The 55175-nt window shown below is 62.4% G+C and carries 54 protein-coding genes, 1 tRNA gene, 1 pseudogene and 1 other annotated feature (1 of these 57 running past the window's edge); of the genes and pseudogenes, 20 read left to right on the top strand and 36 right to left on the bottom strand.

Features of this window, described 5'->3' with window-relative positions:
* Positions 1 to 290: 290 nt before the first annotated feature.
* The 3 genes from ACSZPK_RS17980 to ACSZPK_RS17990 all read right to left on the bottom strand — a co-directional run bounded on the left by ACSZPK_RS17980 (position 291) and on the right by ACSZPK_RS17990 (position 3351).
* A complete protein-coding gene (locus ACSZPK_RS17980; protein WP_437882883.1) occupies positions 291 to 1214 on the bottom strand; it encodes a hypothetical protein in 924 nt (307 codons plus the stop codon).
* A 9-nt stretch (positions 1215 to 1223) separates the two neighbouring features.
* A complete protein-coding gene (locus ACSZPK_RS17985; protein ID WP_437882885.1) occupies positions 1224 to 2696 on the bottom strand; it encodes a DUF3696 domain-containing protein in 1473 nt (490 codons plus the stop codon).
* A gap of 415 nt (positions 2697 to 3111) precedes the next feature.
* Positions 3112 to 3351 carry a DNA-binding protein gene (locus ACSZPK_RS17990; RefSeq protein ID WP_437882887.1) on the bottom strand — a complete coding sequence of 80 codons (240 nt, stop codon included), beginning with the start codon at positions 3349 to 3351 and terminating at the stop codon, positions 3112 to 3114.
* Between the two features lie 160 nt (positions 3352 to 3511).
* Here ACSZPK_RS17990 and ACSZPK_RS17995 point away from each other — a divergent pair, with 160 nt between their 5' ends.
* From ACSZPK_RS17995 to ACSZPK_RS18010, 4 genes and pseudogenes are all read left to right on the top strand, one after another.
* Positions 3512 to 3730 (top strand): DNA-binding protein, encoded by a 219-nt coding sequence (locus ACSZPK_RS17995; RefSeq protein ID WP_437882889.1) that lies wholly within the window; start codon positions 3512 to 3514, stop codon positions 3728 to 3730.
* Between the two features lie 56 nt (positions 3731 to 3786).
* Positions 3787 to 4140 carry a hypothetical protein gene (locus ACSZPK_RS18000; RefSeq protein WP_437882891.1) on the top strand — a complete coding sequence of 118 codons (354 nt, stop codon included), beginning with the start codon at positions 3787 to 3789 and terminating at the stop codon, positions 4138 to 4140.
* A 50-nt stretch (positions 4141 to 4190) separates the two neighbouring features.
* A pseudogene (locus tag ACSZPK_RS18005) lies at positions 4191 to 5400 on the top strand (IS3 family transposase).
* Positions 4457 to 4573, top strand: a sequence feature (AL1L pseudoknot). (Overlaps the previous pseudogene by 117 nt.)
* 114 nt (positions 5401 to 5514) lie before the next feature.
* Positions 5515 to 6327 (top strand): phage integrase, encoded by an 813-nt coding sequence (locus tag ACSZPK_RS18010; RefSeq protein ID WP_437882893.1) that lies wholly within the window; start codon positions 5515 to 5517, stop codon positions 6325 to 6327.
* On the opposite strand, the gene ACSZPK_RS18015 is transcribed toward ACSZPK_RS18010, so the two are convergent.
* The 3 genes from ACSZPK_RS18015 to ACSZPK_RS18025 form a co-directional block, all read right to left on the bottom strand.
* On the bottom strand, positions 6317 to 6946 hold the full coding sequence (locus ACSZPK_RS18015; RefSeq protein WP_437882895.1) for a hypothetical protein: 630 nt from the start codon (positions 6944 to 6946) through the stop codon (positions 6317 to 6319). The genes ACSZPK_RS18010 and ACSZPK_RS18015 overlap by 11 nt on opposite strands.
* A 104-nt stretch (positions 6947 to 7050) precedes the next feature.
* Positions 7051 to 7124 (bottom strand) — tRNA-Gly (locus tag ACSZPK_RS18020).
* Positions 7125 to 7206: 82 nt separating this feature from the next.
* Positions 7207 to 8526: an MFS transporter gene (locus ACSZPK_RS18025; protein ID WP_437882897.1), complete on the bottom strand. Its 1320-nt coding sequence runs from the start codon at positions 8524 to 8526 to the stop codon at positions 7207 to 7209.
* Positions 8527 to 8774: 248 nt separating this feature from the next.
* Here ACSZPK_RS18025 and ACSZPK_RS18030 point away from each other — a divergent pair, with 248 nt between their 5' ends.
* Positions 8775 to 9887, top strand: coding sequence for a sugar diacid recognition domain-containing protein (locus ACSZPK_RS18030; protein WP_437882899.1), 1113 nt, complete (start codon positions 8775 to 8777; stop codon positions 9885 to 9887).
* A 101-nt stretch (positions 9888 to 9988) separates the two neighbouring features.
* A complete protein-coding gene (locus ACSZPK_RS18035) occupies positions 9989 to 11140 on the top strand; it encodes a glycerate kinase (protein WP_437882900.1) in 1152 nt (383 codons plus the stop codon).
* Between the two features lie 65 nt (positions 11141 to 11205).
* Here the strand turns inward: ACSZPK_RS18035 and ACSZPK_RS18040 are convergent, their stop codons facing one another.
* Positions 11206 to 12093, bottom strand: a complete 888-nt coding sequence (locus ACSZPK_RS18040; protein WP_437882901.1) for a LysR family transcriptional regulator — start codon at positions 12091 to 12093, stop codon at positions 11206 to 11208.
* Between the two features lie 96 nt (positions 12094 to 12189).
* Between ACSZPK_RS18040 and ACSZPK_RS18045 the strand changes: the two genes are divergently transcribed.
* From ACSZPK_RS18045 to ACSZPK_RS18065, 5 genes are all read left to right on the top strand, one after another.
* A complete protein-coding gene (locus ACSZPK_RS18045) occupies positions 12190 to 12885 on the top strand; it encodes a CoA transferase subunit A (protein WP_437882902.1) in 696 nt (231 codons plus the stop codon).
* 201 nt (positions 12886 to 13086) lie between these two features.
* On the top strand, positions 13087 to 13743 hold the full coding sequence (locus ACSZPK_RS18050; protein WP_437882903.1) for a CoA transferase subunit B: 657 nt from the start codon (positions 13087 to 13089) through the stop codon (positions 13741 to 13743).
* Between the two features lie 237 nt (positions 13744 to 13980).
* A complete protein-coding gene (locus ACSZPK_RS18055; protein ID WP_437882904.1) occupies positions 13981 to 15159 on the top strand; it encodes an acetyl-CoA C-acetyltransferase in 1179 nt (392 codons plus the stop codon).
* Between the two features lie 126 nt (positions 15160 to 15285).
* On the top strand, positions 15286 to 16698 hold the full coding sequence (locus ACSZPK_RS18060; RefSeq protein ID WP_437882905.1) for an MFS transporter: 1413 nt from the start codon (positions 15286 to 15288) through the stop codon (positions 16696 to 16698).
* 240 nt (positions 16699 to 16938) lie between these two features.
* The gene (locus tag ACSZPK_RS18065) at positions 16939 to 18111 is read left to right on the top strand and encodes an MFS transporter (protein ID WP_437882906.1); all 1173 of its coding nucleotides are present in this window, start codon (positions 16939 to 16941) and stop codon (positions 18109 to 18111) included.
* 345 nt (positions 18112 to 18456) lie between these two features.
* Here the strand turns inward: ACSZPK_RS18065 and ACSZPK_RS18070 are convergent, their stop codons facing one another.
* Positions 18457 to 19578, bottom strand: coding sequence for a beta-ketoacyl-ACP synthase III (locus tag ACSZPK_RS18070; protein ID WP_437882907.1), 1122 nt, complete (start codon positions 19576 to 19578; stop codon positions 18457 to 18459).
* 234 nt (positions 19579 to 19812) lie between these two features.
* Between ACSZPK_RS18070 and ACSZPK_RS18075 the strand changes: the two genes are divergently transcribed.
* From ACSZPK_RS18075 to ACSZPK_RS18085, 3 genes are all read left to right on the top strand, one after another.
* Entirely contained in the window at positions 19813 to 20424 is a 612-nt protein-coding gene (locus tag ACSZPK_RS18075; protein WP_437882908.1) for a LysE family translocator, read from the top strand.
* Positions 20425 to 20426: 2 nt separating this feature from the next.
* On the top strand, positions 20427 to 21158 hold the full coding sequence (locus tag ACSZPK_RS18080; RefSeq protein ID WP_437882909.1) for a substrate-binding periplasmic protein: 732 nt from the start codon (positions 20427 to 20429) through the stop codon (positions 21156 to 21158).
* 282 nt (positions 21159 to 21440) lie between these two features.
* Entirely contained in the window at positions 21441 to 21704 is a 264-nt protein-coding gene (locus tag ACSZPK_RS18085) for a DUF2790 domain-containing protein (RefSeq protein ID WP_437882910.1), read from the top strand.
* A gap of 30 nt (positions 21705 to 21734) precedes the next feature.
* Here the strand turns inward: ACSZPK_RS18085 and ACSZPK_RS18090 are convergent, their stop codons facing one another.
* Positions 21735 to 22706 (bottom strand): helix-turn-helix domain-containing protein, encoded by a 972-nt coding sequence (locus ACSZPK_RS18090; RefSeq protein WP_437882911.1) that lies wholly within the window; start codon positions 22704 to 22706, stop codon positions 21735 to 21737.
* Positions 22707 to 22822: 116 nt separating this feature from the next.
* Between ACSZPK_RS18090 and ACSZPK_RS18095 the strand changes: the two genes are divergently transcribed.
* Positions 22823 to 23449: a cysteine hydrolase family protein gene (locus ACSZPK_RS18095; protein WP_437882912.1), complete on the top strand. Its 627-nt coding sequence runs from the start codon at positions 22823 to 22825 to the stop codon at positions 23447 to 23449.
* 213 nt (positions 23450 to 23662) lie between these two features.
* On the opposite strand, the gene ACSZPK_RS18100 is transcribed toward ACSZPK_RS18095, so the two are convergent.
* Positions 23663 to 24082, bottom strand: a complete 420-nt coding sequence (locus ACSZPK_RS18100; protein WP_437882913.1) for a 3-isopropylmalate dehydratase — start codon at positions 24080 to 24082, stop codon at positions 23663 to 23665.
* Positions 24083 to 24280: 198 nt separating this feature from the next.
* Here ACSZPK_RS18100 and phoA point away from each other — a divergent pair, with 198 nt between their 5' ends.
* Positions 24281 to 25714: an alkaline phosphatase gene (gene phoA / locus ACSZPK_RS18105; protein WP_437882914.1), complete on the top strand. Its 1434-nt coding sequence runs from the start codon at positions 24281 to 24283 to the stop codon at positions 25712 to 25714.
* A gap of 18 nt (positions 25715 to 25732) precedes the next feature.
* Here phoA and ACSZPK_RS18110 read toward each other — a convergent pair whose 3' ends face one another.
* On the bottom strand, positions 25733 to 26509 hold the full coding sequence (locus ACSZPK_RS18110) for a DUF6796 family protein (protein WP_437882915.1): 777 nt from the start codon (positions 26507 to 26509) through the stop codon (positions 25733 to 25735).
* A 1-nt stretch (position 26510) separates the two neighbouring features.
* On the bottom strand, positions 26511 to 26948 hold the full coding sequence (locus ACSZPK_RS18115) for an HIT family protein (protein WP_437882916.1): 438 nt from the start codon (positions 26946 to 26948) through the stop codon (positions 26511 to 26513).
* Between the two features lie 128 nt (positions 26949 to 27076).
* Between ACSZPK_RS18115 and ACSZPK_RS18120 the strand changes: the two genes are divergently transcribed.
* On the top strand, positions 27077 to 27781 hold the full coding sequence (locus ACSZPK_RS18120) for a glutathione binding-like protein (protein ID WP_437882917.1): 705 nt from the start codon (positions 27077 to 27079) through the stop codon (positions 27779 to 27781).
* A gap of 119 nt (positions 27782 to 27900) precedes the next feature.
* Here the strand turns inward: ACSZPK_RS18120 and ACSZPK_RS18125 are convergent, their stop codons facing one another.
* On the bottom strand, positions 27901 to 28956 hold the full coding sequence (locus tag ACSZPK_RS18125) for a diguanylate cyclase (protein ID WP_437882918.1): 1056 nt from the start codon (positions 28954 to 28956) through the stop codon (positions 27901 to 27903).
* 240 nt (positions 28957 to 29196) lie between these two features.
* On the opposite strand from ACSZPK_RS18125, the gene ACSZPK_RS18130 reads away from it, so the two are divergent.
* The 3 genes from ACSZPK_RS18130 to ACSZPK_RS18140 are packed head-to-tail and all read left to right on the top strand — an operon-like array spanning position 29197 to position 31510.
* Positions 29197 to 30192, top strand: coding sequence for a ribonuclease Z (locus ACSZPK_RS18130; RefSeq protein WP_437882919.1), 996 nt, complete (start codon positions 29197 to 29199; stop codon positions 30190 to 30192).
* A 34-nt stretch (positions 30193 to 30226) separates the two neighbouring features.
* On the top strand, positions 30227 to 30757 hold the full coding sequence (gene lepB / locus ACSZPK_RS18135) for a signal peptidase I (RefSeq protein WP_437882920.1): 531 nt from the start codon (positions 30227 to 30229) through the stop codon (positions 30755 to 30757).
* A gap of 6 nt (positions 30758 to 30763) precedes the next feature.
* Positions 30764 to 31510: a CPBP family intramembrane glutamic endopeptidase gene (locus tag ACSZPK_RS18140; RefSeq protein ID WP_437882921.1), complete on the top strand. Its 747-nt coding sequence runs from the start codon at positions 30764 to 30766 to the stop codon at positions 31508 to 31510.
* A 65-nt stretch (positions 31511 to 31575) separates the two neighbouring features.
* Here the strand turns inward: ACSZPK_RS18140 and ACSZPK_RS18145 are convergent, their stop codons facing one another.
* From ACSZPK_RS18145 to ACSZPK_RS18255, 23 genes are all read right to left on the bottom strand, one after another.
* Positions 31576 to 32700, bottom strand: a complete 1125-nt coding sequence (locus tag ACSZPK_RS18145; RefSeq protein WP_437882922.1) for a GNAT family N-acetyltransferase — start codon at positions 32698 to 32700, stop codon at positions 31576 to 31578.
* Positions 32701 to 32821: 121 nt separating this feature from the next.
* Complete coding sequence (locus ACSZPK_RS18150; protein WP_437882923.1) at positions 32822 to 34003, bottom strand: acetyl-CoA C-acetyltransferase; 1182 nt, start codon at positions 34001 to 34003, stop codon at positions 32822 to 32824.
* Positions 34004 to 34031: 28 nt separating this feature from the next.
* Positions 34032 to 35804, bottom strand: a complete 1773-nt coding sequence (locus ACSZPK_RS18155; protein ID WP_437882924.1) for an acyl-CoA dehydrogenase C-terminal domain-containing protein — start codon at positions 35802 to 35804, stop codon at positions 34032 to 34034.
* A gap of 112 nt (positions 35805 to 35916) precedes the next feature.
* Entirely contained in the window at positions 35917 to 36255 is a 339-nt protein-coding gene (locus ACSZPK_RS18160; protein ID WP_437882925.1) for a 2Fe-2S iron-sulfur cluster-binding protein, read from the bottom strand.
* Complete coding sequence (locus tag ACSZPK_RS18165; RefSeq protein ID WP_437882926.1) at positions 36245 to 36673, bottom strand: tautomerase family protein; 429 nt, start codon at positions 36671 to 36673, stop codon at positions 36245 to 36247. Before ACSZPK_RS18165 ends, ACSZPK_RS18160 begins: the two co-directional genes overlap by 11 nt.
* Before the next feature lie 48 nt (positions 36674 to 36721).
* A complete protein-coding gene (locus ACSZPK_RS18170) occupies positions 36722 to 37474 on the bottom strand; it encodes an SDR family NAD(P)-dependent oxidoreductase (protein WP_437882927.1) in 753 nt (250 codons plus the stop codon).
* The gene (dmpG, locus tag ACSZPK_RS18175; protein WP_437882928.1) at positions 37471 to 38511 is read right to left on the bottom strand and encodes a 4-hydroxy-2-oxovalerate aldolase; all 1041 of its coding nucleotides are present in this window, start codon (positions 38509 to 38511) and stop codon (positions 37471 to 37473) included. Before dmpG ends, ACSZPK_RS18170 begins: the two co-directional genes overlap by 4 nt.
* A complete protein-coding gene (locus ACSZPK_RS18180) occupies positions 38508 to 39422 on the bottom strand; it encodes an acetaldehyde dehydrogenase (acetylating) (RefSeq protein WP_437882929.1) in 915 nt (304 codons plus the stop codon). Before ACSZPK_RS18180 ends, dmpG begins: the two co-directional genes overlap by 4 nt.
* Positions 39419 to 39640: a tautomerase family protein gene (locus ACSZPK_RS18185; protein WP_437882930.1), complete on the bottom strand. Its 222-nt coding sequence runs from the start codon at positions 39638 to 39640 to the stop codon at positions 39419 to 39421. The genes ACSZPK_RS18180 and ACSZPK_RS18185 overlap by 4 nt, the downstream gene beginning before the upstream one ends.
* A gap of 11 nt (positions 39641 to 39651) precedes the next feature.
* Positions 39652 to 40449: a 2-oxo-3-hexenedioate decarboxylase gene (dmpH, locus tag ACSZPK_RS18190; RefSeq protein ID WP_437882931.1), complete on the bottom strand. Its 798-nt coding sequence runs from the start codon at positions 40447 to 40449 to the stop codon at positions 39652 to 39654.
* Positions 40446 to 41243, bottom strand: a complete 798-nt coding sequence (gene dmpE, locus ACSZPK_RS18195) for a 2-oxopent-4-enoate hydratase (RefSeq protein WP_437882932.1) — start codon at positions 41241 to 41243, stop codon at positions 40446 to 40448. The genes dmpH and dmpE overlap by 4 nt, the downstream gene beginning before the upstream one ends.
* Positions 41244 to 41253: 10 nt before the next feature.
* Positions 41254 to 42714, bottom strand: coding sequence for a 2-hydroxymuconic semialdehyde dehydrogenase (locus ACSZPK_RS18200; protein ID WP_437882933.1), 1461 nt, complete (start codon positions 42712 to 42714; stop codon positions 41254 to 41256).
* Positions 42715 to 42907: 193 nt separating this feature from the next.
* Entirely contained in the window at positions 42908 to 43960 is a 1053-nt protein-coding gene (locus ACSZPK_RS18205) for an NADH:ubiquinone reductase (Na(+)-transporting) subunit F (protein ID WP_437882934.1), read from the bottom strand.
* Positions 43957 to 44319: a phenol hydroxylase subunit P4 gene (locus ACSZPK_RS18210; protein WP_437882935.1), complete on the bottom strand. Its 363-nt coding sequence runs from the start codon at positions 44317 to 44319 to the stop codon at positions 43957 to 43959. The genes ACSZPK_RS18205 and ACSZPK_RS18210 overlap by 4 nt, the downstream gene beginning before the upstream one ends.
* Before the next feature lie 75 nt (positions 44320 to 44394).
* Positions 44395 to 45912 (bottom strand): YHS domain-containing protein, encoded by a 1518-nt coding sequence (locus ACSZPK_RS18215; protein ID WP_437882936.1) that lies wholly within the window; start codon positions 45910 to 45912, stop codon positions 44395 to 44397.
* 14 nt (positions 45913 to 45926) lie between these two features.
* Positions 45927 to 46196, bottom strand: a complete 270-nt coding sequence (locus tag ACSZPK_RS18220; RefSeq protein ID WP_437882937.1) for an MmoB/DmpM family protein — start codon at positions 46194 to 46196, stop codon at positions 45927 to 45929.
* Between the two features lie 11 nt (positions 46197 to 46207).
* Positions 46208 to 47200 carry a phenol hydroxylase gene (locus ACSZPK_RS18225; protein WP_437882938.1) on the bottom strand — a complete coding sequence of 331 codons (993 nt, stop codon included), beginning with the start codon at positions 47198 to 47200 and terminating at the stop codon, positions 46208 to 46210.
* A gap of 42 nt (positions 47201 to 47242) precedes the next feature.
* Complete coding sequence (locus ACSZPK_RS18230; RefSeq protein ID WP_437882939.1) at positions 47243 to 47530, bottom strand: phenol hydroxylase subunit; 288 nt, start codon at positions 47528 to 47530, stop codon at positions 47243 to 47245.
* Between the two features lie 10 nt (positions 47531 to 47540).
* Positions 47541 to 48476: a catechol 2,3-dioxygenase gene (locus tag ACSZPK_RS18235; RefSeq protein WP_437882940.1), complete on the bottom strand. Its 936-nt coding sequence runs from the start codon at positions 48474 to 48476 to the stop codon at positions 47541 to 47543.
* Positions 48477 to 48794: 318 nt separating this feature from the next.
* Positions 48795 to 50474, bottom strand: a complete 1680-nt coding sequence (locus tag ACSZPK_RS18240; RefSeq protein WP_437882941.1) for a sigma 54-interacting transcriptional regulator — start codon at positions 50472 to 50474, stop codon at positions 48795 to 48797.
* A gap of 159 nt (positions 50475 to 50633) precedes the next feature.
* Positions 50634 to 53042 carry an efflux RND transporter permease subunit gene (locus tag ACSZPK_RS18245; protein WP_437882942.1) on the bottom strand — a complete coding sequence of 803 codons (2409 nt, stop codon included), beginning with the start codon at positions 53040 to 53042 and terminating at the stop codon, positions 50634 to 50636.
* The gene (locus ACSZPK_RS18250) at positions 53039 to 54112 is read right to left on the bottom strand and encodes a WD40/YVTN/BNR-like repeat-containing protein (protein WP_437882943.1); all 1074 of its coding nucleotides are present in this window, start codon (positions 54110 to 54112) and stop codon (positions 53039 to 53041) included. Before ACSZPK_RS18250 ends, ACSZPK_RS18245 begins: the two co-directional genes overlap by 4 nt.
* A gap of 57 nt (positions 54113 to 54169) precedes the next feature.
* On the bottom strand, positions 54170 to 55175 hold the 3' portion of the coding sequence (locus ACSZPK_RS18255) for a DUF1329 domain-containing protein (RefSeq protein ID WP_437882944.1). It continues 350 nt past the right edge of the window; 1006 of the gene's 1356 nt are visible here — the last part of the coding sequence; its start codon lies beyond the right edge, outside the window — the gene reads right to left on this strand; it ends in the stop codon at positions 54170 to 54172.

A 55175-nucleotide genomic window follows, 5' to 3' on the forward strand; every position in this document is an offset into this window, starting at 1 on the left:
TGATCGACTGCCTGCTTTCAAAATCGGCGAAGGCTGAACTTGGCGGGAAATGCCGGGCTATTTCAGACCATCCCTAAGCAAATCAGTCGCAACCGTCTGTAAATTATTGGATTAACCGGCTATGCCTTGCTGTAGCTGTGACAGCTTTAACACATCGGTATACATGCCTGTAATTCCTGTAATTCTCTGCAACACCCCACCGCTCACCGGCATAAGGAATCATACACTATTACCACTGCTCTACCCTGGATGATTTAGAGGTTGATAAATGTGTTGTAGTGAAAACATAATTATATCTTTGAATTGACACATATGTGCATAGACTTTCTGGGCGCGCCCTCAGTTTTGATTGCGTAATATCTTGCAGGTGATCCAGCACTGATATAATGAACTGATATCTCACACTCGCTATTTTTCCATTCTGGATGCAGCCCAAAACAGTCTGTACCACTGGAAAATGATATCTGTAGACGTGCGCCTAAATGAATGTGCCTGTCATGCTTGTCGTCTTGCCCTTTGCTATCAGAGTAGAAACAAGCGATTTCAGCTCTCGGTTTTACTTTTAGAAGCCGCTCTTTGACTGATTTAGCACTTATTGTTGATGCACCGCTCTTGTCGAAATTACTAATGATAGTGACCTTGACATTGTCGCATGCAAATCTAATGACGTTTTCAAAAAAGCAAACCGAGGAATCCTTAATGAATTTGTCATATATCACAACTTGGCGCTCAGCCACAAAATAGTTTCTTATTACTGAATGCTTATAACTGGTTGCTGAATTTAGTAGCAACGTTTGGATTACTGAGTTACCAGGCATGCTAGCAATACTGCAACTCCATGACGTATCAACCAAAGTGACTCCGTAATCCCTTGCTTTGTTAGTAAGCTTTGGGCTTGTGAGGTCTTCTTTAATTAAGAGATGCCCGTTCATGTATGCAGCACCTATATATGACTCATTTAGGCAATTAGAACCATCTAGCCCATAATCCGCCATTTCTTTGTTAGTTACAATTCTAAGTCTATCTTGTGTTGAAAACAGTCGGGCTAGCCAATCTTTTCCGAGTCCACTTCCATCTGACAAGATCTTATCGCTGTAATCATCGATGATGAGATCTGTTACGCCCAGGATAGAGGGCCTCAGTATATCAGCTAGAGTTTCATTGCCTCCGCTGAAAACATCAGCAATAGCGTCGGCATCTATTGTTAGTCTCATGCCCCCCCCTTACGGCTCTATAGCATTGCTCGAGTTGATTTCGGCTATTTTGTTTTTTAGTATTGTTTTAGAAATGTGATAGCTCTCATCAAAGAAGCCTGCTGGCCATCCACCCTCTATCTCTCCCCATTTGTTCAGCTCCATGTTTGTCACTTTCGTCTTATGAAAGTAATAGATTTTTATTTCTTGAGGTTTGATGGCATTTTTCTTGTCCGTCATGCCATTTGATATCTGTAGCTGTAGACCTTTTAATATATGCTCGCTATGAGTTTCTATAATAAAGCGTAGACCGTGCTTAGTAGCGTCCGTCAAGAACTTACCAAATGCAACTTGGGCTTTAGGGTGTAGGTGAAGCTCAGGCTGTTCAATTATAAGTGTTTCACCAGCTTCCATTGCTGCTGCTTGCACTAGAATAGGCAGAACTTGCGAGAACCCAAACCCGACGTCTGAAATAGAGTCTATTCTTCCGCTTGTTGTTGTTTTAAGTCGTACAACGTCGTCATTTTGTTCAACACTGATATTGTAATCTGGAAATATAAGTGCAAACCATTTTGTAAAGTTTTCATATCTTGCTTTGTGTATTTTTGTTTTGGTACGATCTTCAAGAGATTTTTTGTATAGATATGAAAGAGCAAGCGGAGTAGTTTCCCCATTAGTGCCCACATAAGAAGTATGCGCAGAAAGCTTATAACTTCTGTAGGGACTCATTCTTAGCGGGCCTAAATAGTGGACCTTTGCTAATATTGACTCGGTTTGTCGTATAGCTCTTTGAAAAAGATCGTTCTTCATTCTTTTGCTGTTGTAACCATGAGTCCTTTCCAAGTCAGTTTCTACTGAAAAACGATGATCAAATGTTACCTTTGTTGGAATGCTCAAATCCTCAACAAACTTCTTCATCTCGTTCGGAATTCCATTACCAAACCACCATGCGACTGCATTCGGATCTGCTGTGAACTGATAGTAACTTCGTGTCTTAGGCTTCGCGATTTTAATCGATGTGACACTTAAAGCTTCAGGGTTTAACAGTGGGAAAACTGGATTACTTATAAGACTGGATATACTTTGCCCGTCTATTGAGCGAGTGGACTCTACAAAAGAATTTAATTTTGCCTGACTCGTTAGCGTGTCGAACTCGTATATAAACTTATGCTCAGTCTCGTGTTTAGGAGGGGCTCCTTTTTTGTTCGACATGTGATAAGTTTTGTATTCTGAGCTTCTTATGGAAATGCTAAATTTATTTTTGGTGTTGTGGTCTTTTATATAGTCCTTGTATAGACCTAAGTCTACAAACTCACCTTGAGCATTCCAGCTTTGGAATTTATTATTTTGGGAAAAGGTTTGCGCCAGTCCAAGTATAGCTCTGAGCATCGATGTCTTGCCGGAGCTATTTTCTCCGTACACCAAGGTTATTGGTGCTCTTAGATCCATCTCTAACTCAGTAAATTTTTTAAAATTTTCAATCTTTATGCTATTGATATTCATCTGTCGCCCAGTACGTTGCCCGAGAGTGATTAATAGTTTAAAACCAATCACCACAGCGGGTTTTAGTTATTTTTTGTAGGCAGAAACGGTCACTGCTTACATTACATTTTTTGAAGTAATATTTTACTGTCTTCCGATATTCGCAATGTTCAATAATTTCACTGCGCTCGTTCATGAACACGACTGACTAGATAATTCTCGATTATCAGATTGAACCGTTTTTGAGATTCGTAACTCTTCACGTTTTTCGCTGGTGCAGTAGCCAGTTCTTGCTTCTGCGCTGCCATTGCGGTCATGCAGATAGTGATAGCTATAGTTATAGCTACGGCGGTGACTGGTAACTTCATTACGCATCCTTACAAGTGTTATCCATTCCTACGGGCAATCCAGCGCCTAGCTACTTTCTGGGTGATCGCTATCCCGCGTTGGGTCGGTTCAAGTTTCGGTTGGCTTCGTCGTAGTCAGGGCTTGTTTGCCCTATCTCTGGGGCGATCTCGCCGCTTGATAGCCATAGGGCATACTGCGGATAGATCTTCACCAACACATCTATCTCATCAGTACTTACCCTCACCGCGCCTTTGCTCACGCTTTTCCAGCGATCATGATCGCCATTCCCCATTTCGCTGGCTTTCTTCGGCCCCAGCTTCTTAATCAATAAACGTGCTCTATCGGCTGAGCTTGTCATATAGAAAACAATTTCACTTTGTTCGGGGGCATCTATTGCCCTTAAGACACGGCAAGGGATATATTTTCCCCGAGAGAAAATATTGCCCCGGACCTATCGGATTAATGCTGATTATAGTGGATTAAAGCTTATGGATACGGAAGGTCTTGACTCGCAAAAGCTGCACGGAGCCCCGCCCTTGATGCCATGGCAGAAATTTGCCGACTGGATCGGCATGAGCGATGAGCCAATTGTCGTTCGTACCTGGCTAGAGCGCGGCTATATCCCAAGCCTTAAGGTCGGCAAGCGCGTGATGGTCAATGTCGCGTTGCTAACTCATCAGCTCCTTGAAAAGGAGTGGGATGCATGAGTTATGAGCCCCAATCGCTACCTGCGCCTCCCTACACCCCTCTGAGGGCTGACGGCATGAACGATCAACTGAAAACCTTCCTTTCCGATCTGCTGTATACCCTCACGGAATTTCGCAAGTTCGGGGGCTCTCGTTTCGACTCTTTCGTTTATGCACTGGGCAAGATTTCTGCTGCTGAGACCTTGGGCGTTATTGATTACGACCAGTTCAAACTCCTGCGCGATCTTTTGGTGAATGCCAGTTGTCATCAAACCGACCCGTTTCCCTGCGCTGAGAATTCTGGCCCGGTTATGGATGCTCTGGTCGCATGGAGTCGTCGTGAGGCTGCAGCTGTTGAGGTAAAGCCCCCTGTGCAGGTTGCTGAGCCTGAGCCGCTAAAGTCTCGCCCCTCGTGGCTGGATGGGGGGTGAACCGCCCCGGGTATCGCGGAGGCTCCACCTTTTGAAAAACTGGAGCCACTATGCCAAAGCCACCTAAATTCTCCCCTGAAATTCGTGAGCGTGCCGTGCGGATGGTCTACGAAGTCCGCGAGTCGCACGACTCCCAATGGGCAGCCATCGAGGCCGTGTCCAGCAAAATTGGTTGTACCGCCCAGACTTTGAGCAACTGGATTCGCAAGGCGTCTTCTCCTGCCAAGGCCAATGCACCGGAGGATCCCCGGATTAAAGCGATGGAGCGCGAGATTCGTGAGCTCAAGAGGGCCAACGAGATCCTCAAGATCGCCAGCGCTTTTTTCGCCCAGGCGGAGCTCGACCGCCGTTTGAAGTGATCTGGTCGCTTATCGACGAGCACCGCAAATCCTTTGGGGTCGAGCCTCTGTGCCGCGTGCTGCACGTGTCTCCATCGGCTTACCGACGCTATGCCGCACGTTTGCGTGATCGTTCACGACCTTCAGTTCGAGCGATCCGCGACGAGGCGCTTGCCGTGCAGATTCGCTGTGTCTGGCAAGAAAACTACGAGGTCTATGGGGCCAGGAAGGTCTGGCGCCAGATGCATCGCGAACACCAGGCTGTGGCGCGCTGTACAGTGGAGCGCCTGATGCGTGGGATGGGGATATGCGGTGCGACACGTGGAAACACGGTGAAAACGACGCAAGCGGACCCCGAAAATCCCAATCCAAGAGATCGGGTGAAACGTCAATTCACTGCTGAACACCCCAATCAGCTCTGGGTCGCCGATTTCACGTTCGTTTCAACCTGGCAGGGATTTGCCTATGTCGCGTTCATCGTGGATGTCTACTCGCGGTTCATCGTCGGTTGGCGTGTCAGCCGGCACATGCGCACGGAGTTTGTCCTGGATGCGCTGGAACAGGCACTTCACGCCCGTCGGCCAGAGCCCCACCGGCTGATCCATCACAGCGACAGGGGATCGCAGTACCTGTCGATTCGCTACAGCGAACGGTTGGGTGAAGCCGGTATCGAGCCGTCGGTTGGCAGTACCGGCGACAGCTACGACAACGCCTTGGCGGAAACCATCAACGGGCTTTACAAGGCAGAGTTGATCCACAAGCAGGGTCCATGGAAAAGTGTGGAAACGCTGGAGTGGGAGACGCTGAAATGGGTGCGTGGTTCAACCAGCAGCGCTTATTGGAGCCGATTGGAAATATTCCACCCGCTGAGTTTGAGGCACTATACGAACAGAGTCAGGCAGCAATCCCCATTGCTGCCTGACTCAAACACAATAGCCTCCGCGATACCCGGGGCGGTTCAAATTGCCGATCAAAAACGGCTGAAAACCCATCTTGGTCACCTCGTCCGAAAGATAACCGCCGACTGTCTGAGCTTGTGCAGCTCTGGTATGACCTGCACGGTATTCAGCTAACTGACGGCCTCCGTCGTTTCGCTATTCTGAAAGCCTCTGCGCAGTTCATGGGTGATCCAAAAGCCCGTGCTGTTGACGGTGCCTTGATCGCATCTGCGCGTGCTCGCTGGATCGCAAAAGGGGTTACCGGCAAGACTGCTAACAATCGCCTGGGCTACCTCAAGTCCGTTTATAACGAGTTACACAAGCTCGATGTGATCGACTTTCCTTGCCCTTTCAGTCGCATCAAACCAATCCGCTTACAGGAAAAGCCACTTTCCTACCTGACAAAACCCCAGATTACAGAGTTGCTCGATGCACTGCGCAAGCGTACTACAGCCCCACACATCTACATGATTGCGCTGATCTGCTTATCAACCGGGGCGCGTTGGGGGGAGGCTCAGGCGTTAACGCCTACAAGGATTGGGGCGGGGGTGGTGACGTTTGCAAATACCAAGTCAAAACGAGTGCGTGCGGTTCCGGTGACTCAAGCGTTGATCGAATCATTACGCCAGCATTGGTCAGACCATGGCCCATTCACGAATAGCATTGGCGTGTTTCGCAAGGCTCTGCACGAAACTTCAATCAAGCCTCCCAAAGGCCAAGCAAGCCACATTCTCCGCCATACCTTTGCCGCTCACTTCATTATGGGTGGTGGGCATATCGTCACGCTGAAAGAGATTCTTGGTCATGCCTCTCTCAACATGACAATGCGTTATGCACACCTAGCGCCTGAACATTTACATGATGCAATTAGGCTTGGACCAATGGCATCAATCTCACTTGTTACACAATAGGGTTAGCTTGCAAATACGCTTTTGCACGCGTTGCTACCAAATACTTAATAAAATCGCCAGACAGGATTAAGCCTCCTCCAAGGCAAGCTATAAAGCTTATCAATCCATAAAATGGGCCATTTTGTATGTTGGCAAGAAGAAAGAATATGAAGTAATAGATTCCTGCAAAAGGAAAAAAGAATAAGCAAATAGCGCCTAAAGCTGCGCCAACAAAATCCATTTTAGGGATAACTATTTCTGGTTCTGTAGTCAACGGCTTGAATCTAAGGTGTTCAGATATAGCTTTAAGCTGAAAGCGACTCCACTTCCCAACTGCTGAAAGCTTAATCAGGTATTCCATATATTTAGTGCTGGTTGATATTCCTGAGGTAATTCTAAAACATTCAGAAGCTATCGATTCTTCTAGGTAGACATGTAAAGTCTTTCCCACTTCAACTTTTGACTTTAGAGACTCAAGCCTATCAATTCGTCTCTTAACAAAGTACTCATCGTGAAAATCAAATATCTTTTTAGCCGCAGTAATTAGCTTAAGGGCCAATATTAAACATGCAACAACAGTGATGTTGAAATTGCTTATGCCAGTGGTCAGCTTTTCAGCTGTAGATATGAGCCAATCCATGCAGATGAATTCCTTGGGCACTGAGGTCAGCAGGCCGGTTTCGACACCAGCCATCAGCTAAAATGAAAAAGCCCTGTAAAAACAGGGCCTAATCATGCGGATTCTGGAGCGGGCGAAGGGAATCGAACCCTCGTCATGAGCTTGGGAAGCTCAGGTAATGCCATTATACGACGCCCGCTTCGAGCGGCTGACTTTGTACCAGAATCACGCCGCCAGGTGAAGCGCAACATACGGCGCCTCATCTGGCCAAGCGCATGGACTCACGTGGCTTTCGCCTGCGGCAGCGAGCGGCGGCTGACATTCAGGGCGACGATACTGCCCACCACGGTCAGGCCTGCCAGGGAATACAGGGCCACATCGGTGGAGCCGGTCTGGTCCTTGATCCAGCCGACGATATAAGGGCTGAGGAAGCCGGCCATCTGTCCGACCGAGTTGATCAACGCCAGACCGCCAGCAGCCACGCTGGCACTAAGCAACGCGGTGGGCATCGGCCAGAACATCGGCAGGCCGGTCAGCGCGCCCATGGTTGCGATGGTCAGGCCGAGGATGGCGATGGCCGGCACGGCGGCGAAGTTGGCGGCGATGATCAGGCCTCCCGCGCCCATCAGCATTGGCACCACCAGGTGCCAGCGACGCTCGTTGCGGTGGTCGGCCGAGCGGCCGACCAGCAGCATGAATACCCCCGCCAGCAGGTAGGGAATGGCGCTGATCCAGCCAATCACCAGATTGTCGCTGAAGCCAAGTCCCTTGATGATCGACGGCAGCCAGAAGTTGATCGCGTAGACGCCGCTCTGGATACAGAAATAGACGAAGCCCAGTACCCAGATGATCGGCATGGTCAGCACGGACAACACCGAGGCATTGGCGGTGACGGGCCGGCTACGCAGGTCGGCGTCGATCTGCGCCTGTACATGCGCCCGCTCGGCATCGCTCAGCCAGCGCGCATCGGTGACCTTGTCGCAGAGCAGGAGGAACGCCAGCAGGCCGAGTACCACGGTCGGCAGGCCCTGGATGAGGAACATCCACTGCCAGCCGTCGAGGCCGCCCTGGCCATGGGCGAAGTGGTTGAGAATCCAGCCGGAGAACGGCCCGCCAAGCAAGCCGGAAACCGGGATCGCCGACATGAACAGCGCCATGATCCGTCCACGGCGATGGCCGGGATACCACTGCGAGAGATACAGCACGATACCGGGGAAGAAGCCGGCTTCGGCGGCACCGGTCAATAAGCGCAGCACGTAGAACTGAGTGGGCGTGGTGACGAACAGCAGGCAGGTCGACAAGGTGCCCCAGGCGATCATCATCACGCCGATCCAGCGCCGTGGCCCGAAGCGCGTCAGCGCCAGGTTGCTGGGCACGCCGCACAGTACGTAGCCAATGAAGAAAATGCCGGCGCCAAGGCCATAGACGGTTTCGCTGAACTTCAACGCGTCGAGCATCTGCAGCTTGGCGAAGCCGACGTTCACACGGTCGAGGTAATTGAACAGGTAGCAGATGAAGATGAAGGGAATCAGGTGCAGGGTGATGCGGCGATAGACCGTGTCGTCGGTAACGGCAGCATCACGATTCGATGAGCTGTGCATGTCAGTCTCGTCCTCGGAATTTGTTGTTCTTATGCCCGCGGGGGCTGCCTCCGAGCTTGGAGGAGCACAGCCGAATTGTCTTTGTCGGCCCGCACGAGGATGGCGAGCAAACTCTGTTCGATCGCACAATCATCCTCCTCTCGAAGCGTCTCCAGGGCTATCCCCCAAGACCTGCTTTGGGCAAAGCCACAATTGCGCGCCGCATTTGTTGTATGGTTCGGCTGCCTCGGCCAATCTGGTAGCCCGCCATGTTCGAACTGACCCACCCTCTCGCGCAAAACATCGTCGACCGTGCGATGGCGATCCTTCCCTACAACGTCAACGTGATGGATTGCCAGGGCCTGATTCTTGGCAGCGGCGAGGCGCAACGGATCAATACCCGTCACGAGGGCGCGCAACTGGTGCTGGCCAATCGCCGGGTCGTGGAGATCGACGAACAGGCCGCCAGGCAACTCAAGGGCGTGCAACCGGGGATCAACGTGCCGCTGATTCATGACGACCGACTGATCGGCGTGCTAGGCATTTCCGGTGATCCGCAGGTCTTGCGTACCTATGCCGAACTGGTGCGGATGACCGCCGAGATGCTGGTCGACCAGAGCCACATGCAAGCCGAGCAGCATTGGCGCAAGCAACGCTGTGACGATCTGCTGGGCGCGTTGCTCGGTGAGCGGGAGGTGCCCCAGAGGCTGGTCGACGAAGCCCGTCAACTCGGCCTCAAGCCTGGCCTGACACGCACCCCGTGCCTGATCGAACCCGTGGACTCCGGCAGCTCGACGGCACTGATCGACTGGTTGCGCGCACGCTACCCGGACAGTTGGTGCAGCATGCCCAGCATCGGGCTGGTGCAATGGTGCTGCCCCAGTGACGCGCTGGCAGAGCCCGAGCGCCTGGTCGAGCGCCTGGCCAGCCAGGGATGGCCAATCCAACGCCTGGCCGTCGGGCTTCCCGCCAGCGATATCCGTGCTCTGCGCCGTGGCTGCCAGCGGGTCGCCGAACTGCTCGCTTATGGCCAGAGCGTCAGGCCCGATTGCACGTTGTTGCCGATCAACCGCCATCGGCTACCTGCCCTGCTCTGGGCCCATCGCGAAGACGAGGGGGTTAGGGAACTGCTCTCGCCGTTACGCGACATAGTCGCTCGCGACAGTAATGGCCAGTTGATTCGCACCTTGCGCAGTTGGTGCAAACACGACGGCCAGCCCCAGGCCTGTTCCGCAGCCTTGGGGATTCATCGCAACAGCCTGCGCTATCGCCTGGAACGAATCACCGAGATCAGCGGCAAGAACCTGTCGCGTCTGGACCATCTGGTCGAGCTGTACCTGGGATTGCAGTTGCTGGAACCGAATGACGCCGCCGGTTTGTGAACCTGCACAATTCGAACCTTGCCTGCCTGTACACCCGGACAAAGCGAGCGACCCTCGAAGCATGCCAGCATGCGCAATTGCCTGGCCTGGAGCGCCCAACAATGAAAATCATCATCGCCCCCGACTCATTCAAGGACAGCCTCAGTGCCGCCGACGTGGCCAGTGCCATCGCCGATGGTTTGCGCGAGGTGTTGAAGGATGCCGAACTCGTCGAGTTGCCGATGGCCGATGGTGGAGAAGGAACGATCGACGCGATCCTCGCGGCCGTGCAAGGGGAAGACCGCAAATCCCGGGTCAGCGGCCCGCTGGGCCAGCCGGTCGATGCACGCTGGGGCTGGCTGCCGGACTCGCGCACCGCGATCATCGAGATGGCCGAGGCCAGCGGCTTGCAACTGGTCGCCCAGGCGCAGCGCAACGCCTGCGTCAGCTCGACGCGCGGCACTGGCGAGCTGATCCGGCAGGCGCTGGATGCCGGGGCGCGCAAGCTGATCCTGACGATTGGCGGCAGCGCGACCAACGACGGCGGCGCCGGCATGCTGCAGGCCCTCGGCGCACGCCTTCTGGATCGCCAGGGGCATGACCTGCCTCCCGGCGGCCTGGCCCTGGCGCAGTTGGCAACGCTCGACACCGGCACGCTCGATCCACGCCTGGCCGGGCTGGAAGTGGAGCTGGCAGCGGACGTCGACAATCCGCTGTGTGGCCCCAACGGCGCCTCTCATGTATTCGGCCCGCAAAAGGGGGCGAGCGCGGAACACGTGCGGCAACTCGATGCGGCGCTGGGGCATTTCGCCGACTGCACCGCACGCCTGCTCGGCAAGGATCTTCGCGACGAGCCCGGCGCCGGTGCGGCGGGCGGTATCGGCTTTGCCGCCAAGGTCTTTCTCGGCGCCCGCTTTCGCCCGGGTGTGGACGTGGTGGCGCAGATCACCCATCTCGACGCCCGTATCGCGGGAGCCGACCTGGTGATCACCGGCGAGGGTCGCTTCGATGCCCAGACCCTGCGGGGCAAGACGCCCCTGGGCGTGGCCCGTGTGGCAGCCGCCCGCCAGGTGCCCGTGATCGTCCTCGCCGGCACCTTGGGCGACGGCTACGAGCAGTTGTATCGCCACGGCATCCAGAGCGCCTTTGCCCTCGCTTCCGGCCCGATGACGCTGGACGAAGCCTGCGCCAGCACACCTCGGCTGCTGCGTGAGCGGGCGCGTGACATCGCCCGCCTGCTGTTGCTCGGCAAGCGCTTGCAAGGCCTTGCATGAGCGCCCCGTGACCATTCCCATGCGCGTCGCCGGCCGGAGCGACGAGCCGCCGGCGGACGACACGCCTACCCTCCCCGACTGAGCGCCAGCACCGTGTCCGCCAACGCCTGGGCAGCGCTCGAGAGCTGGTGCCCGGCCAGGCACAGCAAACCGACACGACGCTCGATGATCGGCTCGCTCAGCGCCACGCAGCGCGCGCCCAGTTCGATCATCTGGCGCTCGCACAGGCTGGGCACCGCGCTGACGCCCAGGCCCTGGGCAACCATGCGGCCAACGGTGACCAGTTGGTGGCTTTCCAGGGCAACCGGGAGCCGACCGTGCAGTTCGGCGACCTTATCCTCCAGGAGCAGACGCACCGCCGAAGGCCGCTGCAAGGTGATGAACGGCTCGCTCAGCAGTTGCCCCCAGCGGATTTCCTCATGCGCCACCAACCTGGAGTCCACCGGCAGCACGGCGACGAAGCGGTCGTTGTAGAACGGCATGAAATCCAGGCCATCGAGGGTTTCCGGCTCGAAGGCGATGCCCAGTTCGACCCGGCGGTTGCGCAGCATCTCCAGCACCTGTTCGTTGATCACGTCATGCACCGCCACGTTGATCCGCGGGTAGCGATCGCGAAACGCCTTGAGTGCCACCGGCAGCAGGTTGGCGGCGAACGACGGCATCGCGGCGATGGCCACCTTGCCCAGTTGCAGGGTGAAATGCTGACGCATCAGCTCCTCGGCATTATCCCAGTCCGCCAACAACCGACGCGCCACCGGCAACAGCGTTTCGCCCTCCGGGGTGAGCGCGACGCTACGCGTGGTGCGCACCAGCAGCGGCCCGCCGAGGTTGTCTTCCAGGGTCTTGATCGCCAGGCTCAGGGCCGGCTGCGAAAGGTGCAGGCGCTCGCAGGCCTGGGCAAAGCTCAGGCTGTGGGCCACGGCCAGGAAGGCGCGCAGTTGCTTTACGGTCATTAATCAGCCTTTCAAATCAATTAACAGTAAAAACAAAATTAACAAATGAGTCGTCAAAGCTGAAGCTATGCCCATTCAAACAAGAGGCGCAGCGCCATGAGTGGACTCGACAAACGCGTAGACAGTTACCAAGCGGCCCTGGAAGGTCTCGAAGACGGCATGACCGTCCTGGCTGGCGGCTTCGGCCTGTGTGGCATCCCGGAGAACCTGATCGGCGAGATTCGTCGTCGTGGTGTCAGCGGCCTGACCGTGGTTTCGAACAATTGCGGCGTGGATGGCTTTGGCCTGGGCGTGCTGCTCGAAGATCGGCAGATCCGCAAGATGATCGCGTCCTACGTCGGTGAGAACGCGCTGTTCGAGCAGCAACTGCTCAGCGGTGAACTGGAAGTCGAGCTGACTCCGCAAGGCACCCTGGCCGAGAAGTTGCGCGCCGGCGGCGCCGGCATACCGGCCTTCTTCACCGCCACCGGCTACGGCACGCCCGTAGCCGAAGGCAAGGAGGCACGGCAGATCAATGGCCGTCACTACATCCTCGAACCCTCGATCACCGGCGACTTCGCCATCGTCAAAGGCTGGAAGGCCGACCATTTCGGCAACGTCGTCTATCGCCACACCGCGCAGAACTTCAACCCGGTGGTCGCCACCGCCGGGCGTATCACCGTGGTCGAGGTGGAAGAAATCGTCGAGCCGGGCGAACTCGACCCCGCGCATATCCACACGCCAGGCATCTACGTGGACCGGATCATCCAGGGCCGCTTCGAGAAGCGCATCGAGAAACGCACGTTGCGTTAGGGCAGAAATGAGGCAGGAGCGGACGCTTACGTTCACCGTCATTCCCGCGCAGGCGGGAACCCAGAAGCGCTTTTTTATTTGGGTTCCCGCCTGCGCGGGAATGACGGCTATGTACACCGATCATCGGACAAGCGTCCGCTCCTGCCTCATGACAGCCACGTGATTCGCCCTTAATTAACCCATTACAAAAAGGAAATTCCCATGGCTCTTTCCCGCGAACAGATGGCCCAGCGCGTGGCGCGTGAACTGCAGGACGGCTACTACGTGAACCTCGGCATCGGCATTCCGACCCTGGTCGCCAACTATGTGCCCGAGGGCATCGACGTGATGCTGCAATCGGAAAACGGCTTGCTCGGCATGGGCGCCTTTCCCACCGAGGCCGAGGTCGACGCCGACATGATCAACGCCGGCAAGCAGACCGTGACCGCGCGCCAGGGCGCCTCGATCTTCGACTCGGCCGAGTCCTTCGCCATGATTCGTGGCGGCCACGTCGACCTGACCGTGCTCGGCGCCTTCGAGGTCGACGAAAACGGCAACATCGCCTCCTGGATGATCCCCGGCAAGCTGGTCAAGGGCATGGGCGGCGCCATGGACCTGGTGGCCGGCGCCGACAACATCATCGTCACCATGACCCACGCCTCCAAGGACGGCGAGTCCAAGCTGCTCAGCCATTGCAGCCTGCCGTTGACCGGCTGTGGCTGCATCCGCAAGGTCCTCACCGACCTGGCCTACCTGGAGATCGACGACGGCGCCTTCATCCTGCGCGAACGCGCGCCGGGGGTCAGCATCGAGGAAATCGTCGCCAAGACCGCCGGCAAGCTGATCGTGCCGGACGATGTGGTAGAGATGAGTTTCTGAAATTGGGTTGGCTAGACTCGGGGCTGATGAATGGCTGGATAGAGGCAGAAGCGGATGTTCGTGCGATGACCGTTATTACTCGGTGTATTTAGCCGTCATTCCCGCGAAGGCGGGAACCCAGAAGCGCTTTTTTATTTGGGCTCCCGCCTTCGCGGGAGTGGCGGTTAATAATCTTGAACGTCCGCTCCTGCCTCAAAACAGCCAACCCCACACTGAATTTCGACACGGAGAATCACCATGCAAGACGTCGTCATCGTTGCCGCCACCCGCACCGCCATCGGCAGCTTCCAGGGCGCCCTAGCGGCCATTCCCGCGCCGGAACTGGGCGCCGCCGTGATCAAGCGCCTGCTGGAGCAGACCGGCCTCGAGGGCGCACAGGTCGATGAAGTGATCCTCGGCCAGGTACTCACCGCCGGCAGCGGCCAGAACCCGGCGCGCCAGGCGGCGATCCTCGCCGGCCTGCCCCACGCCGTGCCGGCCCTGACCCTGAACAAGGTCTGCGGCTCGGGCCTCAAGGCCTTGCACCTCGGCGCCCAGGCGATCCGCTGTGGCGATGCCGAGGTGATCATCGCCGGCGGCATGGAGAACATGAGCCTGGCGCCCTATGTCATGCCCGCTGCACGCACCGGCCTGCGCATGGGCCACGCCAAGCTGATCGACAGCATGATCAGCGACGGCCTGTGGGACGCCTTCAACGATTACCACATGGGCATCACCGCCGAGAACCTGGTGGACAAGTACGGCATCAGCCGTGAGGCCCAGGACGCCTTCGCCGCCGCTTCGCAACAGAAGGCCGTAGCCGCCATCGAGGCCGGGCGCTTCGTCGACGAGATCACGCCGATCCTGATCCCGCAGAGGAAAGGCGAGCCCATTGCCTTCGCCACTGACGAGCAGCCTCGCGCCGGCACCACCGCCGAGTCCCTGGCCAAGCTCAAGCCGGCGTTCAAGAAGGACGGCAGCGTCACCGCGGGCAACGCCTCCAGCCTCAACGACGGTGCCGCCGCCGTGCTGCTGATGAGCGCAGCCAAGGCCGAATCCCTCGGTCTGCCGGTGCTGGCGCGTATCGCCGCCTACGCCAACGCTGGCGTCGACCCGGCGATCATGGGCATCGGCCCGGTATCGGCGACCAGGCGCTGCCTGGAAAAAGCCGGCTGGCAACTGGCCGAACTGGACCTGGTCGAAGCCAACGAAGCCTTTGCCGCCCAGGCCTTGGCGGTCGGCCAGGAACTGGGTTGGGAGGCGAGCAAGGTCAACGTCAACGGCGGCGCCATCGCCCTTGGCCATCCCATCGGCGCGTCGGGCTGTCGGGTCCTGGTCAGCCTGCTGCACGAAATGATCCGGCGCGATGCCCGCAAGGGCCTGGCGACCCTGTGCATCGGCGGTGGTCAGGGTGTGGCCTTGGCCATAGCCCGGTAGTCGCCGAGTGCATCCTGCAAGCCTCAAGCAAGCGCCTAAAACGCCCCGAGCGGCTTTTAACCTGTGGCTTGTGGCTTGACCTGACCTTTCGGTTAAGCTGACGCCCCCTGATCGCAGGAGGCCCCGATGTCGTCTGAAACCGTCCCCGCCACCCGGCACGCCACGCTCGTATCGCTGCTGGTGGCCGTCACCTTCTTCATGGAAAACCTCGACGCCACGGTGATCGCCACCGCCCTGCCGCAGATGGCGGAAAGCTTCGGCGTAGCCCCGGTCGACCTGAACATCGGCATCAGCGCCTACCTGCTGGCCGTGGCCATTTTCATTCCGCTCAGTGGCTGGCTGGCCGATCGCTTCGGCGCACGCCTGGTATTCGCCAACGCCATTGGCCTGTTCACCCTGGCCTCGGTGCTGTGCGCGATCAGTCCCGACCTGGAAACCTTCGTCGCCTCCCGGGTCCTGCAAGGCATCGGCGGTGCGCTGATGGTGCCGGTCGGGCGCCTGGCGGTCCTGCGCCTGACCGAGAAGAAGGACCTGGTGAAAATGATCGCGGTGATCACCTGGCCCGGCCTGGTGGCACCGGTGCTCGGTCCACCGGTGGGTGGTTTCATCGTCACCCATACGTCCTGGCCCTGGATCTTCTACCTCAACGTACCGCTGGGCCTGATCGCCCTCGCCTTCGCCCTGAAACTGATTCCCGTGCAACGCCTCGGCGAAGCGGTGCGCAGCTTCGATGGCCTGGGTTTCCTGCTGGTGGCCGGCGCCTGCGCGGCGATCATTCTCGGCATGGAGTGGATCGGTGGCGGCAGCGCGACCCTGGCCGCTGGCTTCGGCCTGGGCGCAGTGGGCGTGGTCCTCGCGTTCCTGGCGATCCGCCACAGCAGGCGCCATGCGAGCCCGTTGCTGCCACTGGATGCCGTGAGCCTACAGACCTTCCGCGTCAGCCTGGTCGGCGGTTCGCTGTTTCGCGCGGCGATCAGCGCCCTGCCCTTCCTGTTGCCGCTGTTGTTCCAGCTCGGCTTCGGCCTGTCGCCGGTCACCGCCGGCCTGCTGGTGCTCTGGGTATTCGCCGGTAACCTGCTGATGAAACCCTTCACCACGGCAGTGATGCGCCGCTGGGGCTTTCGCCGGGTGCTGCTGGTCAACGGCATCATCACCGTGCTGGCGATCCTCGCCTGCGCGATTCTCGACGCCGGGATGGCCTGGCCCTGGGTGGCCCTGATCCTGTTCATCGGCGGCCTGTCGCGCTCGATGCAGTTCACCTGCTACAACTCCATCGGTTTCGCCGATGTGCCGAAACAGCACATGAGTTCGGCCTCTACGCTGTTCAGCATGTTCTTCCAGCTCAGCATGAGCCTGGGCATCGCCGCGGGCGCCTTGCTCCTGCGCCTGGCACAGACCCTCCACGGCAACCAGGGCAGCGCCACCACCGCCGACTTCCAGCTGGCCTTCATCGGCGTGGCGGTGATTGCCGTGCTTGCCCTGATCGACATCCTGCGCCTGCCGGCCGATGCCGGTAGCGGGGTGCTGGAGAAACGCTGAGCGATCGCTCCGGCATCGTGGACAACAAATGGCTCGATGCTCTGCGAGCACCAGGGGCCCCCGCCGCCAGGCGTGGATATCGCAGGCATCGCCCAGCTTCTTGTGCGTACATGGCCCGCCCCTGGTCGCCGCCACACACGACCGATTAGGCCCGTCGATGGCGATTATCGAAACGCCGGTGTGTAACCGAAGCGCCGCAGGCTTTAGCCTCTGCGTCCTGATTCTGCCTGGAAGCTCCGCATGTCTTCATCGCATCCACAAATGACCCGCGCCCTGGTGCTGCTGTTCGCCTTCTGCTGCGGCGCCATCGTCGCCAACCTCTACTACGCCCAGCCGATCATCGATCTGATCGCTCCGGACGTAGGCCTGTCCAGCCACGGCGCCAGCCTGATCGTCTCGCTGACCCAGGTCGGCTATGCGCTGGGTCTGTTCTTCCTGGTGCCGCTGGCCGACCTGCTGGAGAACCGCCGATTGATGATCGCCACGGCCTTGGTCGCCAGCGCCAGCCTGATCGGAGCCGGCCTGGCCGAGCAGCCCAATGCCTTCCTGCTGCTGTCGTTGCTGATCGGCATCAGCTCGGTCTCGGTGCAGATCCTCATCCCGCTGGCCGCGCACCTGGCACCGGAGCAATCACGCGGCCGCGTGGTCGGCAACATCATGAGCGGCCTGCTGCTGGGCATCCTGCTCGCACGCCCGCTGGCCAGCCTGGTGGCCGATCACTTCGGTTGGCGCAGCATGTTCATCATCGCCGCCGTGGTGATGCTGCTGATCATCGTCGTGCTGGCGACCCGGGTGCCAGCCTACCGCCCGGCCCACCGCGCCAGCTACGGCCAGTTGCTGGCCTCGCTCTGGCACCTGTTCGCCCGCCTGCCGGTGCTGCGCCAGCGCGCACTGTACCAGGCGCTGATGTTCGGCGCCTTCAGCCTGTTCTGGACCGCCGTGCCACTGGAACTGGGCCGCGTGCATGGGCTGTCGCAGACGCAGATCGCCCTGTTCGCCCTGATCGGCGCCATGGGCGCCCTGGCCGCGCCGCTGGCCGGTCGCCTGGCCGATGCCGGGCATACCCACAAGGCATCGCTGGTGGCCCTGGCATTGGGCGTGGTCAGTTTTCTACCGGTGCTGGCGGTCCCTCGGTTCGCCCTCGGCGCCCTGGCCTTCACCGGCGTGGTGCTGGACCTGGCCGTGCAGATGAGCATGGTCCTCGGCCAACGGGCGATCTACAGCCTCGACCCGCACAGCCGCGGACGCCTGAATGCGCTGTACATGACCAGCATCTTCATCGGCGGCGCCAGCGGCTCGGCGCTGGCCAGCCCGCTCTACGAACAGGGCGGCTGGACGGCGATAGTGCTGTTGGGCAGTGCCCTGCCGCTGGTGGCGTTGGTGTGCTTTCTGCTGGGGCGCAGAGAGGGCTGAAGAGTCCTGTATTCAGACGTCTTTGATCAGGCCAATTATCGAAGTCAGATAGAATTTTGGGTTTCGCCCTGCTGGGCGAGTCACTTTTGGCAATTGCCCCAAAAGTAACCAAAAGGTCTCTGCCCCCAGCATACGGCCCCGTCTGCGCCGGGGTTCCTTCGCTCCATCAACGCTCCGAGGGCGCTCAGCGACGGGCCATCCATGGCCCAACGCTGCTCTCGCGGCATCCATTCCGCTCGACCCTCTACGCGCTGATTCCACTCAGCCTTCTGACGGGGCGTTTAGTGTTGCTTGATCGTTCGTGAAAGAAGAGCTGAAAGCTAAATCAATGGCCAGAAAGCTTTCTCAGCGTTTACGCAGGATCACGCTGCCAATCGAATAACCGGCGCCGAACGAGCTGAGCACGCCGAGGGAGCCGGTGGCGAGGTCGTCCTGGTTCTTGTGGAAGGCGATCACCGAACCGGCCGAACTGGTGTTGGCGTAGGTGTCGAGGATCACCGGCGCCTCGTGCGCCTCGGCATCGCGGCCGAGCAGCTTGCGCACGATCAGCAGATTCATGTTGAGGTTGGCCTGGTGCAGCCAGAAGCGCTTCACGTCGCCAACGTTCAACTGGTTTTCCTGCAGGTGCGCGGCGATCAGCTCAGCGACCATCGGGCAAACCTCCTTGAACACCTTGCGGCCTTCCTGGACGAACAGTTTGTCCAGCGCCCCGATGCCCTCTTCCGCCGCGCGGTTGAGGAAGCCGAAGTTGTTGCGGATGTTGTTGGAGAACTGCGTCACCAGCTTGCTGGAGAGAATGTCCCACTGGTGGGACGAGGTGGCCAGGTCGGCACGTTCGACGATCACCGCCGTGGCGCCATCGCCGAAGATGAAGTGGCTGTCGCGGTCGCGAAAATTCAGGTGGCCGGTACAGATCTCCGGGTTGACCATCAGCACCGCGCGGGCCTGGCCGGTCTGTATCGCACTGGCGGCGGCCTGGATGCCGAAGGTGGCCGAGGAGCAGGCGACGTTCATGTCATAGCCCCAGCCCGTGATGCCAAGCGCCGCCTGGACTTCGATGGCCACCGCCGGGTAGGCACGCTGCAGGTTGGAGCAGGCGACGATCACCCCGTCGATATCGGCCACGCTCTTGCCGGCGCGCTCCAGGGCCTGCCTGGCCGCAGCCACGGCCATTTCGCAGAGGATGCCCCACTGCTCGTTGGAACGCTCGGGGATGCGCGGCACCATGCGCTCGGGGTCGAGGATGCCATCCTTGTCGATCACGAAACGGCTCTTGATCCCGGAAGCCTTCTCGATGAAGGCCACGCTCGACTCGCCCAGTGCCTCGATTTCGCCGCGCGCGATGGCTTCGGCGTTTTCGGCATTGAAACGCTGCACGTAGGTATTGAACGAAGCCACCAGTTCTTCGTTGGAGATACTGTTCGCCGGCGTGTACAGACCGGTGCCACTGATGACGGCATTGTGCACGGGGTGGTTCCTCTTGTTCAGGTCACGCGACCTGGCGGCAGATGGCCGTCAGCGCGAAAATGGATACGAACGCGGCCCCATCGCCAGCGTTCGAGCGCACAGAGTGTGCCATAGGCCGAGGCCGTCCGTCCGCCAACCAGACGGGCGAACACGCCAAGATCCTGTACGAAACGGCTGTCATCCAATGCCACTCTGCGATTACAGTCATGCCTGTACTTGCCTGGAAAGTCTTCGATGGCCCTGCAACTCTGGTTGTTGTACCTGATCGCCGTCGCCGGCCTGTCATTGACGCCCGGTCCGAACAGCTTGCTGGCGCTCAGCCATGGCGCGCGCTATGGCCATCGCCGCGCGCTCTGGACCATTCTTGGCGGGATGACCGGTTTCGCCCTGCTGATGGCGCTGTCCATGTTCGGCATCGGCGCCTTGCTCAAGGCTTCGCAGCATGCCCTCACGGTACTCAAGATCGCCGGGGGGCTTTATCTGGTCTGGCTCGGTATCCAGCTCTGGCGTTCGCCGCCACTGAGTCTGGGCGCACTGGGCATGGGCCAGCCAAGAGCGGCCCATGCCCTGTTCCGCCAGGGCCTGCTGTCGGCCTTGTCCAACCCCAAGGTGATCCTGTTCTTCGGCGCCTTCCTGCCGCAATTCCTCGACGCCCGGGGTGACCTGCTGGTGCAGTTCGTGGTCATGGCCGCCACCTTCACCCTGGTCGAAGGGATGGTCGAATACCTGCTGGCGCGTACCGCGCAGCATGTCAGGCCCTGGCTGGAGCGCAGCGGCAAAGGCTTCAATCGCGCCTGCGGCGGCCTCTTCGCCATGATGGGCCTGGCCCTGCCACTGACGCGCTGACCATGCACCGCGCCTGCCTGTCACTGCTCCTTGGCCTGGCTCTCAGCTGTGCCGCCGAAGAGCGCCCCCTGCGCTTCGCCATCGCCGAAAGCTCGGTGATGCCCCTGCTTCAGCAACGGGGAGACCGTGCCGAGGGCGGCATTCTCTACGACCTGCAAATGCGCATGGCGGAAAAGGTCGGGCGCAAGGCCGAATTGCTGGTGATGCCACGCAAGCGCGTGCAACAGATGCTCGTCGATGGCGAGATCGACGTACGTTGCAACGTCAACCCGGCCTGGCTGCATGAATCCCACTATCAGTACATCTGGAGCGTACCGTTCATGGTGCAGCGCGACCTGCTGGTGGGAATGCCCAACAGCCCGGCGGTGCAGGACCTGGCGCAACTGCACGGCGAAACCATCGGCACCGTGCTGGGCTACAGCTACCCGACCTTGCAGCCGTTGTTCGACAGCGGCGAGCTGCGACGCGACGACGCCCGTACCCAGGAACTGGTGCTGGCCAAGCTGGTTGCCGGACGTTATCGCTATGCGGTGAGCAATGAACTGTCGCTGAACTGGTTCAGTCGCCAGCATCACCAGCAGGCATCGCTTCGAGCGATGCTGAAAATCACCGAAGACCTTGCCGCCTGTATCGTGCGCGACGAACCCGATGTGCCGACCATGCGCCTGCTTCGCGCCCTGGTGCAGATGAGCAACGATGGCGAGTTCCAGGCGATCCTGGGTAAATATCGCTAGCGGCTGTCGCCGTTTCGTCACGGCCACGACGGAGCCAGTTTTACTGCGTGCGATGTGTCCTGGCGGGCCTGGCCGGGGCACGGCCGTTGTGATTGCAGGCCCGCCTCCATCGACCATGCTGATGCTCACTAACGAGCGCATCAATTTTTTCGATCCGCGCTCTGGTGGTTTCATTAGCCCCGTACAGAGCGGCCCCCAGCGACCTGTCAGCCACGCTTGAGCCATCCGCGCCAGTGCTCCTCGCCGCTCTACTCCGACAGCCAGATTCGAGAGACCGCCAGCATGAAAAAGATCGCTTCGTTCGTATCCGCCATCATCACCAGCGCCGCTCCGTTCGCCTTCGCCGATGCCAGCAGGCCCGACGCTGGCGTACCCACCGTGGATTACCACTACGGCATGAACCTGGATATCGACAAGGTCATCAGCCGCACCGACAACTCCAGCCAGCAGGGCGTGGTGCCAAGCATCCTGGTCTACCGCGACAGCCAGGGCGAAGTGCACAAGGTGCGTTTCCTCGAATGGGGCGGCAAGTCCAGCCAGCAGTGATGAGGCAGGCTGGAAGTTCCCACTCTGCGTTCACGGCCGGCATCCCGTTGCGTTCATGCCCTGGAATGTCTGCCGATAAGCGCTGGGGGAAACGCCAAACGCCTTGGTGAAATGCTGGCGCAGCGACACCACCGAGCCAAAGCCAGCCTGCTCGGCTATCGCCACCACCGATTGCAACGTGGTTTCCAGCAAGCGCTGGCTCAACGCCAGGCGCTCGGCCAACAACCAATTACCGACGGTGGTGCCGGTCAACTGGCGGAAATGCCGGGTGAACGTCCTGCGACTCATCAGTGCCTTGCTCGCCAGCCCGTCCAGATCATGCGCCTGATGCAAATTCCCCCTGACCCAATCGAGTAGTCCGGCGAGACGATCATCCCGCGCACTGGCCGCGACTGGCTGCTCAATGAACTGCGCCTGCCCGCCCTGGCGATGCGGCGCGACCACCAGGCGCCGGGCCACCCGGTTGGCCACCTCGGCGCCCCAATGCTGGCGCAACAAATGCAGACAGCAATCGAGGCCGGCCGCGGTTCCCGCCGAGGTCAACAGATTGCCGTCGTCCAGATAGAGCACGTCGGCATCCACCTTCACCGCCGGATAACGCTGGTTGAAATCGTCGACCCAAGCCCAGTGCGTAGTGGCACGACGGCCATCGAGCAGCCCTGCTTCGGCCAGCACATAGGCACCCAGGCACAGGCCCACCAGCCGTGCGCCACGCCGATGGGCCGCCACCAGGGCATCGAGCAGGGCTTGCGATGGACGCTCCAGGGTGTCGCGCCAACTCGGCACGATCACCGTGTCGGCACTCTCCAACACCTCAAGACCACAATCGACTGTGATGCCGAAGCCGGCCGTAGTGCGCAACGGACCAGGCTCCGCCGCGCACACCTGCAGGTCGTAAGCGCCCTCCTCGGGAGAAAAATCGCCGAATACCAGGCATGGCACGGAAAGGTGAAACGGGCTGATCTGGTCGAAGGCGACCACGGCGATGCGATGGGCGGGCATGGCGGAGACTCAATGTGTTTGGCCCGATTCTATCGCCATCTGTCATCCGGGCCACTCACGATTCATCGTTTCATGCGCCGAAAATGGCCCTCATCACAACCCCGGAGGCAATCCCCATGAGCCAGTCCCCACGCCGCGCCCTGATCGTCATCGATGTCCAGAACGAATACTTCACCGGCAACCTGCGAATCGAGCACCCGCCAGTCAGCCAGTCCCTGCCAAACATCACCCGGGCCATGGATGCAGCCCAGGCCAAGGGCATTCCCGTGGTCGTGATCCAGCATTTCGCCCCAGCCGATTCGCCGCTGTTCGCCCGTGGTGGCGAAATGGTCGAGCTGCACCCGGAAATCGCCAGGCGACCGCGAGATCTGCATGTGGAAAAGACACTGGCCAGCGCACTGGCCAACAACGAACTCGGCGCCTGGTTGCGCGAGCGGCGGATCGACACCCTCAGCGTGGTCGGCTACATGACCCACAACTGCGATGTTTCTACCGTGTTACAGGCAAGCCATGAGGGCTGGCAAGTCGAACTGCTGCACGACGCCAGCGGCTCTCTGCCCTACGACAACGCCGCAGGCAGCGCCAGCGCCGAGGAAATCCATCGGGTGATGACCGTGGTCATGCACAGCAGCTTCGCCGCCGTTGCCTCCACCGAGCAGTGGCTGGCCGCCGTGGAGAACGCAGAGGAGTTGCCCAGGGACAATATCTACCTGTCCAACCAACGGGCCATTGGCAAGCGCTGATGCTCAGACGCGCTATTGAGTCGGAGTCAACGTCTGGTGGTTTTTAGGCAGGAGCGGACGTTCAAGATTATTAACCGTCACTCCCGCGAAGGCGGGAGCCCAAATAAAAGGCGCTTCTGGGTTCCCGCCTTCGCGGGAATGACGGAGGAATAACGAACGTCCGCAATTGCCTCGAATCAGCCTTCGGCCTTGAAACCGTCGATGGATCGAGGGTCACTCGGCGACGATATCGAAGCCGCCCTGGTTGCCGCTGGTGATACGGAACCGATACGACTCGCCGACCGCCACCGGCACCGCCAGCTCACGCCGCAGGCGACCCTTGCCACACAAGGTGTCGTCCTGCTCGTCGATGGCGATACCGACCACGCGTGTGCCGCTAGGTACCTGGAAACTGATTTTCTCGCCCTGGCCAATGCGGGCGGCCAAACGCCGGTCGATCTTCAGCGCGATGTAGCAACCCGCGCCCATGCCGCCGAAATCGCGCTCGACGATCACCTGCCCGCCATCCTTGAGCGGCTGCTGATAAGCCAGCGCACGATCCGTCGCCACCGTTCTCACATTCTCCGGATCGCCCTTGAACGACGAACAGCCCAGCGCTGCCAGCAGCGGCAGAACCACGAGAATCGAACGCATTGCAGCCCTCCTTGGGCGATGAAATGAACGGGCGAGTATGGCATGGCAGGAGGCTTGCGGCTTGCCTTCCCCTGTCATCGCCTCGTAACGATCAGCCCTTACCTTCGCTTTGCTTACTACATGCGGAGGCCAGGGAAGCACTGGCGCAGTCCCGGAAAGCACAACCACTTCGATCAGCTCCAACAGGGACTTCCTTCCATGCGCACTCGCTATCCGCTGACGCTTTCGCTTCTTTCCGCCGCCCTGCTCGGCACCTCGATTCCGGCCTTCGCTGACGACGAAGCCGAAGCCCGCGCCCTGATGTACCGCCAGGCCCGTGGCGATGCCAGCGAGTTCGGCGGTGCCCGTCGTGTGAGCCAAGAGTTGACCGACGCACTGAAAGCCCAACTGACCGACAAGACCGCGAAGAACGTCATCCTGCTGATCGGCGATGGCATGGGCGACTCGGAAATCACCATCGCGCGCAACTACGCCCTGGGTGCCGGCGGCTTCTTCAAGGGCATCGACGCCCTGCCCTTCACCGGCCAGTACACCCACTACGCCCTGGACAAGGAAACCGGCCTGCCGAACTACGTGACCGACTCGGCTGCCTCCGCCACCGCCTGGTCCACCGGCGTGAAGAGCTACAACGGGGCGCTCGGCGTGGACATTCATGAACAACCGCATCGCACCCTGCTGGAAATCGCCAAGCAGAACGGCAAGGCCACCGGCAACGTCTCCACCGCCGAGCTGCAGGATGCCACCCCCGCCGCGCAGTTCTCCCACGTGACCGCACGCAGTTGCTACGGCCCGAAGGTCACCTCGACCACCTGCCCGAGCAATGCCCTGGAGAATGGCGGCGCCGGCTCGATCACCGAGCAACTGATCAACACCCGCGCCGACGTCACCCTGGGCGGCGGCGCAGCGACCTTCGCCGAGACCGCCACCGCCGGCAAATGGGCAGGCCAGACCCTGCGCAAGCAGGCCGAGGCCCGCGGCTATGTGGTCGTGGAAAACCTCAATGCACTCAAGCGCATCACCGCCGCCGACCAGAACAAACCGCTGCTCGGCCTGTTCGCCCAAGGCAACATGCCGGTACGCTGGCTCGGTCCGAAGGCCAGCTACCACGGCAACCTCAACCAGGCCGCCGTCACCTGCGAAGCGAACCAGGCCCGCACCAAGGACATCCCGACCCTGGCCGACATGACCAGCAAGGCCATCGATCTGCTCAAGGGCAACAAGAAGGGCTTCTTCCTGCAGGTCGAAGGCGCGTCCATCGACAAGCAGGACCATGCCGCCAACCCCTGCGGCCAGATCGGCGAGACCGTCGACCTCGACGAAGCCGTGCAGCGCGCCCTGGCCTTCGCCAAGGCTGATGGCAACACCCTGGTCATCGTCACCGCCGACCATGCCCACACCAGCCAGATCATCAGCGCCGACGCCTCGTCGCCCGGCCTGACCCAACTGCTGACCACCAAGGACGGCGCACCGATGACCATCAACTACGCCACCAGCGAAGGCTCCTCCCAGGAGCACACCGGCACCCAGTTGCGCATCGCCGCCTATGGCCCGCAAGCCGCCAACGTCACCGGCCTGACCGACCAGACCGACCTGTTCTTCACCATCCGCAATGCGATGAATACGAAGAACTAGGCCTTACGCCGGAAGCCTCTACTTCAGGCTTCCGGCGCCACCTTTGAGCAACACCAGCGATTGCGCATAGACAAGCAGCCACAACGTGTTGAGCCCGGCACCCGCCAAGGCATGCCCCATCGTTCCCCCCAAGGCATCGGGCACCCCGACCGTCACCAGCACGAGCAGGGGGTTGGCAGTGAGCGCGAACCAACGCGGATAGGCACTGCGTCCGCTGGCCACGGCCAATGAGAACAGGATCAGGCCCAATGCCGAACTGGCAACAGAGGGCACATAGGTGATCGACAATACCTGCCGGAACTCCTCGGCCAACGCCAGCAGTTGCGGATGCGCCGACACATCCGTGAGGGGAATCGTCTGGTAGACGGCCCCCAGAAAATAGAAGGCGGCATGCGGCAGCGGCGAAGTCGCATAGCCGAAGGCGATCAGGATGATCGCCGGCAGTGCCAACCCGCGCCGCGCCGTGCGAACGCCGCGCCAGAGATGCCAGCAGCCGATCAGGTAAAACGGCACGGTGAAGATCGCCGCCAGCGCACCGACGATCAGGTACAACCTGGGCACGCCGACGAGCACTTCTGCCAGGCCGACGTCGATCTGCCCGGCATAGTCCTGGAACAGCAGTGGAAAATCCTCGTGCGCCGCGACATGGCCGACGATGAAGATGTCACCGACGATCCAGCCCAGCGCCCCGAGAATGCCAGCCCAGCCTGCGAGCATCGTCCAGCGGTATTCGCGTTTTCCGTCACGCACGTCCATCGCTCCCTGATCTGCGTTCAACTCGAAGCTTGAAGCCATCTCACCCCTGCAAGCGCGCCTGCAAGCGCTTCTGCAGTTTTTCCAGCTCAGCCGGGTCGGCCTTGCCGCGACCGTGGATGCCCAGGTCCTCGCCCTCATGGCGCGGGATGATGTGCATATGGATGTGGAACACCGTCTGCCCCGCCGGCGCACCGTTGAACTGGGCCAACTGGATGCCGGCCGGTTGCAGCTCGTCCGCGACCGCCCGGGCGACTTTCTGCGTGGCCAGGGCCAGCCTGGTCAGGTTGTCGGCGTCGATATCCAGCAGGTTGCGGGCCTCGGCCCGCTTGGGGATTACCAGGGTGTGGCCGTAGGACTGCGGGAACAGGTCGAGGAAGGCCAGGACATCGTCGTCCTCGTAAATCGTGTAGCACGGTGCTTCGCCACGAATGATCTTGGCGAAAATGTTCTGCGTATCGTAGGTGCCATGCAGGCTCATCAAGGTGCTCCTTCAGCAGATTGCAAAAACCGAACCTTACAGGCTTGCGCCCTGTCAGGTAAGAAACAGATGCGGCGACATGATCCGCGCCGCTATGCTCCACGTCCCGCCATTCGTCCGGAGTCGTCATGTCAGATCTTTCCGCCTATGCCATCAGCCGCAAGTGGCCCGCCGTTCATCCTGATCGCCTGCAGCTCTATTCGCTGCCCACGCCCAATGGCGTGAAAGTGTCGATCATGCTCGAAGAAATCGGCCTGCCCTACGACGCGCACCTGGTCAGCTTCGAGAAGAACGATCAGCTCACCCCGGAATTTCTTTCGCTCAACCCGAACAACAAGATTCCGGCGATCATCGACCCCAACGGTCCGGACGGCAGGGCCCTGCCACTGTTCGAGTCAGGGGCGATCCTCATCTACCTGGCGGAAAAGACCGGCAAGCTGCTGCCCAAGGATGCCCACGGCCGCTACGAGACCATCCAGTGGCTGATGTTCCAGATGGGCGGAATCGGCCCGATGTTCGGCCAGCTCGGCTTCTTCCATAAATTCGCCGGCAAGGACTTCGAGGACAAGCGCCCGCGCGACCGCTACGTCGAGGAAAGCAAACGCCTGCTCGGCGTGCTGGAGCATCGCCTGGATGGCCGCGCGTGGATCATGGGCGACGACTACAGCATCGCCGACATCGCGATCTTCCCCTGGGTGCGCAATCTGGTCGGCTTCTACGCTGCCGGCGAGATCGTCGAGTTCCAGCGCTTCCCCAACGTCAAGCGCGCCCTCGACGCGTTCGTCGCGCGCCCGGCGGTGATTCGCGGCCTGGACAGCCCGCGGCGCGGTTGATCGACGCTCAACCACGTTGCCGGGTTGAGCCTCGTCTCCCCGGTACAGATTGACCTGTACGGCCCCGACGGGCACTACAACGCTCGAAGCGGCGCGCCTGCGACCTTGACGGCGGCCGCTCAGGCGATATCCGTCGCCGCCTGGCGCCCGGCCTCCGCGTTCGCCACCACGACCTGATTGCGACCTTGCGCCTTGGCCTGATAAAGCGCCCGGTCGGCGACGTCGATCCATTGCTCGACGCTATCCAGGCCCGGCTGGTAGGCGGCGATCCCCACGCTCAGCCCCACCTGTTGCGGCTCCTGCTCGACGAACTGCACACGCAAACGCTCGAAAACCACACGGGCGTCGTCCGCCAGGGTCATCGGCAGCACCACACAGAACTCGTCGCCGCCATAACGCCCCGCCAGGTCGACCTGGCGCAACAAGGTGCGCATGGTCGCTCCCAACCGGCCAAGCAATGCGTCGCCAGCGAGATGTCCATGGCTGTCGTTGACCGCCTTGAAATGGTCCAGATCGATCAGCGCCAGGCAGGCGGCCTCCCCACTACGCTTGCAGCGTTGCATCTGCAGGGTGGCCAGCTCGCTCCAGTGATGGCGGTTGTACAGCCCGGTCAGGCTGTCGGTCTGGCTCATCGTGCGCAACGCGCGACGACTCTGGGCCACGTTGAGCGCCAGGTGATAGAGGGTGAGGCCGATCACCAGCGGCTGGATAAGCATCATCGGCAAGCAGGCGTACAGGTGCAGCAGGGTCATTGCCGGATTGAAGCTCAGGCCGAAAATCAGCAGGCCCGTGGCGGTGCCTGCCAGTTGCGCGACGAAGCCCAGCCAGACGAAGCGTACCCCGCCGGTAGCGACGTTGTTGGCCACCAGCGTGGAGAACACCACCGCCGTGGCGATGGGACTGAACCCCGTGCCGACCACCGCCACCGGAGCGGCGAAGGAGTCGAACAGAATGTGCCAGCGCTCCATCCGCGCCGGGTTGTGGTAGTAGCGGCTCAGGCCATAGGCGATCCAGGGCCAGGCGAAACAGAACAGCAGCAAGCCTGCCCAGGTCGCGGACGAACGCTGTAGCTCCCAGAACGGCACGGTCACGCACAACGCGCCGACGGCCAGTCCGGTAGTACGCGGCAACAGGGCGCGACGCGCGAACTTGCTGCGTGACTTGATGGTATCCATACCGCGTTTTCTCTCGTGACAGGGTTCGTGGACCACTTGTTGCAGGTCGCTATCGCAAACCCTTCAAATCGTAGGGGAAAGAACATTAACCCGAGCGTTTCCCCGTGTCGCCCATGATGAAGACAGGGGGGCCGAACGGTATCGTCCATATGGACTAGATAGCGTTCGGCCTATATAGGCAGGGTCGAGGCAGGTAAACGCTTTAGACTGCCGCCAATAACGAATACCAGGAGCCCCGATTTGGAACTGCTGTTTCTCGGCACCTCGGCCGGTACGCCGACCCGCTCGCGCAATGTCACCGGCCTCGGCCTTCAGGTCGACACGGGCAAGGGCTGGTACCTGATCGACTGTGGCGAGGCGACCCAGCATCAACTGCTGCGCACGCCGCTGTCCCTGCACGACCTTCGCGCCATCTGCATCACCCACGTGCACGGCGACCATTGCTACGGCCTGCCGGGCCTGCTGGCCAGCGCCGGCATGCAAGGCCGCAAGGCGCCGCTGGTGCTGATCGGCCCACAGGCCATCGAGCACTGGCTCCGCGCCACCCTGGAACTGACCCAGGCCTACCTGCCCTACGAGCTGCATTTCATCGCCACCGAAGCGTTCGGGACGTGGCACGACGACCAGGTCCGCATCGACGCCTTCCCCCTGTCGCACCGCGTGCCATCCCACGCCTATCGCTTCACCGAGACAAAGCTCGAAAGCCGCCTGGACAAGGACAAGCTGCTCGCCGACGGCATTCCTCGCGGACCGCTCTGGGGTCGACTGTACAAAGGCCTCGACAGCGAGTACGCGGGGCGCCTGCTGCGCAGCCAGGATTACCAGGTGATCGCCGGTCCGCCACGCTGTGTCGTGGTCGGTGGCGACAACGACCAGCCCGAGCTGCTGCGCCAGGCCTGTGCGCCGGCCCAGGTGCTGGTCCATGAAGCGACCTACACCCAGGCCGTGGCAGACAAGGCCGGCCCGGCTGTCGGTCACAGCGCCGCGGCCTGGGTCGGCGCATTCGCGGAGTCGGCGGGCCTGGCCAACCTGGTGCTGACGCACTTCAGCGCACGCTACCAGAACGTCCCGACCCGCCGCCCGTGCATCGACGAAATCCGCGCCGAGGCGGCGGCCCATTACAGCGGCCGCCTGTTCCTGGCCGATGACTTCGCTCGCCTGAGGCTCAATCGCGACGCGCTCCTGCAACGCGTGGATAACCAGGGGCTGCTTGTTCCCGGACCGGCGCTCCGGTAACGTCACCCGCCGCACTCATGGACAGGGACGCCTCATGCGCTTCAGCTTCTGGAATGCCTTCAGCCTCTTGCTTGTGCTGATTGTCGGCACCTATATCGCCAATCCGTTCGGCGTCGACAGCTACGACCCCCGCCTGCGGGTATTCGGCCTCATTCCCTACGCGGTTCCCTCCGCGTCCATGGCGCCAACGGCCAGGCCCGGCGACTACGTGCTGGTCAGCCCCTGGCCTTACCTCAGCCATAAGCCCGCACGGGGTGACATCGTGGTATTCCGCTATCCCAAGGACCCCGGCATCCTGTACCTCAAGCGCCTGATCGGGCTGCCAGGCGAGCGGGTGGCGATGCACGGCGGCAAGGTCTTCATCGATGGCAAGGCACTGGACGAGCCCTATGTGAACCCCGACGCCCAGGGTGCTCGTCCCGAGACGCTGGAGATGGAGGAACGGCTGATCGGCGAAGGACAGCTGTTCATGCTCGGCGACAACCGCCACTACTCCAACGACAGCCGCTATTGGGGCACGGTCGCGGAAGACGCCGTGCTTGGCCGTGTGATCAAGGTGTTCTGATCGAGCATGCCATTCGCCGCCCGCCAGGCCCTGCCACTCGCCGTCCTGCTGGCCAGCCTGAGCCTGGGCCTGCTGAGCCCGCTGGCGTGCGGCATCGCCGTCGCCTTCATCCTGTGGCTGGCACTCGATACGCACCTGCCCGCCTGGCTATGGCTGGCCGGCACGCTGCTCGGCTCATCGCTATTGGCCGCGCATCTGCTTCCCGGGGTCGCCGTGTTGCCCCTGACAGGGATGCAGGACCTGGGCGGCGGCGCGCCCTGGCAATTGCGCTTCAATCCCGACAAGGCCCTGCTGGCCGCCGGCCTGCTCGCCTGGTGGCTGGGCCAGGCCAGCAGGCCCTGGCGCTCGCCGCAATGGAGCATGATCGCCGCCATCGCCGGCCTGCTGCTGGTGCCGACATTGGCGGTCTCGACCGGCATCCTCGGCTGGCTGCCGAAATGGCCTGAGCATTTCTGGCCGTGGCTGGCCTCCAACCTGCTGGTGACCTGCCTGGCCGAGGAGCTGCTGTTCCGTGGTCTGCTGCAACGCGTACTGGTCAAACGCCTGGGCGCTGCTTTCGGCCTTGTTCTGGTCGCCCTGCTGTTCGGCGCCGTCCACCTGCCTTTCAGCCCGGCCTTCGCCCTGCTCGCCAGCCTGGCGGGACTTGCCTACGGCCTGGTCTTCCACTTCAGCGGCGAGCGGCTGTGGACCGCCGTCGCGCTGCATGGGGCGGTCAACACCACGCATGTTCTGCTGCTGACCTACCCGATCTGAGCGATGCTTCGCGGCGGTTTCATCCGGCCGCCGGGCAGGCCTGAAGCGGGCTCGGACACTCGCGTTCAGCCCTGCCTATAAGGCAACACCGCCCTCGCCTCTTGCACATAGGCCAGCACCGCTGGCGATTCCTGCCGGAGGAAGTCCGCCACCGCATTGCGCAGCCCCGGATGCAGCAGGTAATGCCAGGAGCGGGTGATCACCGGCTCGAAGCCACGGATCAGCTTGTGCTCGCCCTGGGCACCGGCGTCGAAGCGGCGCAGGCCATGGGCGATGGCGTAGTCGAGGCCCTGGTAAAAGCAGGTCTCGAAGTGCAGGCGGTCGAAATCGTCCAGGCAGCCCCAGTAGCGGCCGTAGAAGGTTTCGCCATCGACCAGGCTGAATGCCATAGCCACCGGCCGCCCGCCCTGGCGCGCCATGACCACGCGGATCGCCTCGGGCATGCGCGCGGCCAGCAGGCTGAAAAACTCGCGGCTCAGGTAGGGATCGCGACCCCGCACGTAATAGGTGTTGGCATAGCAGGCGTAGACGAAGTCCCATTGCGCCTCGCTCAGCTCGCGGCCTTCGAACCAGTCGAAATCGATACCCTGCCCGGCCACTTGCTCACGCTCCTTGCGCATCTGCTTGCGCTTGCGCGAGGCCAGGGCGTCGAGGAAATCGGCGAAGTCACGGTAATCGCGGTTGAACCAGTGATATTGGCAACCCAGGCGCTGCAACCAGCCGTCACGCCCGTCCAGCGCGGCATCGCTGGCCGGGTCGGTGAAGTTGATGTGCAAACCGGACAATCCCGCCTGGCCGATGCCAGTCTCCAGCGCCTCAAGCAGTTGCCCGACCGCCTCGGCATCGCCCAGCAGGCGCGGCCCGCCCACCGGAGAGAACGGCACGGCGCCGAGCAGCTTCGGGTAGTAGGCGATGCCGGCGCGCTGGCAGGCATCGGCCCAGGCCATGTCGAACACATATTCGCCATAGGAGTGACGCTTGCCGTAGGCCGGCAGAGCCGCCAGCAGGTCGCCCGATGGACTGCGCAGGATCTGGTGCGCCGGCTGCCAGCCATTACGCGCGCTCACGCTGCCGCTGTCCTCCAGGGACGTCAGGAAGGCATGGCGCAGGAAAGGATTCGCTTCGGGCAACAACGCATCCCAACTTTGCGCGGACACGTCATGCAAGCTGTTGAGGGTTTCGATGGGCATGGGCCGAAGTCTGGCCCTTTGTCGCGCCGAAAAAAAGCCCGTATTGCCGCAATCATCGATAACACAAGCGGAACGGGCAGGCGGCGGTACGGACTGACCCGCCCTGGGTGGATCCCTACGATCAGCTTCGCGCCAGTAACAGGGCAACCCCTTGTCCCCCGCCGATGCATAACGTTGCCAGCGCTTTCCTCGCCTCTCGACGTTGCATCTCATGCAGCAAACTCACCAGGATCCGGCAGCCCGAAGCGCCGATGGGATGCCCCAGGGCAATGGCGCCGCCATTGACGTTGACCTTGGCACTGTCCCAGTGCAGTTCGCGGCCAACGGCGATGGCCTGGGCCGCGAAGGCTTCGTTGGCTTCGATCAGGTCGAGCTGCTCCAGGCTCCAGCCGGCGCGCTCCAGCGCCTTGCAACTGGCGAATACCGGACCGATGCCCATCACCGCCGGATCAACGCCGGCGCTGGCATGCCCCACGATCCGCGCCAGGACCGGCAACCGAAGCTCGGCCGCCTTCTGCGCGCTCATCAGCAGCACGGCGGCGGCGCCGTCGTTGAGGGTCGAGGCATTGCCAGCGGTGACGCTGCCGTCGCCCTTGAAGGCCGGGCGCAGTTTGCCCAGGCCACTCAGGCTCGCATCGCCGCGCGGCTGTTCATCCTGGCTGAACGACAAAGGCTCGCCACCCCGTTGCGGCACGCACAGCGGAACGATTTCCGTGCTGAAGCGCCCGGCCTCGATGGCGGCATGGGCACGCTGCTGCGAACGCAGGGCGAAGGCGTCCTGCTCGCCGCGGCTGATGCCGTATTGCTCGGCCAGGTTCTCGGCGGTGATGCCCATGTGATAGTTGTTGAACGCATCCCACAGGCCATCCTGGATCATCGTGTCGACCAGTTGCCCATGCCCCATGCGCATGCCACTGCGGGCGCCAGGTATCACGTAGGCGGCCTGGCTCATATTCTCCTGGCCACCGGCGATGACGATCTCGGCATCGCCGCACTGGATTGCCTGAGCGGCAAGGATCACCGCCTTGAGACCGGAGCCGCAGACCTTGTTCACGGTCATGGCGGGCACAGTATGCGGCAGACCGGCGCGGATCACGCTCTGCCGTGCCGGGTTCTGCCCGCAGCCGGCGCTGAGCACCTGGCCGAGGATCACCTCGTCGACCTGCATCCCCGCCACTCCCGTTCGTACCAGCAATTCACGGATAACGGCGGCCCCCAGCTCAGGCGCGCTGACCCGGCTCAAGGAACCCTGGAAACTGCCGATGGCAGTGCGGCAGGCCGCGACGATAACGACTTCACCCATGGACGACTCCGAATTTCAAGAGAGGTGTTCAGAACTGTTCGGCACGCAAGCCGTAGAGCGCTTCGCTGCCAGCGCGGATGCTCGCCTCCAGCCCCAGCGTGCGCGGCAGCAGGCGGCGGAAGAAGAATTCGGCGGTGGCCAGCTTGGCGCCATAGAAGTCACGGTCTTCGTGCAGGCGTGCCTGAGCGACAACGGCCATGCGTGCCCACATGTAGGCATACGCGACATAGCCGAACAGATGCAGGTACTCGACCGAGGCCGCGCCGACAGCGTGTGCATCGATCCGGGCCTGCTCCAGCAACCAGTCGCTGAGCGACTCCAGACGGGCCAGAGCGTCGAGCAGCAGCCTGCTGCTGGGCATCTCGCAGCGAAGGGCGAAATCCCGCACCTCCGCGGCGAACGAGCCCAGCGCCACTCCGGCGTTGGCCACGACCTTGCGTCCAAGCAGATCGAGGGCCTGGATACCATTGGTGCCTTCGTAGATTTGCGCGATGCGCACGTCACGCACCCGTTGTTCCTGGCCCCATTCGCGGATATAGCCGTGACCACCGAACACCTGCTGGCCGTGTACGCAGCTTTCCAGACCGTTGTCGCTGAAGAAGGCCTTGGCGATCGGCGTGAGTAGCGCGACCTGGGCTTCGGCGCGGCGGCGCTCGTCCGCGTCCTCAGTGAACTTGGCCAGGTCGAGCTGCTGGCCCACGTAGCAGGCGAAAGCCCGACCGCCCTCGGTCAAGGCCTTGATGGTCAGCAGCATGCGGCGCACGTCGGCATGCGCGATGATCGGGTCGGCGTTCCTGTCCTGGCTGATCGCACCTGTGGCCGCGCGGCCCTGCAGGCGCTCACGGGCATAGGCCACTGCGTTCTGGTACGAAGCCTCGGCACAGCCAATGCCCTGTATGCCGATGGACAGGCGTTCGTAGTTCATCATGGTGAACATCGCCATCAGGCCTTTGTTGACCTCGCCGACCAGGTAGCCGGTGGCGCCGTCGAAGTTCATCACGCAGGTGGCCGAAGCCTTGATCCCCATCTTGTGCTCGATGGAACCGCAACTCACCGCGTTGCATGCGCCAAGGCCACCATCGGCCTTGACCAGCACCTTGGGCACCAGGAACAGCGAGATGCCCTTGGCGCCGGCTGGCGCGTCCGGCAGCTTGGCCAGTACCAGATGGATGATGTTCTCGGTCAGGTCCTGCTCGCCGCCGGTGATGAAGATCTTGCTGCCGCTGATGCCGTAGCTGCCATCGGCCCGTGGCTCGGCGCGGGTGCGGATGATCCCCAGGTCGCTGCCGGCATGGGCTTCGGTCAGGCACATGGAGCCGGCCCAGCGGCCCTCGTACATCGGTGGCAGGTAGGTGTTCTTCAAGGCGTCGCTGGCATGGGCGTCGATGGCCAGGCAGGCGCCGGAACTCAATGCCGAATACAGCGCAAAACTGGAGTCGGCGGCATAGAGCATCTCTTCGAAGGCCACCGCAAGCATCTTGGGCATGCCCATGCCGCCATATAGCGGGTTGCCGGATAAGCCGACCCAGCCGCCGTCGGCGTAGGTGGCATAGGCCTGGCGAAAACCGGCCGGGGTACGTACGTCGCCACCGATCCACTGCGCGCCCTCCTCGTCGCCACTGCGGCTGAGCGGCGCGATCAACCCTGCGGCGACCTTGGCCGCCTCTTCGAGGATCGCATCGGCGGTGTCGGCATCGACGCTTTCCGCCAGGGCCGGCAGCCGCGCCCACAAGCTCGCGGCATCGAACACCTCATGCAGGACGAAGCGCATGTCGCGCAGCGGGGCGTTGTATTCAGGCATGGAACTCTCTCGATTCGGGTGCCGCCAACGAGGCGCTGCACAGGCGTGACAAGGCAGCGAGTATCAGGACTCGCCAGGGTCTGGCGCGGCCAAGGCTGGAAACGGCAGTGATTCAGTTGCTCTTGCGCACGCTGGCGGCATCGGCAGCGCTACGACAGACGGCCCGCTGCATCTTGCCCAGCACCTGCAAGCGCAGGTCGCTGCACGCTTCGATACAGCAGGCCAGGGCCACCCCGCAGGCGCGCTCGGTATCGCTGACATGGGCCTTGCTCATCGCTCGGCAGCGGTGTTCGCCAGCGGTGACCCGTACCTTGCAGATGCCGCAACCACCCCCTCGGCAGCCCACCGGAATGCCCTTGCGACACAGCCGGGCCATGCCATTGAGCACGCTTTCCGAATCACGGCAGAGAAAGTGCTCGCCGGTGTCCTCGATCAGCACGTCATGCTCCATGGCCCACCCCTTCGGCCCGCGCGGCGATCTCACTGGCGCGCTGCACACTGGCCGGAACACCGCCGATGCACCAGTCATCCGCGGCAACCTGCCGGCACACGCCACGCACCTCCTCGCGGCGCACGCCCAGGGTGCCGACCAGCAGTTCGGTGAAACCCGCCATCAGCGCCTGGCGATCGTCTGCCGTCCGCCCTTGCAGCACATAGAACTCGAAGAACGGCGCATGCACGCCGCCAGCACTGCACAGCGCTCCGGCGACCGCGAAATCCTTCGGGGCATGCCGGCTGATCAGCGCGCGGATACGCTCCGGCGGCGCCCCCAGCACCTCGCAGTAGATACGTGTAGCGCCTTCGAGCAGCGCCGCTTCACGGTCTGCCGGGAGCTGTCCATCAAGCAGGTGAAAGTTGACGATGGGCATGGCGTGTCTCCTCTTGTTGTTGTGATGGAGTCAGTAGCGACGCATCCCTCAGGGAATACCCTTGCGTCGCCCGGCGTCGAGCATCAGCGTCGAACCGGTCATCGCCGTGGCTTCGGGCGCCAGCAGCATGCCGACCGCCCAGGCCACCTGCGCCGGGGTAGTCAGCGCGCCAATGGCCGACTCGCGGCACATCTGCGCCAGCACCTGCTCTGGCGTGCTGCCATCGCGGGCGGCACGATCCGCCGCGATGCGGTGCAGGCGCTCGGTATCGGCCGGGCCAGGGGCGATCAGGTGCGCGGTGATGCCTCGCTGGCCATAGCCCAGGCTGAGCTGGCGCACCAGGTTGGCCAGCGCGGCATTGGCCACGCCGGCAGACGCCGCGTAGGCGCTGGGCTCGAAACCGTAATGCCCGCCGATAGCCACCAGCCGCGAGCCCTCGAACAAGTGTCGATCCGCCGCGCGAACCAGGCGCAACAGGCCGCCGACCTTGATGTTCACCGCATCGACCACGGCACTGACCGGTGCATCCAGCACACCACCTGCCACCGCCACGCCCGGGCCATGCACCAGCATCCGCACCGGCCGGTCGATGGCGGCGGCGACCCGCTCGCCGCCTTCGTCATGGCTGAGATCGGCCACGCAAGCACGCACACCCGGCAAGCGTTCCTGCAGGCCGGCCAGGCTGCCTTCGCTGCGCGCCACCGCCATCACCGTCAAGCCAGCGGCGTGCAGGCGCTCGACAATCGGCTGGCCGAACGAACCGGTGGCACCGACCACGATCGCCAACTCGCCAGCGCTCATGCCCTGGCCCTCTCGCTGGCCATGCTCATGGCGGTGTCGAGGATCATGTCCTCCTGGCCGCCGATCATCTTGCGCCGGCCCAGCTCGACCAGGATGTCGCGTGCCGGCACGCCGGTCCGTTCGGCGGCACGCCGGGCATGCAGGAGGAAGGTGGAATAGACCCCGGCATAGCCCAGGGTCAGGGACTCGCGGTCGACTCGCACCAGGTGTTCCATCATCGGCACGATGATGTCCTCGGCAATATCCATCAACTTGAACAGGTCGGTGCCGGTGTCGATGCCCATGCGCTCGCACACCGCGGCGAACACCTCCAGCGGGGTGTTGCCGGCACCGGCGCCAAGGCCGGCGAGCGAGGCATCGATGCGGCTGGCACCCGCTTCGATGGCGGCAATCGAGTTGGCCACGCCCATGCCCAGGTTATGGTGACCGTGGAAGCCGATTTCGGTACCCGGCTCGAGCACCTCGCGCAGGGCCGCGACCCTGGCGCGCACATCGTCGGGCAGCATGAAACCGGCCGAGTCGGTGACGTACACCGTCTGCGCGCCGTAGGACTCCATCAGCTTGCCCTGGCGGGCGATGCCGGCCGGGTCGTTGAGGTGGGCCATCATCAGAAAGCCGCTGGTGTCCATGCCCAGCTTGCGGGCGAAGGCGATGTGCTGCGGCGAGGTGTCGGCCTCGGTGCAGTGGGTCGCCACGTGCACGCTGCGGGCGCCACAGTCGTAGGCCGACTGCAGCTCGCTCATGGTGCCGAGGCCGGGGATCAGCAGCACCGAGACCTTGGCCTGGCGCATGCGCGAGGCCACGGCGCTGATGTAGTCCTCGTTACTGTGCGGGGCGAAGCCGTGCTGCAGCGAATTGCCGCCAAGGCCGGCGCCGTGGGTGACCTGGACATAGGGCACGCCGGCGGCGTCCAGCGCGGTGGCGACCTTGATCATCTGCTCGACGCTGATCTGTTCGCGCTTGGCGTGCATGCCGTCACGCAGGCACATGTCGTGCAGGATGACCTTGCGCCCCTTGAGGTTCGATTCGCTCATCACGCCATCTCCGTAGCCGTGGGTTGGAAACTGCCGGCCAGCATCGCTTCGGCGAACATCTCCGCCGTGCGCGTCGCCGAGGCGGTCATGATGTCGAGGTTGCCGGCGTAGGTCGGCAGGTAGTCGCCGAGGCCGGCCACCTCCATGAACACCGTAACCTTGTTGCCGTCGAACACCGGGCCGTTGACCAGCCGGTAGCCGGGTACGTACTTCTGCACCTCGCCGATCATGCGCAGCACCGAGGCAGTGATGCGTGCCTGATCCGGCGTATCGTCGGTGAGGCAATAGATGGTGTTGCGCATGATCATCGGCGGCTCGGCCGGGTTGATGATCGCCAGCGCCTTGCCCTGGCGCGCGCCGCCGACCTTCACGATGGCGCCGGAGGTGGTGTAGGTGAATTCATCGAGGTTGGCGCGGGTGCCGGGGCCGATGGATTTCGACGACAGGGTGGCGACGATCTCCGCATAACCGACGCCCTGCACGCTGGAAACGGCATGCACGATGGGAATCGTCGCCTGCCCGGCGCAGGAGATCATGTTGACGTTCATCGTCCGTTTCTCGGCCTGCTCGCGCAGGTTCACCGGCGGCACGCACAACGGCCCGATGGCGGCCGGCGTGAGGTCGATCATGAGCACGCCGAGGGCATTGAGCTTGCGGCTGTTCTCGGCGTGCACGTAGGCGCTGGTGGCATCGAAGGCGATCTGGATACCGTCCTCGAGCACATGCGCCAGCAGGCCGTCGACGCCCTCGGCGGTGGTTTTCAGGCCCATCTCGCGGGCCCGCGCCAGGCCTTCCGAGGCGGGGTCGATACCGACCATCCACACCGGTTCCAGCAGCGGGCTGCGGCGGATCTTGTAGATCAGGTCGGTGCCGATATTGCCCGAGCCGATCAAGGCGCAACGAATCTTCTTCATGGGGTTTTCTCCTGTTCCAGGCGGGCCAGTTCGGCGGCCTGCACGCGGTTCTGCCCGGCAACGTAGAACTCTTCTGCGCCGTGTTCAGTGATCAGGATGCGTACCGTGTCGGCCCGGCACTCCAGGCTGCGCGCGACCGCTTCGGTGATGGCCGCGGCGACGCGGCGCTTCTGCTCGACGGTGCGCCCTTCGAGCATGTGCATTTCAATGATTGGCATGGCCTGGATTCCTATTCGGTGAAGCGAACCGATACGCTGCCCAGCTCCTGAAAGCGCGCGACCACGCTGTCGCCGGGGGCGACGGCGACGGATTCGGTGATCCCTCCGCTCATCACGAAGCTGCCCGCGGCCAGGCTCTCGCCCAGTTCGGCGAGGATGTTGACCAGCATCGCCACCGCCTCGGCCGGATGGCCGAGCACCGCCGCCGATGCACCGAGGGCAACGATCTCGCCGTTCTTTTCCAGGACCACGCCGAGGGTGCGCAGATCGAGTTCCTCGACCAGCCGCGCCCGACCGCCGCCGACGAAACGCGCCGAGGAGCCGTTGTCGGCGATCACGCTAGGCAGGTCGAACTTGAAGCCGGCGAAGCGCGAGTCGATGATTTCCAGGGCTGGCAACACATGATCCGTCGCCGCCAGCACCTGCTCTGCGGTGCAGCCGGGGCCGCGCAGTTCGTCCCGCATGACGAACGCCACCTCGCATTCCACCCGTGGATGCACCAGGTCAGCTGTGCTGATCGCAGCGTTTTCCGGGCGCGCCATGCGGTCGGTGAGAAAGCCGATGGAAGGCACGTCGACGCCCATCTGGCGCATCTTCGCCTTCGACGTCAGGCCAGCCTTCCAGCCAACCAGGCGCTGACCCTGGGCCAGGTAACGGCGGCGCAATTCACTCTGTACCGCGTAGCCGTCGGCCACGCTCAAGTCCGGGTATTCGTCGGTGAGCTTGGGAATCGCCTGGGCGCGGGTCTGCGCGCCTTCGATGCGTTCGCACAGGCGCACGATGTCTTCACGTTGCAAGCTGCCGTTCATGCCGCCGCCCTCCCGCTGAAACGTACCCGGCAACTGCCCAGCCCGCCGACCGTGCAGACCAGTTCATCGCCGTCGGCAACCGGTACCAGGGTCGATTGCGAACCAGACAGGATCACCTCGCCAGCGCGAAACGGAATGCCCAGCTCGCCCAGGGTATTGGCCAGCCAGGCCACCGCGTTGGCCGGCGAGCCTTGTACCGCCGCACCGGCGGCGGTGGAGAACAGTTCGCCGTTCTTCTCCAGCAGCATGCCGGCCAGGGTGATGTCGAGGCGGCGCGGGTCGCCACGGCTGTCGCCGAGCACGAACACGCCGCAGGAGGCGTTATCCGCCACGGTGTCCTGGATCTTGATCTGCCAGTTGTCGATGCGCGAATCGACGATCTCGAAACACGGCAGCACGTAGTCAGTGGCGCGGATCACGTCCATCGCGGTGATCCCCGGGCCAACCAGGTCATGCTTGAGGACGAAGGCCAGCTCGGCCTCGGCCTTGGGCTGGATCAGTTCGCCGAGGTCGAGGGTGGCGCCGTTCTCGTGCAGCATCGCCGAGGTGAGCATGCCGAAATCCGGCTGGTAGACGCCAAGGAACTCCTGTACCGGGCGACTGGTCGCGCCGATCTTCTTGCCGACGATGCGCTCGCCCGCCGCCACCCGGCGGGCGACGAAATGCTCCTGGATGCGGTAGGCATCTTCGATGCTCATGTCCGCCTCACGGGCCAGCAACGGCGCCACGGCCTTGCGTTCGAGCCAGGCGGCGTACAGCTCGTCGCCGTAGCCTGCGATCTTGTCCTGATTCATCGTCGCCCCCTCACAGCTTCACGCAGACGTTGCGCAACTCGGTGTAGAACTCCAGTGAGTGCACGCCGCCTTCACGGCCGATGCCCGATTGCTTGGAGCCGCCGAACGCGGTACGCAGATCGCGCAAAAACCAGCTATTGACCCAAGTGATACCCACCTCGACCCGCGCGGCGACGCGATGGGCGCGAGCCAAGTCATTGGTCCAGAGGGTGGTCGACAGGCCGTACTCGGTGTCGTTGGCCAGCGCCACCACTTCGTCCTCGCTATCGAAGGGACGGATGTGACAGCACGGCCCGAAGATTTCCTCGCGCACCACCGCCGCGCTTTCCGGCAGACCGGTCCAGATGGTCGGCTCGATCCAGGCGCCTTCGGCCAGTTCTCCCGGCATCTGCGGAATGCCGCCGCCGGTGACCAGGGTGGCGCCCTGCTCGATGGCCTTGCGGTAGTAGGACAACACCTTGTCGCGGTGCTCGTGGCTGATCAGCGGGCCGTAGTTGGCTTGGGCATCGTCCGGCCGGCCGAAACGCACGGCCTCGGCCTTGAGCTTCAGGGCCTGGACGAAACGCTCGAAGATCGGCCGCTCGACATACACCCGTTCGGTGCCCAGGCAGACCTGTCCGGAGTTGAGGAAGGCCGAGCGGAAGATGGCCTCCACCGCCGCGTCGAAATCACAGTCGGCGAAGATGATCCCGGCATTCTTGCCGCCCATCTCGAACGACACGTCGCGCATGCCCTGCGCCGCCGCCCGCATGATGGTGGTGCCGGTGCGGGTTTCGCCGGTGAAGGTGATCGCATCCACCCCTGGATGTTGGGTGAGATAGGCGCCCGCCGATTCCGGACCGAAACCGTTGACCACGTTGTACACGCCCTTGGGCATGCCCACCACGTTCATCACCTCGCCGAGCAAGGCGGCGGTGGCGGGGGTTTCCTCCGATGGCTTGACCACCACCGAATTGCCGCAGGCCAGCGCCGGGCCGACCTTCCAGGTCATCAGCATGAACGGCGCGTTCCACGGGCAGATCACCCCGACCACGCCCTTGGGCACACGCAGCCCGTAGTTGAGGGCGCCACGGCCATCCGGGGTGCTCATGGGGAAGGCTTCGTTGGCGACGTTCTTCACTACGTCGGCGAAGACCTTGAAATTGGCCGCGCCACGGGGAATGAACACGTGTTTCATGACGTGCGCGGGCTGACCGGTGTCGGCCATCTCGGCGTCGACGAAATCATCGAAACGGCGAGTGATCTCGTCGGCCACCGCGTAGAGAAGCTCGACCCGGCGCTCGGTGCTCATGCTCCGCCACTCGCCACGCTGCGCCTCGCGGGCCGCACGCACGGCGGCGTCGACCTCCTCGCGGCCGGCTTCGGCGATCTGCGCGATGACCCGGTTATCCAGCGGCGAACGCTTGTCGAAGCGTTTGCCGCTGATGCTGCCGGTGTATTCACCGGCGATGAAATGCTCGATCTGACGCATGTTCCACTCCGTATTTTTTCTTGTCGGATGGCGGGTGCCGTGGTGCGTTTCATGGCCAGTCTAGGGATGGCAAAAGATACCAGCCAATACCATTTTCCTGACAACTCGATACTCACCAGGTATCAACAAAGCCGCAGCCTTGCTTTTATGTGGCTCTCCCACAGCAACCAATCGGCAGCGGCTGCACCACCGCTCAGATCGCCTTGAACAAAGGGCTGCGTACCTGCTGGGCATCAGCCGCCGAAATGAATTTCTCGGTGTAGATGTCGCGCTCGAACAGGCGGCCCTGCATCAGGGTGCTGATGCAGGCGTCGATCATCAGCGGCGGCCCGCAGAGATAGGCTTTGTGGCCACGGAAGTCATTGCCAAAGTGGGCCTTGGCCGCCTCGTGGACGAAGCCGCGCCGTCCCGTCCAGGCCGAACCCTCTGGCTCGTGGGACAACACCGGCACGTAGTGGAAGTTGGCGTGGCTCGCCTGCAGGGCGAGGAACTCATCGTGGTAGTACAGCTCGTCCAGGCTGCGCTGGCCGTAGACCAGGGTGATAGGCAGCTCGCAGCCTTCGCCGAGCAGGTCGAGGATCATCGAACGCGGGCTCGACAGCCCCGAGCCGCCGCCCATGAAGATCAATGGCAGGTTGGCCGACTTCTTGACGAAGAAGCGCCCGTAGGGGCCGCTGATGCTGAGCCGGTCGCCGACCCGCAGGCGTTCGTGCAGGTAGCCGGTGCCCTGGCCGCCGGGGACGATGCGGATGTTCAGCTCGACCTCGTCGGCCTGCGGCGCGCTGGCCACGGAAAACGCCCGCGAGCCGATGCCATCCGGCAGTTCCAGGTTGATGTACTGCCCGGCCTGGAAGCGCATGGCGCTGTCCAGGCGTAGCCAGATGCCCTTGATGGTTGGCGTCAGCGCTTCGATGCGGGTGACCACGGCGGTGTGATCGTCCACCGCCAGGTCGAGGGCGTCGGGGTCCTCCTCGATCTCGGCTTCGATCACCAGGTCGCTGGCGGCCGTGGCGCAGCAGGCCAGGCACTTGCCTTCGTCACGCTCGAAGTCCATCAGGGCGAAGCTGGACGCCTCGCCATGCTCGACCTCGCCGTCGCTCACCTGAATCTTGCAGGTGGCGCACAGGCCGTGGCAGCAGGCATGCGGCAGGTAGATGCCGGCGCGCAGGGCGGCATCGAGGATGGTCTGGCCCTCTTCGATCTCGATGGTCTGGCCGAGGGGCTCGATGGTCAGTTCATAACTCATTGCCCACCCTCCCCGCACAGGCTGTTCAGGCCGTGGCTGAGGAAGCGCAGTTGTTCCTTGTGCAGCAGGCCGTTGCCAGCCAGGCTGGCATTCCAGTCCGGTGTCCAGGGCTTGCCTTCGCGTAGCCACTGCACCTGGTTCCAGTCCAGCGCGGCGGCATCCGGGTCGGCTTGCAACAGCGCGGTCAGCGGCCCTTCGACCAGATAGCGCAAGTTCGTGGTGGGCGGCACGCAGAACAGGAAGGGGGCGCCGAACAACAGGTGGCGATCCCAACTGACGAACAGCAGTTGCTTGCCGTTGAAGTTCTCGACGCGATCACGGGGTACGGCGACATAGTCGGCAATGGCGGCTACGGGCATGGTGGTTCTCCTTATTGTTGTTGTGCAGAGCATTACGAAGGGCGGTGGTGTGCGCCCGGCAACGGGCGCACCCGATCAGCCGTTGGACGTGGCCATGCCACGCCAGGCGTCGAAATTGCGCTGGTCTTCGGAGCCCTGGTAATCGCCGTTGTCCTTGCCGTCGCGCAGGAATACCCAGTCCATCCAGGCCTGCAGGTCGCCCTGGTTCGGTTCCTGGAACAACTGCGGCATCGGCAGCCAGGCCTGGATGTACTTTTCCGGCTCGTTGAGGAAGATGCGCTGGCAGTGGTCCGAGCAGAAGTGATACTTCTCGCCCTTGTAGGTGCTCTCGCGGTGGCAGATCAGGCCCGGGTCGTCCGGCTCGGTGAACACCGTCGGCAACTGGCAGCACTGGCACAGCTTGGCCAGGCCGAAGTTCTGGAACGGCGTACCCGCTTCGGCCATCTTGCGCATGTGCTCCCAGCGCGGCCGGTAGTAACGCTCGAAGGTGTCCGGGTATTTGCGCGCCAGCCACTGCATGTCGTCATCCGACGGAATCCAGCTGTGGAAGGCGGTGCCGAAGCTCCACTGGTAGAGGCCGAGCATCAGTTGGTGCGACATATGGTCGATGGCTTTCTCGGCGTCGTCCCAGCCGGTCGGTGGACGAATGCCGTAGCGCGCGAGGTCGCGGAACAGCGCGCTACCGTTCTCCAGGCCGTAGATGTTCCAGGCCTCGCGCCAGGACATCACGCGCTTGGGCAGCATGTAGTCCATCATCGTGCTGACCAGGCCAAGCACGCGGAAGCCGCGCCAGAACCACTTGTCGATCCAGCCCTGGACGATCAGCAGGTTGTCCGGCGATTGCTCGAGCATGAACTTGATGCACTCCAGGCCCAGGGTCATGTGCCGCGCCTCGTCGGACTGCGCCGAGAAGCCGAAGGTGACCGTGGCCATGTCGCCGTTGTAGGCGGCGCCGGACATGAACGGTACGAACAGCAGGTTGGTCAGCACGTACTCGAAGGAGAAGCCGATGGCGATCATGAACTCGAACGGCCCGGCCGCCATCGCGTCGTCGAAGAACGAGCGCGCCACCGAGGTGTACCAGATGCGGTCACGCTGCAGGGCGAAGGCATGGAAGCCGTTGTAGTACTTGTTGTAGTCGGACAGCGCATGGATCTGCGTCTGCGCATGGCGGATCTCGTCGATGGCCTGCATCTGGCACGCCACCTGGGTGCCGACGCCGGGGAACTCGCGGCCAAGCCGGGCGAAGCCCTTGCTCGCCGCGTACTCGCCGGGGCTGATGGCCTGCAGGAAGATCTTCAGCGCCGACAGGTAGCGCGCGTCGGTGATCTTCAGGTGGCCATTGTTCTGCGCATGGGCGTCGATGATCGCGTAGAACTTGCGTTCCTTTTCCGCCTGGTATTTCCAGTAGGCATCCATGGTCAGGCGGAACGGGTCTTCCCACTTGTCCCAGTCGGTGATGGTGATGCCCTCGTAGTGCACGTAGGGATAGACCTCGTCGGCCTGGTGGTACGACAGCTCCCAGGCCAGGTCGCGGGTCAGCAGGCGATAGCGCTCTTTCATGCCGAGCTTTTTATTGGTCTTCATATCCATGGTCACATCCTCGCTCAACTGGCCCAGGTCAGGGTCAGGCTGTCCTCGTCTTCGTCGACGTTGCCGGACAGGGTGATCAGGTTGACCTGCAATTCCTGCAGGTCGTAGTCGCGGCCGATCAGTTCCTCGATGGTGCTGCGGCGCACCTGCAGGCGGCCGGGGGCATCGATCTTGACCATCGCCGGCTCACGCCGAACCACGGCCTGGGGGTTGTCCTGGGCGATGGCCTCGACCACCGCACGGGTGTCTTCGTTGGCCTGCAGGGCAATGAATACGGTCGACATGCTGCAACTCCTCAATGGCCAATGCCGAGTTTGTCCAGGCGTGCATGCAGCACTGCCAGTTGTTCGCCGACCACCTCATCGGCATTGCTTCCGTAGACCTGCTCGATCACCGGCAGCAGCGCGGCGGCAGCCCTGTCGCTCCAGTGCCGCGACCATTCGCCGAGCAGCGCGGCGTTGGACGCGGATTCGGCAGCGGCGACCTTGAGCACGGCGTCGATCCACTTGTGGGTTTCCTGCGCCCAGTCGCTCATGAAGCAGGTCAGCATGGCCACCGCCGACGCGCCGCGGCCGGCCAGCTCGTCATCCACCGCACGCGCGTAGACCAGCGGATAGAGCAGGCCGTCGAGCGCCAGGTTCTGCGCCACGAACGACTCGAAGGGGTCACGCACGACCAGGGTGTCCTCGACGTAGCGGCGTAGCGGCTGCCACAACTGCGCCGACTGCCAGGCGCACTTGCCGGCCTCCAGCGCCTCGACGCCGCCGAGCAGCAGGCCGAGGCGCGACAGGTACTGGGCGATACCCAGGTTGTCCATGGCGTGGTACATGCACGGCTGGGTGAAGATCGCGCCGAAGCCGTAGCCACAGACCAGCGTGTTGTTCTGGTTGGCCCCCCAGGCGGCGTGACGCAACGGCAGCAACAGGTCGAGCGCCAGTTGCCTGTGCTGGGGGTCGAGCTGGCCGATCAGGCCCCGCGACTCGACGAAATCGAAGTTGGCCTCCATGCTGTCCTGCTGCCGCGCGCGGGCCAGGGTGTAGGTGCTGTAGTAAAACTGCCGGGGGTCCTTGAGCGCGTACCAGTCGGCCATGACGATGCGCGTCAGCGAGGCATCGTAAAGCGCCTTATCGGGGGCCCAGGTCGGCCGGTAGTGCAGGTTTTCGGTGGCCTGGATGTCATAGCTGCCCTCTTGGTAACGCGAGGCCGGCTTGTCGCCGAAACGCTGCACGAGGTGGTCGTATGCCTGGCGCTGCGGCTGGATACTGACCGTGCGAAGATCGATCTGCATGCTTTTCTCCTGGCGCCTGCCGTATCGCGCAGACGCATCGAATCACTGTCTGAAACGGGTCTGCGTGGCATCCGTCAGGCGCCAGTCCCAATCGCTCGCGATCGGGGCTGCGTCGTCTTCGCGCCCAGGCAGTATTTCCACCTGATGCTGGATGCAGAAGTCGGCGAACGCCTCGGGGGCGAGAATCAGCTCGACGAAGATTTCCGGCTCGCCAAGGGCGAAGTCGAACTCGACGAAGTCCCCCACTCGCGATCCGGTCACGCGCACATAACGGCGGCGCGTGTCGAGTTGCGCCGGAATCAGTTCCAGCGGTGCGTCGACATGATCCATGGGTACGTCCTCAGGTCAGTACGGTGAGGAAGGTTTCATGCAGCTTGCGCTGGATGAAATCCAGCCCGCCGCCCTCACCCAGTGCTTCGAAGCTCCAGGTCAGCGGCTCCTGGTCGGGATACGGCTGGCGGTCTTCCTTGAAGGTCTCGAAGCGATTGCCAGACGGGTCCCAGGCATAGATGGTGCGCCCACGCGTGACGCCATGGCGGGTCGGGCCGATGTCCACCGGGACTTTGTGCATGGACATGATGTCACCCGCACGCAGCACGTCCTCCCAGCTTTCCATGAGAAACGAACAGTGGTGCAGCTTGCCCGGCTCCGGGTATTCGGCGAAGGCGATGTCGTGGGACTTGATCGAGCAACTGAGGAACACGATCAGGTTGGCCGTGCCCTCGGGGTTGAGCACGCGTTCCACCAGGTTGAAGCCGAGCACCTCGACAAAGAGCTTGTGTACCTCGGCGATGTTCGGCCCATACAGAAGGGCATGATCGAAGCGCAACGGTGCCATGCCATGGGTCGTGGCCGGGTCCCAGGGCGTGGGATTGAGCGTGCCGCAACCGTTACCGACCTGGGTCTTGTGCGCATACAGCTCGAACTGGTGGCCCGATGGAACCTGGAAGCGCACCCGCGCTCCGGTCTCCAGCATCTCGCCCGCCGGCAGCCGGCGGGTCTGTACGCCATAGGCCTGCAGGTCGCGCTCCAATTGCTCAAGAGTGGCTTCGTCGAGCACCTTGAGGCCGATGAAGTCGAGCCCGGCAGAATCGGCCTCGCGCAGGATGATGCTGTGATGATCGAATTCGTCGCGACACTTGAGGTACACACGCCCCTGAGCGTCGCGCGCCATCTCGCTGAGGCCCATGATGTCGCGATAATGGCGAACCCCTTCTTCAAGGTTCAGCACACGCAGCTGGGCGTGCCCCGGCCGCAGAACACCTGTCATCGCCATTTGTTGTCTCCTTTGTAGGCGTGGTGGACAGATGCGGCAACACGTGAAGTTGCCGCACGGTGCGCCAAACCTATTGCAGAGGCCATGCCATAACCATCAAGTAATTGATTTAATTTGAAAAATATAAAAAACCAGGCTAATCGGGCCGGTCTCTTGCGACCATTTTGTCCACTCGGGCCATTTGCCTTACAAAAACGTAAGGCGGGTCCAAGACGGGCAGGCCGATAGCGGCAAGCGCTCTTGCAGCCAGGCGGACGGGATGAGGGGAATTACAGTCGGGAATAGCTGGGGGCGATCCCCGCAGGCCGCGAATTCGGCTCAGGCGTTATCGATGCAGGCGCTTTCTTCGAACTGTTTCAGGCGATAGGCCAACTGCCGCCGGGTGATCCCCAGCAGACGCGCGGCATGGGTCAGGTTGCCCTGGGCACGACGCACCGCCAGTTCCAGCAGGCGATGCTCATGGGCCTGCAGGTCGAAGCCCTCGCCCAGCAGGCTCTCGCAGAGTTGTTCATGACGGGCGTCATCACGGTTGGCGACCCGACCATCCGGCTTGACCGGTGCCCCGGATTCGACCGGTGGCTCGCCATGGAACAAGTGCTCAACGCCAATCGGCGTACCGGGCTGAGCGAGTAGAACAGCACGCTCGATGATGTTTTCCAGCTCGCGCACGTTACCCGGCCAGTGATAGTCCTGCAGCGCCTGCTGGGCCCGCTCGCTGAGTTCCGGCAGGCTTTTCTGGTAGACCGGCGCATATTTCGCCAGCAGGGAATCGACCAGCACCGGGATGTCCGGCCTGCGCTCGCGCAGCGGCGGGATCTGCACCGGATAGGTTGCCAGGCGGTAATACAGGTCGGCACGAAAATAGCCGTCGGCGATGGCCTGCTGGAGATTGACGTTGGTCGCAGCGACCAGGCGCACATTGACCTTGCGCGCATGATCGTCACCCAGGCGCTCGATCTCACCGGTCTGCAACACCCGCAGCAGCTTCACCTGGGCGGCAGGCGACAACTCGCCCAACTCGTCGAGAAACAGGGTGCCGCCGTCGGCCCGTTCGAAACGGCCGGGCCGTGACTGCGCCGCGCCGGTGAACGCGCCCTTCTGCACGCCGAACAGCTCGGATTCGATCAGATCATTGGGAATCGCCGCGCAATTGACTGCGATGAAGGGCTTGTCGGCCCGTTCGCTGTTCTCGTGCAGCCACTGGGCGAACGCTTCCTTGCCCACCCCGGTCTCGCCTTGCAGCAATACGGTGATGGTGCTGCCAGCCGCGCGGCTGAGCAGGTCGAAGGTACGCAGAAACGCCGGCGAACAACCTATCAAGCGGCCAGTCGGGCGCAGCGGCTGGTTGCCACGCAATTGCTGCAACTCCTCGCGCAGGGCCTTGAGCGGCGTGTCGTCCTGGGGCTGCAGGTATTCCAGGTGGGCATCGTCGCCCCAGGCCTCGGCAGTCTTGCCGACCAGGTGGCAATGGCCATCGCCCTGGCAGGTGCAACGGGTTTCGCGAAAGATGATCAGGCGCTTGAAAAACCCGGTGGTGTAGCCCGAGGCATAGCCGGTAAGGGCCCAGCAGGCCGGCTCTTCGGCGATGCCGAAATGGTGCCGGTGACTCTCGGCTTCCCAACTGTTGTGACACTCGACCTCGCCGAAAAAGCTGCCCTCCTCCCAGTCGATCTGCGCCTCGCGCATCACCGAACGCACCAGCCCCTCGAAGGCATGCAGTTCGGGGCCGACCTGGAACACGTCGAAATTGTCACCTTCGCCGATCAGCTTACGCGCCAGTTCGGCGTCCTGCTGCCCGGCGGCAAAGCCCATGCGAAACAGCAGGCCCTTGGCGCGTTGCGGCCCCAGGGTGTCGATCATTTCCTTGCGCATGGCACCGAAGGCCTTGGCGTGCAGCAACAGCATGCGGCTCTCGTCGAGCCAGATCTGGCCGGTATCGATGTTGAAGCGCAGACGTGAACGGAGATTGAAACGTTCGGCGATGGCTTGGTGAGGCATGGCTACCTTTCCTGTCCCGCCCAGGCATGAGTGTTGGAAAGCGCTCATGGTGTGGAGGTCTGTTGTCTTTATTTTCGTCAGGAATGCGCAGTGGGCGCAGGCCATACGCTACCCCTCCGGCGATCCGTAGGGAAGCGCATGACATACAAATAAAGATGCTCAGGCGGCCTTCGACAGCGCCACCGTCTGGCTGCCGGGCTGCTCTGCCAGGCGTGCCGGCGGCAGCAGGAAATAGGCCAGAGCCGGCAGCAGGACCAGCGCCCCGAGCATGTTCCAGACGAACATGAAGGCCAGCAGGATACCCATGTCCGCCTGGAACTTGATCGGCGACCAGAACCAGGTGGCCACCGCGATGCCCAGGGTCACACCGGTAAGCACGACCACCTTGCCGGTGAAGATCAGTGCCTGGTAATAGGCCTGCGACAGGCTCATGCCCTGACGCAGCCGCGCCAGGGTCACGGTCATCACATAGAGCGCATAGTCCACTCCGATACCCACGCCCAGGGCGATCACTGGCAGGGTGGCGACCTTGACGCCGATGTTCAGCCAGACCATCAGCGCCTCGCACAGCACCGATGTGATCATCAGCGGCAGCACCGCACAGACCACCGCGCGCCAGGAGCGGAAGGTGATGAAGGCCAGCAGGGTCACGGCGGCATAGACCAGCAACAGCATCTGCACGTTGGCCTTCTTCACCACGATGTTGGTCGCCGCCTCGATCCCGGCATTGCCGGCAGCGTTGAGGAAACGGATGTCGTCACTGCCATGCCGGGTGGCAAAGCGCTCCACCACCGCCACCACGCTGCTCAGGGTATCGGCCTTGTGGTCCTTGAGGTAGGCGTAGAGTGTCAGCAGGTCGCAGTTCTGGTTGAACATCTCACGCGGTGCGCGGGTGATGATCGCATTGAGCATTTCCTGCGAGCGCGGCACTTCATACCACTTGGGATTGCCCTCGCTCATGCCGACGCTGGCTTGCTTGGCAAGCCCCGCCAGCGAACTGGTCGTTTCCACGCCGGGCAACTGGCGCAGCTCGCGCTCCAGCGCATCCACCGCCATCAGGGTCGAGTAATGCGCACAGGCGTACTGCGGGGTCTTCACCATGACGATGAACAGGTCGCTGCTGGCCGCGTAGTTGCCCACCATGAAAGCGTTGTCGAGGTTGTAGCGCGAGTCCGCGCGCAACTCGGGAGCGCCGGGGTCGGTATCGCCGATCTTCAATTGAAAACTCACGACCAGGCCCAGTGCGCCCAGCGCCACGCCGACGAGCACCGCCAGGCTGGCCCAGCGGCGCCGGGTGAACAGGTCGAGAAAGGCCCAGAGCGGATGCTTGTCCTGCTCGTCGCGCTCGGCCTTGAGGCTGCGCTGCGCGGCCTGCGGGCTGACGCCGGTATAGGAGAGCAGGATCGGCAGCAGCACCAGGTTGGTGAAGATCAGCACCGCCACGCCGATGCTGGCAGTCACGGCCAGGTCCTGGATGACCTGGATGTCGATCACCATCAGCACGGCGAAGCCCACGGCATCGGCGAGCAGCGCAGTGAGACCGGCGAGGAACAGGCGGCGGAAGGTGTAGCGTGCCGCCACCAGGCGGTGGGTGCCACGGCCGATGTCCTGCATGATGCCGTTCATCTTCTGCGCGCCATGGCTCATGCCAATGGCGAACACCAGGAACGGCACCAGCACCGAGTAGGGATCGAGCTCATAGCCCAGGCTCGGTAACAGGCCAAGCAGCCACACCACCGCGATCAGCGAACACAGCACGACCAGCAGGGTGCTGCGCAGGCAGCGGGTGTACCAATAGAGCACCAGGGTGCAGATGACGATGGCCGCGGCGAAGAACAGCAACACCTGGCGCAGGCCGTCGATGAGGTCGCCGACCACCTTGGCGAAGCCGGTGATATGGATGGCGATGTGCTCGGACTGGTATTTGTCGCGCAATGCTTCCAGGCTCTGCGACAGGCCGTGATAGTCGATACGCGTGCCACGTTCCTGGAGCGGTACGAGGATGATGCTGGACTTGAAGTTGGCCGCTACCAGTTGGCCTATCTCGCCGGAGCGTTCGACGTTCAGACGCACCTGCTGCAGGCTGTCGCGCGAACCGTCGTAGTCGTCCGGGATCACCGGGCCACCGTCGAGCCCCTCCTCGGTCACACCAGTCCAGCGCACCGCCGGTGCCCACAATGACTTCATGTACGGGCGGTCCACCCCCGGCAGCAGAAACAACTCGTCGCTCAGGTTGCGCAGCGTCTCCAGGTACTGCGCATCGAAGACGCTGCCCTGCCGCGCCTCAACCGCGATACGCAAGGCATTGCCCATCCCGGCCATCTGCTTGCGGTTTTCCAGGTAATTGACGATGTAGGGATGACTGCCGGGAATCATCTTCTCGTAGGCGGCATTGAGTTTCAGGCCGAGCGCCTGGTACCCCAGCAACAGGCTGACCAGCAGGCAAGCCAGGACGATCGGCAAGCGATGATTGAACAGCAGCCGCTCGGCCAAGGTGCCGGACTGGCGGTCGAAATCCTCCAGGCGGGCGATGACCTGCTCGCTGCCATGTGAGTGGACATGACTCATGGATGACCTCCATTGCGCACATTGTCGAGGCGTTGCAAACCTTGAGTGCCTGCCAGTACCAGGCTGCCATCGGGGTTCTCGGCGATGCCGGTCAGCGCCCCCTCGCCCGCCTGCGGCAGTTCGACGAATGCCTTCCCGCTGGCCCGTCCCAGCAGCAGGCGACCGCCTTCGTTGCCAAGCAGCAACGAGCCATCGGCCAGGCGTTGCGCCACGCCAAGACTGGCTTGCGGTCCGATCTTGAGCGGCATCCAGGTACGCCCTTCGTCCTCGCTACGCCAGGCATTGCCCCGCAAGCCATAGGCGAGCAGCACACCATGGTCCAGGTCGAGGGCGCCGAAGAACGTCCCCTCGTAGGGCGAATCGAGCGCCGTGAAACTGGCGCCGCCATCCAGGGAGCGAAACAACGCGCCCTGCTCGCCGGCAATCAGCAGGCGCTGGCCATTCACACGCACCTGGTAGAGATGCTTGCCACTGGGATTGGGAATCCCACCCAGCAGTGAGCGCCAGGTCTGGCCTGCATCGGTGGTCATCATCGCCAGGCCATAGGCGCCCACGACATAGCCGCGCCGGCTATCGGCGAAGGCCACGCTGAGAAAGGGCTTGTCCGGGCCGTCCTGCACCAGGTACTCGGCGGCGCGCACCTCGCCGGCCACCTGGCGTTCACGCGCCAGCTCCAGCATACGTTGCGCGGCCTGCCGACCGTCCATCTGCAAGGTCCAGCGCTCGCCGCCATCGGCGCTGTGCAGGATCACCCCGCTGTGCCCCACCGCCCAGCCGTCGCTCGCATTGGCGAAGGTCACGTCAGTCAACGCGACACTGACCGGCACCTGGTGCGCCTGGCGCCAATTGCGCCCATCGTCATCGGACAGCAGCACCAGGCCACGCTCGCCCACGGCCACCAGGCGCTCCCCCGCCCGGGCCAGCCCGAACATCTGGCTGCCGCTGGCGCGAACGTCGGCCTGGGCTGGCAGTTCGAGCAGATCGGGCACCACCTCGGCATGAGCGAACCTCGCCATACCGGGTAGCAACACAGCGGCAACCAGCGCCGCACGCAGAACAAAGGCAGTCATGCTTTATCTCCCCCGTGCCGCGCCAGGCAGGCGCGGCATCCAGTCAGGCCACGCGCTTCAGCGCACGCCTTCGGCAGCCACTGCATCGCCGGTGAAGTAGGTTTCCGGCTTGCGCGGCACCACGCGATAGGTCGCCTCGTTGAGCGATTGCGAACTGCTCATGGTGTCGGCCTGCAGGTTGAACACATGGGCCGGCTTGAGACCGAGCATCGGCACCTGGGGCAACAGGAACGGCGTGACCATGGTGGTGCGCCACAGCGTGCCTTCGCGGTCATAGCCATCCATCAGCAGCACCAGCCAGGAGTCCTCGTCCAGGTAGTAGCGGCGCTTGGCCACGGCATGGCGCTTGCCATTCGCCACCGTGGCCTCGACTTCCCAGACCCGGTGCAGCTCCCAGCGCAGCTTGTCGGGGTTGAGGTGGTGCCTGGCGTAGGCCTCGTCCAGCGACGCTGTGACCAGCTCGTTGTTGTTGTACGGCACGTACAGCTCACGCTTGCCGAGCAATTTCCAGTCGAAGCGGTCGACATGCCCCATCAGGCCCATCACCTCATCGAAGTAGTTGGCCCCCGAGGCGACGAAATCCGGGGTGTCGTAGGCCACGGTTGGCGCGCGGCGCACCCGACGCTGGCCAACCAGGTACTGCCAGGCCTGACGCGCCTTGCTCAGTTCGATGCTGTCGCGAAACACCAGCGACTCGCCGGCCTTGAACGGTGGGGCGATGGTGCTGAAACGCTGCAGGAAGTATTCGCCGCTCCACTTCTCAGCAGAACCGTCCTTGTAGTAGTAGGGATACTGGTTGGCCTGGTCGTTCATGGTCGCCAGGGTCCGCGTGCCGTCGGCGGTGAGGATGATGTTCTTGAAGTTGCTGATCTCGGTCGCTTCGTTCTCGACCCGTAGCAAGTGATTCCAGATTGCCTCGGTGCCGTTCTGCGGGAGCGGGAAAGGAATCCCGCCATAGCAGCCGGACAGCGACTTGCCGCCGTCCTCCAGCTTGCAGTGGGTGGCATTGCGCACGGTGTTGTCATACACGTACTGCGGCGCGGCGGCGCTGCGATGGGTCGGG

Origin of the sequence: Pseudomonas sp. LRF_L74, assembly GCF_965644255.1 — a bacterium.
Lineage (GTDB): Bacteria > Pseudomonadota > Gammaproteobacteria > Pseudomonadales > Pseudomonadaceae > Aquipseudomonas.

Excerpts from the sequence above, each read along its gene's own strand:
- ACSZPK_RS17980 (WP_437882883.1), bottom strand. The coding sequence starts at position 1,214 with ATGAGACTAACAATAGATGCCGACGCTATTGCTGATGTTTTCAGCGGA.
- ACSZPK_RS17985 (WP_437882885.1), bottom strand. The coding sequence starts at position 2,696 with ATGAATATCAATAGCATAAAGATTGAAAATTTTAAAAAATTTACTGAG.
- ACSZPK_RS17995 (WP_437882889.1), top strand. The coding sequence starts at position 3,512 with ATGGATACGGAAGGTCTTGACTCGCAAAAGCTGCACGGAGCCCCGCCC.
- ACSZPK_RS18000 (WP_437882891.1), top strand. The coding sequence starts at position 3,787 with ATGAACGATCAACTGAAAACCTTCCTTTCCGATCTGCTGTATACCCTC.
- ACSZPK_RS18015 (WP_437882895.1), bottom strand. The coding sequence starts at position 6,946 with ATGGATTGGCTCATATCTACAGCTGAAAAGCTGACCACTGGCATAAGC.
- ACSZPK_RS18025 (WP_437882897.1), bottom strand. The coding sequence starts at position 8,526 with ATGCACAGCTCATCGAATCGTGATGCTGCCGTTACCGACGACACGGTC.
- ACSZPK_RS18030 (WP_437882899.1), top strand. The coding sequence starts at position 8,775 with ATGTTCGAACTGACCCACCCTCTCGCGCAAAACATCGTCGACCGTGCG.
- ACSZPK_RS18035 (WP_437882900.1), top strand. The coding sequence starts at position 9,989 with ATGAAAATCATCATCGCCCCCGACTCATTCAAGGACAGCCTCAGTGCC.
- ACSZPK_RS18040 (WP_437882901.1), bottom strand. The coding sequence starts at position 12,093 with ATGACCGTAAAGCAACTGCGCGCCTTCCTGGCCGTGGCCCACAGCCTG.
- ACSZPK_RS18045 (WP_437882902.1), top strand. The coding sequence starts at position 12,190 with ATGAGTGGACTCGACAAACGCGTAGACAGTTACCAAGCGGCCCTGGAA.
- ACSZPK_RS18050 (WP_437882903.1), top strand. The coding sequence starts at position 13,087 with ATGGCTCTTTCCCGCGAACAGATGGCCCAGCGCGTGGCGCGTGAACTG.
- ACSZPK_RS18055 (WP_437882904.1), top strand. The coding sequence starts at position 13,981 with ATGCAAGACGTCGTCATCGTTGCCGCCACCCGCACCGCCATCGGCAGC.
- ACSZPK_RS18060 (WP_437882905.1), top strand. The coding sequence starts at position 15,286 with ATGTCGTCTGAAACCGTCCCCGCCACCCGGCACGCCACGCTCGTATCG.
- ACSZPK_RS18065 (WP_437882906.1), top strand. The coding sequence starts at position 16,939 with ATGTCTTCATCGCATCCACAAATGACCCGCGCCCTGGTGCTGCTGTTC.
- ACSZPK_RS18075 (WP_437882908.1), top strand. The coding sequence starts at position 19,813 with ATGGCCCTGCAACTCTGGTTGTTGTACCTGATCGCCGTCGCCGGCCTG.
- ACSZPK_RS18080 (WP_437882909.1), top strand. The coding sequence starts at position 20,427 with ATGCACCGCGCCTGCCTGTCACTGCTCCTTGGCCTGGCTCTCAGCTGT.
- ACSZPK_RS18085 (WP_437882910.1), top strand. The coding sequence starts at position 21,441 with ATGAAAAAGATCGCTTCGTTCGTATCCGCCATCATCACCAGCGCCGCT.
- ACSZPK_RS18090 (WP_437882911.1), bottom strand. The coding sequence starts at position 22,706 with ATGCCCGCCCATCGCATCGCCGTGGTCGCCTTCGACCAGATCAGCCCG.
- ACSZPK_RS18095 (WP_437882912.1), top strand. The coding sequence starts at position 22,823 with ATGAGCCAGTCCCCACGCCGCGCCCTGATCGTCATCGATGTCCAGAAC.
- ACSZPK_RS18100 (WP_437882913.1), bottom strand. The coding sequence starts at position 24,082 with ATGCGTTCGATTCTCGTGGTTCTGCCGCTGCTGGCAGCGCTGGGCTGT.
- phoA (WP_437882914.1), top strand. The coding sequence starts at position 24,281 with ATGCGCACTCGCTATCCGCTGACGCTTTCGCTTCTTTCCGCCGCCCTG.
- ACSZPK_RS18110 (WP_437882915.1), bottom strand. The coding sequence starts at position 26,509 with ATGGCTTCAAGCTTCGAGTTGAACGCAGATCAGGGAGCGATGGACGTG.
- ACSZPK_RS18115 (WP_437882916.1), bottom strand. The coding sequence starts at position 26,948 with ATGAGCCTGCATGGCACCTACGATACGCAGAACATTTTCGCCAAGATC.
- ACSZPK_RS18120 (WP_437882917.1), top strand. The coding sequence starts at position 27,077 with ATGTCAGATCTTTCCGCCTATGCCATCAGCCGCAAGTGGCCCGCCGTT.
- ACSZPK_RS18125 (WP_437882918.1), bottom strand. The coding sequence starts at position 28,956 with ATGGATACCATCAAGTCACGCAGCAAGTTCGCGCGTCGCGCCCTGTTG.
- lepB (WP_437882920.1), top strand. The coding sequence starts at position 30,227 with ATGCGCTTCAGCTTCTGGAATGCCTTCAGCCTCTTGCTTGTGCTGATT.
- ACSZPK_RS18140 (WP_437882921.1), top strand. The coding sequence starts at position 30,764 with ATGCCATTCGCCGCCCGCCAGGCCCTGCCACTCGCCGTCCTGCTGGCC.
- ACSZPK_RS18145 (WP_437882922.1), bottom strand. The coding sequence starts at position 32,700 with ATGCCCATCGAAACCCTCAACAGCTTGCATGACGTGTCCGCGCAAAGT.
- ACSZPK_RS18150 (WP_437882923.1), bottom strand. The coding sequence starts at position 34,003 with ATGGGTGAAGTCGTTATCGTCGCGGCCTGCCGCACTGCCATCGGCAGT.
- ACSZPK_RS18155 (WP_437882924.1), bottom strand. The coding sequence starts at position 35,804 with ATGCCTGAATACAACGCCCCGCTGCGCGACATGCGCTTCGTCCTGCAT.
- ACSZPK_RS18160 (WP_437882925.1), bottom strand. The coding sequence starts at position 36,255 with ATGGAGCATGACGTGCTGATCGAGGACACCGGCGAGCACTTTCTCTGC.
- ACSZPK_RS18165 (WP_437882926.1), bottom strand. The coding sequence starts at position 36,673 with ATGCCCATCGTCAACTTTCACCTGCTTGATGGACAGCTCCCGGCAGAC.
- ACSZPK_RS18170 (WP_437882927.1), bottom strand. The coding sequence starts at position 37,474 with ATGAGCGCTGGCGAGTTGGCGATCGTGGTCGGTGCCACCGGTTCGTTC.
- ACSZPK_RS18180 (WP_437882929.1), bottom strand. The coding sequence starts at position 39,422 with ATGAAGAAGATTCGTTGCGCCTTGATCGGCTCGGGCAATATCGGCACC.
- ACSZPK_RS18185 (WP_437882930.1), bottom strand. The coding sequence starts at position 39,640 with ATGCCAATCATTGAAATGCACATGCTCGAAGGGCGCACCGTCGAGCAG.
- dmpH (WP_437882931.1), bottom strand. The coding sequence starts at position 40,449 with ATGAACGGCAGCTTGCAACGTGAAGACATCGTGCGCCTGTGCGAACGC.
- dmpE (WP_437882932.1), bottom strand. The coding sequence starts at position 41,243 with ATGAATCAGGACAAGATCGCAGGCTACGGCGACGAGCTGTACGCCGCC.
- ACSZPK_RS18200 (WP_437882933.1), bottom strand. The coding sequence starts at position 42,714 with ATGCGTCAGATCGAGCATTTCATCGCCGGTGAATACACCGGCAGCATC.
- ACSZPK_RS18205 (WP_437882934.1), bottom strand. The coding sequence starts at position 43,960 with ATGAGTTATGAACTGACCATCGAGCCCCTCGGCCAGACCATCGAGATC.
- ACSZPK_RS18210 (WP_437882935.1), bottom strand. The coding sequence starts at position 44,319 with ATGCCCGTAGCCGCCATTGCCGACTATGTCGCCGTACCCCGTGATCGC.
- ACSZPK_RS18215 (WP_437882936.1), bottom strand. The coding sequence starts at position 45,912 with ATGGATATGAAGACCAATAAAAAGCTCGGCATGAAAGAGCGCTATCGC.
- ACSZPK_RS18220 (WP_437882937.1), bottom strand. The coding sequence starts at position 46,196 with ATGTCGACCGTATTCATTGCCCTGCAGGCCAACGAAGACACCCGTGCG.
- ACSZPK_RS18225 (WP_437882938.1), bottom strand. The coding sequence starts at position 47,200 with ATGCAGATCGATCTTCGCACGGTCAGTATCCAGCCGCAGCGCCAGGCA.
- ACSZPK_RS18230 (WP_437882939.1), bottom strand. The coding sequence starts at position 47,530 with ATGGATCATGTCGACGCACCGCTGGAACTGATTCCGGCGCAACTCGAC.
- ACSZPK_RS18235 (WP_437882940.1), bottom strand. The coding sequence starts at position 48,476 with ATGGCGATGACAGGTGTTCTGCGGCCGGGGCACGCCCAGCTGCGTGTG.
- ACSZPK_RS18240 (WP_437882941.1), bottom strand. The coding sequence starts at position 50,474 with ATGCCTCACCAAGCCATCGCCGAACGTTTCAATCTCCGTTCACGTCTG.
- ACSZPK_RS18245 (WP_437882942.1), bottom strand. The coding sequence starts at position 53,042 with ATGAGTCATGTCCACTCACATGGCAGCGAGCAGGTCATCGCCCGCCTG.
- ACSZPK_RS18250 (WP_437882943.1), bottom strand. The coding sequence starts at position 54,112 with ATGACTGCCTTTGTTCTGCGTGCGGCGCTGGTTGCCGCTGTGTTGCTA.